Genomic DNA, 57,671 nt, shown 5'->3' on the forward strand with positions numbered 1-57,671 from the left:
TCTAGAGGTATTCCATATTCCTCGATTAGCGTTATTCTGTGAAGAAAATCCAGATATATTATCCTTTGAAACCATACCGTCTTATGCTGAAGCGATCGCTATTGCGAGAGCTATGTCTGATCCGTTTACATCCAAAGGTATTCCTGCATGGATTGCTTTTTCCTGTAAAGATGGGCACCATGTTTCTAGTGGCGAAACCATTATTAAATGTGCACAAATGATTGATAAGGTACATCCTATTACAGGGATTGGCATTAATTGTACCAAACCGGAATATGTAGAATCATTGATAAAAGATATTCGTACTGTTACAGATAAACCGATTGCTGTATATCCTAATCTTGGTGAAAGCTATGATAGTAAAACTAAAACTTGGTATGGCGATGCTGCATCATTTGTAGACTACGTTGAGGTATGGCGAAAAGCTGGAGCTGAAATCATTGGTGGCTGTTGTAGAACAACACCTGAAATTATCGGTGATATTGCAAAGAAAATTCACAACTAATATAGTGTGATATACAAAAAGCTATTCGAGTATAATTCGAATAGCTTTTTCTTTATATGCAAATAAAAAAGCAGTGCGAAAGCACTGCTTTTACTATGGCGGAGAGACAGGGATTTGAACCCTGGGTACGGGATAACCGCACACATGATTTCCAATCATGCTCCTTCAGCCGCTCGGACACCTCTCCATGTATTCTGTTGTGTAACAGGTACTTGTATAGTATATGAAAAAGTTAGATTTATGTCAAGCAAAAAAATAGTAGAATTATTGCATATTTACAAGGCTTTTAAAATATAGTATTTGATCTCAATAAATGGATATAAACCAAAAATCATAGCTTGGTTTTAGGCGTATAAAATGTGGTATATAAAAAGAAAAGCCGCCTAAATAGGCGGCTCTTGTATTAGAATACGTCTTTAATTTCAGCAGCTTCAATGGACGCTTTGATATCGTCTGCCATTTTTTCAATTAATGGAAGATCTTCTTCTTTCAAAGAGGATTTGATATCTAGTGGTTCGGAAACGATTTCAATGTCTTTGAAATCATTTTCGAAATGGGAAACCATTGTTTTCATCGCAGCGGAAGCCCAAGAGTGGTTACCGATGATGGATACTTTATGGTTTTGGAAGTTAAGGGCTTTTAATTCATGGATAAAGTTTTCCATAGTAAGGTATAGATTCAAGTTATATGTAGGTGCGATAGTTACCAAGTTAGTATATTTCCAAGCATCGGAGATGATGTAGGAAGCATTAGTTTTGGAAACATCGTAAATTTTGATATCTGTAACGCTACGTTTGGAGAGTTGTTTAGCCAATTGTTGAGCAATAGCACGAGTATTGCCGTACATGGAACCAAAAGCGATAACAACACCTTTTTTCTCAGCAGTATAGCTGGACCAATGTAAGTATTTGTGCGTGATATATTGGATAGATTCAGGGGTGCGCCAGATTGGACCATGAAGTGGAGCAATGCGTTTGATATCAAGATTAGAAATTTTACGAAGCGCATTTTGTACTTGAGGTCCGTATTTACCAACAATATTTGTATAGTAACGACGGGCTTCTTCTTCGTATGTAGCTACGAAATCAGTTTGGTCAGCAAAGATATTACCATTAACTGTACCGAATGTACCAAAAGCATCTGCAGAGAACAATGTGCCTGTAGATTTTTCGTATGTACAAGTTACTTCAGGCCAGTGAACCATAGGCATAGTGTAAGAAACCAATGTATGTTTACCTAAACAGATTTCATCGCCTTCTTTAATTTGATGGTATTGTTCTGGTTTTGGAGTGTTATAGAATTGCTCAAACATGCGGAATGTTGTAGCATTACCTACCATTTTACAATTTGGATAACGTTCCAATGTTTCCAATAATGTTTGGCAATGATCAGGTTCCATATGGTTTACGACGATGTAATCGAGTTCACGACCATTTAAGAGGTGAGTCAAGTTGTCGAAGTACTCTTCACGAATTTCAGCATCTACAGAGTCTACGACACAAGTCTTTTCATCGTCGATGAAATAGCTGTTATAGCTAACACCATTTGGAATAGGAAATAAGTTTTCGAAGCGTTCTGTTGTCCAGTCATTACTACCAATCCAGTAGATATTATGAGTCATTTTCTGAGCACAATGCATAATAAAATCCTTTCTTAACCCACACTAGGTATGTATAGCTTTACATGAGAACTCATGTTTGTAAATATAGTATCAATTTATAATACTAATATTTTCGAAAAAAATCAATATTGAAAAAGCCTACTTGAAGAAGTAGGCTTTCACAAGAAAGTTTATAGTAATCAATTATTTGAAGTATTTTACACCAGATGTAAAAATTGGCATTTCTAGTTGTCCAGGAATATTTTTGCTAATGCCTGCACCACAGCGTTCGGAGTGTGCCATTTTGCCGAATACGCGACCATCAGGGCTATAAATACCTTCGATAGCGGCTACAGATTGATTTGGATTGAAGCGACTATCCATGGAGGCAATACCATCAAAGTCTACATATTGTGTAGAGATTTGGCCAGTTTTATTGAACTCCAACACTTGTTGAGGAGAAGCTATAAAGCGACCTTCGCCGTGAGAAATTGGTATTGTGTAAATTTCTCCAGCTTTAGCATCACTCATCCAAGGGGATTTTGTGGAAATAACTTTCGTATTAACCATGCGAGATAAGTGACGACCAATGGTATTGTATGTCAATGTAGAATGATCTGCAGTTAACGTTTCAATATGTCCACCAGGTAATAAGCCTAACTTGATGAGCGCTTGGAAGCCGTTACAAATACCTAATACAAGGCCATCTTGTTTGTACAAGAGGTTTTCTAAGCCTTCTGCAAGGTATGGATTGCGGAAGAGGGTGGCCATGAATTTACCAGAACCATCTGGCTCGTCACCAGCGCTGAAACCTCCTGGGAACATAAGAATTTGAGACTCTGCTAATTTAGTTTTGATTACGTCGATAGATTCTTTTAATTGTTCTGGAGTTTGGTTGCGGATGACTACGATATCTGTTTCTGCACCAGCTCGTTCGAAGGCGCGAGCAGAGTCAAATTCACAGTTTGTACCAGGGAATACTGGGATGAGAACTTTTGGTTTGGCACCTAGGGAGGCGCTGCGAGGTTTAGCGTGTTGATCATGAATATAAGCGACTGCTTCACCAAAGCCGTTTGGTGTATGCATAGGGAAGATATCGTTTAGAGGTGCTTCATAAGCTGCTTGAACTTCTTTAAGGGATACAGCTTGACCTTCCCATTCAATCACAGGATTTGCTTGGGTTACACCGATAACTTTCACATCAGGTAACTCTAAAAGATAATTAACAGCCGTAATATCTACTTCAACGATGAAGGAACCAAGGGCTGGTTGGAAGATACCACGTTCAGCGTATTTATCGAATTTAACACCAATATTGTTGCCAAGGGCCATTTTTGTGACTGCTTCAGGAATGCTGCCTTGATCAACTACATAGGCGGAGTAAACGCGACCTTTTTCGATTTGTTCTTGTAGTGTATCGCAGTTTTCTTTGAATCGATCCCAATCAGGTGTGTCATCGTATGTGCGAGGTACATCAAAAAATACGAGGCGGTGATCTACGCCTTTGAGGTCTTGGCTTACAATGTTATCTACATGGGCTGTACCAACCGCAAAGGATACGAGGGTAGGCGGAACTGTAAGGTCCATAAATGTACCGCTCATAGAGTCCTTGCCGCCGATAGCGCCGATTTCAAGTTCTTTTTGTGCCTTATAAGCACCGAGAAGTGCAGCTACTGGCTTACCCCAAGATTCTTTAGAGTTGAGGCGTTCGAAATATTCTTGTAATGTTAAGTATGCATCTTCACGGCGACCGCCAAGAGCTACTAATTTTGCTACAGATAAAAGCACTGCATATTGTGCACCATGATAAGGGCTCCATGCAGATAACTCGGGTACAAAGCCATGAGTCATGATACTAGCCGTTGTAGTTTCACCGTTTAGAACAGGTAATTTAGCCACCATGCCTTGGGTAGGTGTTTTTTGGAACTTACCACCGAATGGCATGAGCACCGTATTAGCACCCACAGTGCTGTCAAAGCGTTCTGCTAAGCCTTGTTGGGAGGCTGCATTTAAATCGGATACAGCTGCGAGCCATTTTTCTTTGAAGTTATCTGCATTAGCAGAACCGCGTAAGAAGTAGGAGCGATCTGCAGGAGCTTTTACGATAGCTTCTTGTTGTTGGCTAGCACCATTTGTATTTAAAAAGTCGCGGCTAATATCTACAATTGTTTTGCCATTCCAGTTCATAACAAGGCGATTTGTATCAGTTACCTTAGCTACAACTGTGCATTCCAAGTTTTCTTCGTCGCAGTATGCTTTGAACGCTTCTACATCAGAAGCGGCGATGACACAGGCCATGCGCTCTTGTGATTCAGAAATGGCTAACTCTGTACCGTCGAGGCCAGCGTATTTTTTAGGAACTAAGTCAAGATTGATTGATAAACCGTCAGTTAATTCACCGATGGCGACAGATACACCGCCTGCACCGAAGTCATTACAACGTTTGATAAGTGTCGTTACTTCGCCACGACGGAATAAACGTTGAATTTTTCGTTCTGTGAGGGCGTTGCCTTTTTGAACCTCTGCACCGCATGTGGATAGAGAATCAACGGTATGTTCTTTAGAGGAACCTGTAGCGCCGCCACAGCCATCACGACCAGTTTTACCGCCCAGTAATACTACAACATCACCGACAGTCGGCTCTTCGCGGCGAACTTGGTTGCGAGGTGCGGCACCGATAACAGCACCAATTTCCATGTGCTTCGCTACGTAGCCAGAATGGTAATATTCTTTTACTTCACCTGTAGCAAGGCCAATTTGGTTGCCATAAGAGGAATAGCCTCGAGCCGCTTCTTGGGTGATTTTCTTTTGTGGTAGTTTTCCTTCTAACGTATCTTCAAGACTTGTATGTGGATCGCCAGAGCCTGTGATGCGCATAGCTTGGTATACGTAAGCGCGGCCACTCAATGGGTCGCGAATACAGCCACCTAAACAGGTAGCTGCGCCACCAAATGGTTCGATTTCGGTAGGGTGGTTATGGGTTTCGTTTTTAAACAGTAACAACCATTCTTCGGTTTTGCCGTTTACATCGACAGGTACGATGATGGTACATGCATTGATTTCATCAGATTCATCGAGATTTGTAAGCCCTCCAGCGTGGCGTAATTCTTTTACAGCCAATGTAGCCATGTCCATAAGGGAGCGAGCTTTTTTCTTAGTCGTGTAGAGCTCTGTACGGCCATCCATATATTCTTCGAGGGCTTCCTTTATAGAGCCTGTGAAGCGACTGTCTTCAATAGTGATATCCGTCAATTCCGTCATAAAGGTAGTGTGACGGCAGTGGTCAGACCAATATGTATCGAAGAGGCGGATTTCTGTAATCGTAGGATCGCGGTGTTCTACCTCTGCGTATTGTTGTCTAATCATTTGAAAGTCTGCTAATGTCATAGCAAGACCGTAGTTTTTGATGAGCGCTTCTAAATCAGCATCGCTCATCGTAGTAAAGCCATCGACTGTTGCCACCGGATTTGGATCTTCTAAATCGAGAGCTAATGTATTTGGTACATCAAGGCTCGCTTCGCGGGAATCAACAGGGTTAATGTAGTATGCTTTGATGGCATTTTCCTGTTCTTTGGTGAAAGTACCTTCGATAGCGTATACGCGAGCACAACGTACTATGTGGCCAGATGTAAGGGTGAGCATAGAAATACATTGCTCTGCACTGTCAGCACGTTGATCGTATTGACCTGGCACATATTCAATAGCGAATACAAAGCCTTGAACACTTGGGACTTCTTCTAATACTGTATCTACAGGAGGTTCAGAGAAAATTAGATTTTTTGCAGACTCTAAATCTTTTGCATCTAAATTTTCGATGTCGTATCGTTCATAGATAGTTACACTTGTAGCAGGCATAGATAATTCCTGTTGTAAGGTAAGTAACATGCGTTGTGCTTCTTGGTTGAAAGATTCTCGTTTTGTTACGAATAATCGTTGTATAGCCATTGTAGCCTCCTGTAATGTATATAATTCCCTATGAGATATTGACAAATTAAGTATAGTCGGTCTAGACTTATAAGTAAAGATAATCTTACTAATGAAAAGATTAGAAATACTAATAAATATGAAAAGTTCATGAAGGTCATAAGACCTAACTTTCATGAAGATTTCTACATATTCATTATATATTGAGAGTCTATAGTTATAATAGAGTAATGATATGTATATTTAAAAGTAAGACGTTACTATTAGTATATAACAGAGGTGAATAAAATGGCAGTATCTGCAGATTTATATAGAACCTTTTTAGGGGTAGGCTTATATTTATCTTTTTCCCGTGCCGCAAAAGAATTAGGCGTGTCCCAATCCGCCATTAGTCAAAGTATTAAACAATTAGAAGGGGAACTTAATATGCCCCTCTTCGTGCGTACTACAAAATCTGTAGGGTTCACGCCAGAAGGCAAAGAGTTGTTTGATACGGTAGCTAAAGCTTTCTCCATTCTTGATAATGGAGTTACCCAATTACAAGAACGCGTTAGCCAAGCTTATGAAAGTTTAAATTTGGCTGCCACAGATACTTTGTGTCGCCATTTCTTATTGCCTTATTTTCATAAATGGCAATTACAAGAAAGTGAAATTGGCTTGCATATCATCAATCGTCCGTCTCCTGATTGCGTAGAATTGGTACTCAATAAAGAGGCGCAATTAGCCGTGGTTAATGATTATGAGGGATTGAGAGATAATCCTCAGTTAGAGGTAACTACGCTAGCTACAATTCAAGACGTCTTTGTTGGCGGTCCTGACTATAAAGGGGCGGGCTTCTTTGATCAAGGGCGCCTTCTTAACGAGCCTATCTTGCTTTTGCATAAAGGCTCTGCTAGTCGTACATTCTTTGACGATGTGACTCATGGCGCTTGTCGTAAGCCTCGCTTTGAATTGGGTAGCGTCGATGTATTGCTAGATCTTGTAGAAATCAATATGGGTATTTCCATGTTGCCTAATCATGTGGTGCAACAAAAAATGCAAGAAGGGACGATTGTGCGCATTGATACAGATATTCCGGTACCAACACGGGATATTGTGCTTGTGCGCTCACGCTTGGTTCCTCAATCTGAAGGAGCTGCGAGATTTACTTCCTTGCTAGTTAATCGTGAAAGTACTCGAGATAAAATTTTATAAGAAAAAGGCATGTTTAAAGACATACTTTAGGAAACTTTCTTAAAGTGTGTCTTTTTATATATTAGTGTAAGTTTTGCCGTGCTATATTATATTCTTATAAAGCAGTTGAGTTATATAATTCATATACAAAATATTTAAGTCATATTTGCAATGACATTTATGGGTTATATTATAAGACTTTTACTAGATATAGGTTGACCCTAAGGGGTTGTTTACGTTAAAATTTAAAGATAGTTATGCGGAGGTATGAGCACATGGAATTATTAAAAGAACGCATTCGTGAAGAAGGGATTGTCCTCAATAATCGGGTGCTAAAAGTAGATGGTTTCTTAAACCATCAAATCGATCCACAATTGTTTAAGGCAATTGGTAAAGAAATCGCGGATCGTTACCGTGATGCAGGTGTACAACGTATTGTTACCATCGAAGCATCTGGTATTGCGTTGGCGTTGATGGCCGCGCTTGAACTGGACGTGCCATTGGTATTTGCGCGTAAGAAAAAATCCATCCTTATGGTAGATGATGTATATCATAGTGTTGTGTACTCTTATACAAAAGAAGAGAATTATGATATCACTATTTCTAAAAAATTCTTGCCAGCTGGTGAAAAAGTGTTGATTATTGATGACTTCTTGGCATCTGGCGAGGCTGCTATGGGCCTTGCTAAATTGGTTCAAGACGCAGGTGATGAAGTGGTAGGAATGGCGATTGCTATCGAGAAATCCTTCCAACCTGGTCGTGAACGCCTCGAAAATGCGGGCTACCGTGTAGAGTCTTTAGTTCGCATTAAAGAATTCAAAGATAATGGTTGTGTGTTTATCGAAGACTAATTAGTCTGATTATTGTTTGAGGGAATTATGAATAAAAAAGCAGAAAAATTCGACTTACTCGTTGCTGATCTTAACAAAGGCGGCAACACTTGGTTTACTAAGGAAGAAATGACAGACGATCTTAATACAGTTGTATATCATGGTCGTTTGGATGTTCATGACCATAGCCTACCAGTGTTCATCGTTGTAGACGACTCCGCGTTCACTTATGCACGCATTGCTATCACAACAACATCTATTGATGAAAAAGTGATTCCTGCCGTGTTGAAAGAGCTTAACACGTTAAATCAAGATTATAAAGTGTCAAAATATTATGTGAGCGTTGAAGACAATAATATTTATATGGATGTGTCTATGCCATGTTTAAATGAACAATTTGATCCTACTGTAGTAGTAAATCTTTTGCTCGAAGTAATTCAACCGCATTTAGATGCTGTACATAAAGATATTCTTAAAGTAGCTGGTTTAGCTTAATAGAGGTTGTTATGAATCCTAAATCCTTATTATTTGATAAGTTCTTGAAAGAAGAAGAAATCATATCTTTTGAACGCAAGGATTTTGATGATGAAGACGGTACAGTAGTATATCGTTCTTATATCAAGTCTCCTTTATGGGATATGCCTTTATTCGTCATTCTCGATAACAGTATTTATAGTGTAGTTCGTTTAGTGTTAGGACCTGAAAAGGTAACAGCACAAAATATGAATGCTTTGAATGCATTAATTAATCGTGACAATGCGACATATAAAAATTATAAACTATATATTGATGAACAAGATTCTAGCCTATACTTGGATTGCGTATATATGTGTGGTGATGATGCGTTCGAGCCTGCATTGATGTATGCGTTGATGTCTTCTATCGTAGATTATATTCCAGAATCTGTAGGTGAATTGAAAGCTGCCTTTGAAAGTGGTACTCACTAATCAATAATAGATACAAGTTAAGTGATCTAATGTTCGGAATTATGAAAAGAGGATAACCTGTTTATAAATGGGTTATCCTCTTTTTTATATGGATAAGCAAAACCATACAAATATTATGATTGATAGAATAAATTTATGCTGTTATAAGATTGCAAAGACAGTATTCTATTTTGCAGATTTATTTAAGCTTAATTTATATGATGCAATCTACCTTTTTATAATAGTTCGGAATATAACGAATAATAAAAATATTTAATAAAAAAATATTCGAAAATTGTATTGCTTTTGTAAATGTTAGGTGTTACAATTTGAGTACAAGAAGGAGGTAGCGCCGTGAACTATGCAAATCAACACATTCAAAGCAAGTCTACGGAGGCTACTTGTGCGCATTTGTCCCAGTCTGTTTCGGCTGGGCTTTTTTATTAGGAGGATCTATGAAGGTCGGTATTATCATGGGCAGCAAGTCTGACCTAGACACAATGAAAAAAGCATCTGCCGTACTTGATGAATTTAACATTCCCTATGAAATGGTTATTGCCTCAGCTCATCGTACCCCAGAGGCTGTAAAGAATTTTGTTACACGACTTGAAGATGAAGGGGCTATTGCTTTTATTGCTGGTGCAGGCGCAGCGGCTCACCTACCTGGTGTGGTGGCGAGCTTCACTACACTACCTGTTATCGGCATCCCACTTAATGCAACCGCATTAAAAGGTATTGATTCTCTACTTGCTATTGTACAAATGCCATCTGGCATGCCTGTAGCAACTATGGCTGTAGATGGTGCTAAAAATGCAGCGCTCTTTGCAGTACAAATTGGAGCAGCTTTCAATAAAGACCTGAAAGAACAATATCAACAATATCGTAAAGATATGGCTGAAAAAGTCTTAGCAGACAATGCAGAATTACAAGGTGCTATTCATATTTAATCATATAAATCATCGGCGATTAAATATTGGTTAAGAAAAACAGTTTATTTAGATATCTATTACATAGTTTGTATCATTAATTTATGATAAAGGAGAAAGATCATGGCTAACATCGATTTGGAAAAATTAACATTATTGTACGAAGGCAAAGCAAAACAAGTATATGCAACAGATAACAAAGATGAGTACATCGTTCATTACAAAGATGATGCCACTGCATTTAATGGTGAAAAACATGACACCATCCTTGGTAAAGGCGTGTTGAATAACAAAATTTCCTCTTTCTTCTTTGAATTGTTGAAAAAAGAAGGCGTACCAACTCATTTCGTTCGTCGTGAAGATGATCGCAACCAAACAGTACTTACATTGAAAATAGTTCCTCTTGAAGTTATCGTTCGTAATATTGCGGCTGGCTCTATGGCTAAACGCTTTGGCATTGAAGAAGGTACACCACTTAAACATCCAATTCTTGAATTCTGCTATAAAAACGATGAACTAGGCGATCCATTTGCCAATGAATCCCAAATCACAGCACTTGGTTGGGCTACTCAAGAGCAACTTGACGTAATTTCTACAATTACTTTAAAGGTAAATGATATATTGAAGAAATTTTTGGCTACTAAAAATGTGACCCTTGTAGATTTCAAGGTAGAATTTGGTACCCATAATGGTGAAGTTTTATTGGGTGATGAAATTTCTCCTGATACATGCCGTTTCTGGGATGCTACAACTGGTGAAAAACTCGACAAAGACCGTTTCCGTCGAGATCTTGGTAATATTGAAGAAGCATATAAGGAAATGTTATTCCGTCTTACAGGTGAGCGTGCCTAATAGGGGGGAAGATGAACTACGATTCTGTTTTTGATAAATGGCACGAAGAGTGTGGTGTGTTCGGCATCTATGATAGGACAGTTGATGTAGCACGCTATGTATATTGGGGGCTATTTGCTCTCCAACATCGTGGTCAAGAAAGTGCGGGCATTGCTGTTACCGATGGTTATGATGTAGAACTGAAAAAAGGCATGGGCTTGTTGACCGAGGCTATCAAAGAATTACCATCTTTGCCAAGCTATATGGGGACTGGTCATGTGCGGTACTCTACGACCGGGTCCAATAATCCGCGTAATATCCAGCCTTTGGTTATTCACTACCAAGGCGGTCAAATTGCGGTGGCTCACAATGGAAACTTAACGAATGCCTTATCTATTCGAAAACGTCTTGAAGCCGATGGTTCCATCTTTCAAACGACGATGGATTCTGAGGTTATCGTAAACCTGATTGCCCGTTCTAAAGCGGAAACACAAGCGGAACGGATTGCCGATGCGGCGCGTCAAATTGAAGGGGCGTTCTCTTTAGTCATTACTACGAACGACTCTTTAGTAGGTGTACGAGACCCTCAAGGATTTAGACCACTTTGTTTAGGTAAAACTGAAAATGGTTATGTGCTCTCTAGTGAAAGCTGTGCTTTTGATGCGATTAAGGCAGAGTTTATTCGTCATATAGATCCTGGTGAAATGGTTATCATCGATGACTCTGGTGTGCGTAGTACAATCTATGCGGAACCAGAAAAAATCGATAAAAAACTTTGCGTCTTTGAATACATTTATTTTGCACGTGGCGATAGTCATATCGATGGTCAATCCGTATATCAATCTCGGCTAAATATGGGCCGCGAACTATATAACGAAACTAAGTATGATGCGGACATCGTAATGTCCATTCCGGATTCCGGTACAACAGCTGCATTAGGTTATGCTCGTGCATCGGGTATCCCTTTTGCAGAAGGTTTAGTTAAGAACCGTTATAGCGGTCGTACCTTTATTAAACCAAATCAAGAGGAACGAGAATTAGCTGTTCGTATGAAGCTAAATGCATTGCCACATATTGTTGGGGGCAAGCGTATCGTTCTCATCGATGACTCTATCGTGCGCGGTACTACGAGTGGTATTATTGTAAAAATGCTAAAAGAGGCTGGTGCTAAAGAGATTTATATGTGTATTAGTTCTCCAACTATTGAGTATTCCTGTCACTATGGCATTGATACATCGGTGCGTAAAGAACTTATAGCAGCTACTCATACAGTGGATGAAATTAGAGATTTTATCAAGGCTGATAAATTACATTACTTGTCTCGTGAAGGCCTATGTCGTGCTGTATCTGATGTAAAGCCAGATGATTTATGTTTTGCATGTTTCAATGGTGATTATAGTGTAGCGGTTCCTGCGGACCAAGAGGAAGGGGTCAAATATGTGCTCGAATAAAACTAGTTTAACCTATCGTGATGCAGGTGTTGATATCGATGCAGGTAATCGCGCCGTAGAACTGATGAAAGAATCTGTTAAACGCACGTATACACCGGGTGTTGTTGGTGATTTAGGTGGTTTTGGGGGACTCTATTCCTTAGCTGGTCATGCTATGTCTGATCCTATGCTCGTATCTGGTACAGATGGGGTGGGCACCAAATTACGTCTCGCTATTATGATGGATAAACATGATACTATCGGTCAAGACTGTGTAGCTATGAGTGTTAATGATATTCTCGTACAAGGTGCTACACCTTTATTCTTCCTCGATTATATTGCGGTTGGCAAACTAGAGCCTGTAAAAGTGGCGGATATCGTACGTGGTGTAGCTGAGGCGTGCAAAGAATCAGGCTGCGCTTTACTAGGCGGTGAAACTGCTGAGATGGCAGGTTTCTACGATGATGAGGATTATGATGTAGCTGGTTTTGCCGTTGGTATCGTAGATCGTCCTAAATTGATTACTGGTGAAAGTATTAAAGCTGGTGATGTGATTTTGGGCTTGCCATCTTCTGGCGTACATTCCAACGGCTTCTCCTTGGTTCGTAAAATTGTATTTGATCACAAGGGTTTCTCTATTGATCAAGATATTCCTGAATTTGGCAAAACACTGGGAGAAGAATTATTAACGCCAACGCGCTTATACCCTAAAGCTGTATTACCGTTGATTAAAGAAGATTTAATTAAAGGTATGGTTCATATTACGGGCGGCGGTTTTTATGAAAATATTCCTCGCGTCTTACCTACGGGAGTAACGGCAGAGATCGATTGTGATACATGGCCTCGCCTTCCAGTTTTTGAAAAGCTACAAGAATGGGGCAATGTAGATTGGCATGAAATGTACCGTACTTTTAACATGGGTATCGGCATGATTCTCATAGTGGATGCTGCGGATGTGGATCGAGTAAAGGCAAATCTTGAAAGTCGTAATGAAGCGGTTTATGAAATTGGTCATATCGTTAGCGGTGAAGGTCCAGTTGTTGTAAAAGGGGCGGTATTTAATGACTAGTTCCGTAGCTAAAAAGCGTCTAGCTCTATTCGCAAGTGGTAGAGGCTCCAATGGGGAAGCCCTCTATAAAGCCATGCAAGAAGGGTATATTAATGGTAAATTCGTAGTTATCATTACAGATCACGGTGATGCAGGGATTGTTGAACGTTCTAAACCTTGGAATATTCCACTCATTGTCATCGAACGTAGCGACTATGATTCTAAAACTAGCTTTGAACAAGCCCAGTTAGATGCGTTAGAGCCCTACAAGGTAGATGGTATCGTTTTGGCTGGATATATGCGCATTGTAGGGGCTCCACTGATTGAGCACTATGAGCATAGAATTTTAAATATCCATCCTGCCTTGTTGCCATCCTTTCCGGGACTACATGGACATCAACAAGCTATCGATGCGGGCGTAAAGGTAACTGGTTGTACGGTACATTTTGTTGATGCCGGAATGGATACAGGTCCTATTATCATGCAGAATACAGTTCCTGTATTACCTGATGATACAGAGGATGTTTTGAGTGATAGATTATTACCTATAGAACATAAAACATATAAAGAGGCGTTACGACTATTTTGTGAGGATAAGCTCACTATAAAAGGTCGTACGGTTTATATTGAAGATTGATATGTGTAAGCAAATGGAGAGGTTACATGATTAAAAATGCACTGCTTAGTGTTTCTGATAAAACGGGTATTGTAGATTTTGCAAAAGGTTTAGTTGACTTAGGTGTAACCATTTATTCGACAGGTGGTACGCTTAAGGTGATTACCGATGCAGGTATTTCTGCAAAAGCTGTAGAGTCTTTGACAGGTTTTCCAGAAATGATGGATGGCCGAGTAAAAACTTTACATCCTAACGTGCATGGTGGTATTTTGGCGATCCGTGATAATGCGGAGCATAAACAAGCTATGGCAGAACATGGTATCGAACCAATCGACCTTGTTGTGGTTAATCTTTACCCGTTCCGTGAAACCATTGCAAAACCTAATGTGTCCCTAGAAGAGGCCATTGAAAATATCGATATTGGTGGCCCTACGATGGTTCGTTCTGCCGCAAAAAATCATGCGTACGTAGGCATCGTAGTAAATCCAAATCATTACGATGAAATCTTGGAGATGCTCAAAGACAAAGGAAAATTGACTAAGGAATATCGCTTTGGTCTTGCCAAAGAAGCCTTTGCTCATACAGCGGCTTACGATGTGGCTATCGCTAATTATATGAGTGGAATCTTGCATGAAGGTCCTACACCTCCTGAGTATTTGAGCGCTTATGAAAAGGTAACAAATCTTAGATATGGCGAAAATCCGCATCAACAAGCAGCGTTCTACAAAGAAATTGGTACAGCTCATGGCATGGGGGCTTTGAAACAACTACATGGCAAAGAGCTTTCCTATAACAATATTGTAGACATGGAAGCGGCATGGAATATGGTATGGGAGTTTACTAATCCAGCTGCATGTATAATTAAGCATACGAACCCATGTGGTGCCGCTACTGCATCTACATTACATGATGCCTATGTAAATGCGTACGAAGCTGATTCCGTATCTGCCTTTGGTGGCATCGTAGCCTTAAATCGTGAAGTAGATGCAAGTACAGCGGAGGAAATGAGCAAAATTTTCTTAGAAGTTATTATGGCGCCAGCTTTCACAAAAGAAGCATTAGAAATCCTTGAAGCAAAGAAAAATATTCGCCTCATCGAGCTATCTAAGCCGGAATCTGGCCAAGTGACAGTGAAAAAGGTGTCTGGTGGTTTATTAGTGCAAACAGAAGACGATCTCGTAGAAGACCGCGCCAATTATAAAGTTGTTACGAAGGTACAACCGACAGAGGAACAATGGAAAGCCCTTGAATTTGCATGGAAACTTGTAAAACATGTAAAGTCCAATGCTATTTTGATTTCTAATGAAAAACGTACCCTTGGAGTTGGGGCCGGTCAGATGAATCGCGTAGGCTCTGCAAAAATTGCCCTTGAACAAGCCGGGGAAGCCGCAAAAGGCGCTGTATTGGCATCCGATGCATTCTTCCCGTTTGGCGATACCGTAGAAACAGCGGCAAAGCATGGCATCGCAGCTATTATTCAACCAGGTGGCTCTATTCGCGATGAAGAGTCCATCAAAGCGGCTGACGAAGCGGGCATTGCCATGGTATTTACAAATATTCGTCACTTTAAGCATTAATTGGTTAAGAACTTTTAGCGGATTGTTAAACACTATCAGGGTAAAATATCTATTGTATGGTCAACAATTATTGATGTTTGGAGTAAGCCCGTTATGTGTTTATATTATTATGAATTTGATGGCGTTTAGGCGCCGATGGAGGACTTATGAAAGTATGTGTAATCGGTAGCGGCGGCCGTGAACATGCATTGGCGTGGCGATTGTCCATCAGCCCTAGCGTAACAAAGGTATATGCTATTCCTGGTAGCGCGGCTATGTCAGATTGTGCAGAGCTAGTTGGCATCGATTGGCAACAAAGCGATCATTTAATTAGCTTTTTGAAAGATAATCAAGTTGATTTAGTTGTTGTTGGGCCTGAGGCTCCTTTGGTAGCAGGTTTAGCAGATGTACTCAATAAGGTGGGTATTCCTGTTTTTGGTCCATCTAAAGCCGCCGCTCAATTAGAGGGCTCAAAGGTGTTTGCCAAGAATCTCATGAAAAAATACAACATTCCAACTGCTGCGTATGGTGTATTCCACAAGGTAGATGAAGCGAAAACTTTTATCGCTCAAACAGGAGCTCCTATCGTTGTTAAAGCTGACGGTTTGGCGGCAGGGAAGGGTGTTGTAGTAGCTATGACCGTCGACGAAGCGAATGCAGCTGTGGAAGATATGCTCAGCGGTAATCGATTCGGAGATGCAGGCAGCACCGTTGTTATTGAAGAGTTTATGGAAGGTGAAGAGGCTAGTTTATTAGCCTTTGTAGATGGCAAGACCGTTGTTCCCATGATTGCCTCTCAAGATCATAAACGCATCTTTGATGGGGATAAAGGGGCTAATACTGGTGGCATGGGGACTTATGCACCGGCACCAGTTCTTACGGATGCATTGCGGGACGAAGCGATGAAAACTATCTTGGAGCCTATGGTAGCGGCTATGGAAAAGGAAGGTATGCCATATGTGGGCTGCCTCTACGCTGGGCTTATGATTACTGACGAAGGTCCTAAGGTGGTAGAGTTCAATGCACGATTTGGAGACCCTGAAACGCAAGTTGTATTGCCTCTACTAGATAGTGATTTAGGTCAAATCATGATGGCCTGTGCTACGGGCACATTAACAGCTGATATGGTGAAATGGAAAGACTCCTCGGCGGCCTGCGTTATCCTTGCTTCTAAGGGTTATCCTGAAACTTCATCAAAGGGCGATGTCATCAGTGGGGATATTAAACAATATGACACAACCATTGTATTCCACTCTGGTACAAAGCTTGTTGGTGAAAATTATGTCACTAATGGCGGTCGTGTGCTCGGTGTTGTCGGACTTGGCAAAGACCTTAGAACGGCACTTGATAGAGCCTATGGACGTATAGAGCATATCGACTTTGAAGGCATGCAATATCGTACAGATATTGGGGCTAAGGCTTTTAAATAAAGTAACAACATTTTGAATATAAAGAAAACCTCTACATTCATGCACGACGCATGCGGTGTAGAGGTTTTCTTTTCTACCTTTTAACTGTTACCTATGATATAATAAATTAGATATAAAGAGGGCCCATCGACGTGTGATGGCGTTAGGCTCATCTCAAAAATTTGGAAACTTATTGATGACGCCTGACGTGTAGAAGTAAATCTTCTACACGTTAGGTGTTTTTACTATAGTCTATTTTATTTCTTAATAGCGATATACAACTATGATATATAATAAAGAACCGTTAGAACTGAATAGTCCGGTAGCCTTTTGGCTGAATTTTCCAAACGAAGAACGCGTATTTTGGGTGGATCGTCAAAGTGACCGCATCGTTGTAGGAGCTAAACGTTTGGCGACGGTCAAAGATGATGAAGATCGCCATAATTACGCTTACGTGTTTTATGGAGATACTTTTTTTGAGAACTCTAAGGACCCTAAATGGGCTGGCATGGGTCATGAAATGATTGCTTTCACCCATTACTACATCGTAGAAAATGGGGAGTCTTTCTACTTGTACGCTGGTGAAAGCGTCCCTATTACGGATTTCGAGGTGCCTCGAGTTCGCCATAACTACAAGGAAACCAGTGATGATAAGGCGGTTTGGGATAGTTTGATGAACGCTATCGCTGATGGTATTAGTAGCGGTGAAATGACGAAGGTCGTTTCTTCTCGAGAGGTACAGTTCACTAGCGAAACATCATATAATGTGGCAAGTATTTTAGCAAATTTAGTAGATAATAATCCAAATTGCTTTATCTTTGGTTACGAAAAGGATGGACGCACCTTTGTGGGTGCATCGCCAGAGATTCTAGTTCGCCATCGAGGTAGTGAAATTCTCAGCTATGCCTTGGCGGGGACAGCGCCTAAACATGGACCAAATGCGTGGACTAAGGAACAACTGTTAACGGATAAGAAAAATCTCTTTGAACATAATATCGTCCGTGACCGTATTGTGGATATCATGAAATCTATTACTCCGGAGGTTATAATAGGTGAAACGGGTATCATGGAGCTGGCGCATCTCTATCATTTGCGCACCATTATTACTGCAAAGGATAGCACAAAATCCCTCGTGGAATGGGCAAAGTTGCTCCATCCTACACCGGCTCTCGGTGGTGAACCGCGAGAAAAGGCGTTGACATTGTTACAAAAGTACGAAACTCATGAGCGCGGCATGTATGCAGCACCTTTTGGCTTTATGAAAGACATGGGGGACGGCATTGTCATCGTTGCTATTCGATCTGCCCTCATTATGGATAAGGTTCTTTATGCCTATGCAGGATGTGGCGTCGTAGCCGATTCTGATGCGGATGAAGAGTACGCAGAAACTAATAATAAAATGCGCACCATTTTGGATGCGTTATAATAAATTTCCAAACCCTTAGGAGTTGTTGAAAGGGAATATAATGAACGAATATATTGCTGCCTTGGTAGATGAGTTTTACCAACTCGGCGTCCGGAATGCTGTGTTTAGCCCTGGTTCTCGTTCTACGACGATGGCTATGCTTTTCACGGAGTATGAAGGCTTTGAAACATATATGAATATAGATGAGCGCTCTGCTAGCTTTATGGCACTTGGCATTGCAAAGGCTTATAAAGAACCAACTGTGTTAGTTTGTACATCTGGTTCGGCAGTGGCTCATTATTTGCCCGCTATTTTAGAGGCTCAATATAGTGGGGTACCTCTTATCGTATTGTCTGCTGATCGACCTCATACCTTGTTGCATGTAGGGGCTCCACAGACAGTAGATCAACAAAAGATTTTTGGTACAGCCGTAAACTATTACGAAGAATTAGCGGTGCCGCAAGAGGACCATTACTACACATATCCACGCCAAGTAGCTCGCAAGGCGTATATGAAAGCTATGGACATCAAAAAGGGGCCAGTGCATATCAATGTACCCCTCTTTGAGCCATTAGTGCCTGAACTAGATCGTAAGCACTTTGAAGCGGGACGTAGCCCTTACAAAGTATTTAAACCTAATTACGGTGATGTATTTAGCTATCAGAATAGAAGTAATAATACAAGTAACGTAAGTAAAGCAAGTAACGTAAGCTATACTAAAAATACTACTGATAATAACACTAATAACCCTAATAACTCTAATCGATTGCTTGCGCAATATAAGAAAGTTCTTATTTTAGCTGGTCCACAAATCGATGTAAATGAAGTTGAATCTATTCACTCCTTTGCGGAGAACTTACAAGCTCCTATCTTGGCGGATCCATTGTCCAATGTAAGACGCTGGCATAAGACTGATGCTATTGATGATAATCATGAATTTAATATCAATCGTAGCAATGATACAGATATGACTCAGGAAAAACAGTCTCCTGATGTTGTGATTTCAACGTATGATGCATTTTTAGCGGATAAAGACCTATGGCCTGTACTAAAGCCGGATTGCGTGATTCAGTTTGGCCAAATGGTTGTGTCTAAACGCGTGCAACAGATGGTGGCAAGTTGGGATAATGTGGAGTATATAGAGATAAATCCTACAATGGACTCCATGAATCCAACGGGGAAAACCACCATACACATGCAAGCAAGCATCGATATGTTTACGCATTTGTACGCTGTAAAGAACGAATCTAATGCATATCTTAATAGTTGGCAAAGTTTAGAAGTAGCTGGCAAAGCTCAACTAAGTACAGCCATAGAAGAACCAAGTTGTTTTGAAGGTCGCACGATACGCGAGTTACAACAACATATTCCTGACAATAGCCAATTGCTAGTGGCGAATAGTATGACCATTCGAGACTTTGATTATTTCTGGTTCTCTGGTGAATCCGATGCCGTTCTTTACGGTAATCGTGGTGTTAATGGTATCGATGGTATCGTTTCAACTGCACTAGGTCTTGCCACAAATGGTCAGCCTACATATCTTGTAACGGGAGATTTGTCTTTGTTCCATGATCTAAACGGCTTAGCAGTAGCTAAAACGCACAATCTAAATTTGAAGATTATTTTACATAATAACGATGGAGGCGGTATTTTTGAATATTTACCGCAAAAGGGGACGAAGCATTTTGATTACTTGTTCTCTACGTCACAAGGTTTAGATTATAGTGGGACCGCTAAACTCTATGGCTGTGGGCACACTAAAATCTCTAGTCCTGATGAATTGAGTCGTGTATTAGCTAAAGTTAGCACGGAATCTGGTATTCATATCATTGAAATTCCTACAAATCGGGAATATAGTCGACAGTTACATAAGAAATATACAAAAGTTTCAGTTGATATGGAGGCATTACTATGAGTCAGTATTTTTGCAGTATTGTAGATAATGCTTTATGTAATCCAGCTCAGCGTATGTATTTTGACTTGGGTGAGTATCGCTACGGTTTGACTGTGGTTGGAGAAGGTGAACCTATTGTATGTTTCCATGGTTTTTCTGAATCAAGCTACACTTGGGATTCTATTAATCTGCCGGGGTATCGTGTGGTCCGTATCGATTTGATTGGCCATGGTGATTCAGATATTCCTGATGAAGATAAGGCTTATACCATTCCTCAAATGATAGAGGATTTGCATACAGTTATCTATCATATGGTTGGTGAAAGCTATTACCTCATGGGCTATTCCATGGGTGCTCGTATTGCACTTTCCTATGCGTTGGAGTATGAAAGTGAAATCAAAGGTCTCATTCTTGAAAGTGGCTCGGTAGGCATCGCTTCTGATGCTGAGCGAGCAGAACGCCGTAAGGCGGATGAAGACTTAGCAGTTCATATCGAAGAGCATGATGGTGCTTGGTTTGCTACACGATGGGCAGAGGTTCCTATTTTTAAGAGTCAAAAACAGCTTTCAGAAGGGGTAGAGGAATTAATCTATCTACGTCGATCCAATAATAGTACGTACGCCTTAGCCTGTACATTGCGTGGCTCAGGGCAGGGGGTAATGCCTTATGTAGGGGATAAATTAGAAAAATTCTCTGTCAAAGGTTTATATGTGAGTGGCGCATTAGATACAAAATATACTACAATAGGAAGAGATGTATTTGGCAAGTTGCCAAGTTTTAATCATGTCATCGTCGAAGGGGCGGGGCATAATGTACATATAGAAAAACCGCAGATTTTTGAACAAGCGGTATTGGATTTTTTACAGAAGAAAGGTTAAGTCCATGAGCAAATTTGATTGGAAAGTATTGGATCGTAATTATGAAGATGTAATTTACGAAACATATAATGGCATTGCAAAGATTACTATTAACCGTCCAGAAGTGCGCAACGCGTTCCGTCCTAAAACGGTAATGGAGTTAATTGATGCTTTCACAGTAGCTCGTGAAGATAACGAAGTAGGCGTAATCGTATTGACTGGTGCTAACCACGGTAAGGGCGAAGATAAAGAGGCATTCTGCTCCGGCGGTGACCAAAGCGTACGTGGTCACGGTGGTTATGTAGGTGAAGACAATGTGCCTCGCTTGAACGTTCTCGATTTACAACGCTTAATTCGCGTCATCCCTAAACCTGTTATTGCAATGGTTAATGGCTATGCTATCGGTGGCGGACATGTATTGCACATCGTATGTGACCTTACAATTGCTTCTGAAAATGCTAAATTCGGTCAAACTGGTCCTCGTGTAGGTTCCTTCGATGCTGGTTATGGTGCAGGATACTTGGCTCGCATGATTGGTCACAAACGCGCTCGTGAAGTATGGTTCTTGTGCCGTCAATACACAGCAGCTCAAGCGTATGAAATGGGCATGGTTAATACTGTGGTACCATTCGATAAATTGGAAGAAGAAACAGTTCAATGGTGTAGCGAAATCCTTGAATTATCTCCAATGGCTTTGCGCATGTTGAAAGGCGCTTTCAATGCAGACACAGATGGCCTTGCAGGGTTACAACAATTCGCAGGGGACGCTACATTGATGTACTATACAATTGATGAAGCAAAAGAAGGTCGCGACGCGTTCAAAGAAAAACGGAAACCTAACTTCAAACAATTCCCTAAATTCCCTTAATCGGGAGTCGATACAGTCCTATATGACGGATTATATTAACGGTTAAAACGACAAGTGCGCCTCTACATGAGGCGCCTTTCTTGTAATATCTCTTTACTTATCATATTTCAATTATTACATTTTAGTAATTACTTACTTTTTAGTTGTTACTTACTATTTATTATTTATTTATTTATTGCTTATTACTTATTGGTAGTTAGTGATTACTTATTAGTCATTAGGTTTAGATACGAGGTGAAACGATGGAGTGGTTACGTCATGGTGCACAGCACTATCCTGATCGCATATGTATAAATGAATATACCTATAACGATATATACCGTGGCGTACTCCATGTAGCTTATAATTTAGCGCCTTTAGAAGTCTCTCGAGTAGCTATCTTATCCGATAACTCTGTGACCATGGCAATGTATGTGTTGGCTGCTATACTAGTTCATAAAGAGGTACTTCTACTCAATGTACATCTTAAGTCAAACGAAATAGCGAACCAATTGGATCAATTAGGTGTTATCACTGTATTATATAGTAAAGAACGACGTAATCAATTGCCTGATGCCGTTGAAACTCAAGTATCAAATTTAGTTGCTCCTATAGTATCAGATTCTGTTGAAAATCAGTTATCTCATTCCGTTGGTTCGGAGGCTGCTAATTCAATTGTTACAATTGAGTTTGAAACTTTAGAAAGTATTCTATCGGATTTAGCGGGCGAGGATTCCTTTGATTGGACCTTTGCGGACGCAGACATAGCTGCTATCATGAATACGAGCGCTACTACGGGGCAATTTAAGTCTGTACCGCTTCGATGGGGGCAAATTAAAGCTCATGTACAAGCATCCCAAGAGGTACTAGGGAAAACAGAGCAAGATAATTGGCTAATGGTACTGCCTCTGTTTCATGTGAGTGGTTTATCTATCTTGATGAGGTCTCTTTATAATGGAACAGCTGTCACTATTTTGCCTAAATATGATGAAGCTCAAGTTCTCAAACTTATAGAATCTGAGAATATTAATATGATGTCTTTAGTGCCTACCATTTTGACTCAATTAGAGCCACATATTACACATCATAAGTTACGCGTTATCTTGCTCGGTGGAGAGTTCATTGCCATGGCACTAATCGATGCTTGTGAAAAGAAATCGCTGCCTATCTTTAAGACTTACGGTATGACGGAAACCTTTAGTCAAAGCGTGACCTTTTCCGTATTGGATTATCCTGATAAACGAGAATCTGTAGGTAAGCCATTGCCTGGCATGCAGGTTCGCATCGATAACCCTGATGAGGATGGGGTAGGCGAAATTCATTTGACGGGCCCTATGGTTATGACTGGTTATATCAACAAGGAACCTATCGATGGAGACTTTAATACAGATGATATTGGGTACATCGATGAGGACGGTTTCGTTTATATTTTGAATCGTCGTAAGGATCTCATCATTTCTGGGGGTGAAAATATTTACCCTAAGGAGTTAGAGGATTTGGTCTATACGTTGCCATCGGTGAAGGAATGTGCCGTTGTGCCTGTACCTGATACTAAATGGGGACAAGTGCCAGCCCTCTTTGTGGCCTTTCATGATGGTAAAAGCATGACTACAGATGACATTATAGACTTTATGGCTAATTCTTTAGCAAAATATAAGGTTCCAAAATATGTAAAAGTATTAACCGCATTGCCTCGAAATGGAACTGGCAAAATATTGCGTAATGAATTGAAATTATAAGATTGAGGCGCCTATGAATGATATTTTAAACTTTAAAAGTATAACTACATATCGCCTTAAATTGCCGCTGAACTTTAACTTCAAGACCGCCAAGGGGGAGGTAAAAGAGCGGGAAACCATCGTAATCCGTATCGAGGATCAACAAGGTTATGTAGGGTATGGGGAATGCGTAGCTTTCACAGAGCCATTCTATACATTTGAGACAGTAGAAACCTGTTGGAAAACCTTAGTAGATGATTATATCTTTAATCTGCGCTTGATGCGGCCTAAACCGCTCATGACCTATGTACGACAATTACAGTTTTGGCTCAATCGAGATAATATGCCTATGGCCATTGCGGCTCTAGAAAATGCACTCATTCATCTTCATTGCGAACGAATAGGTGTAAACTCTGTTTCTTATATTATGGATCAAGCTTTACAAGATACTATTGAAAGTGGTGTCGTTGTCGGTGATGTACCAATAGACAAATTACTCGATATTGTAGAGTGCCATGTTACAAGTGGTTGTAAGCGGATTAAATTAAAGGTAAATCCTGTAGATGGTTATGAACGAGTAGCTTTAGTTCGCAAACATTATCCGGATTTAGTTTTAGCGGCTGATGCAAATCGAAGCTATTCGTATCAAGAAATCGATAAGGTGCGTCAGTATGATGATTTAGGTCTAGCTTGTATTGAAGAGCCCTTTGCGATGGCAAACCTTCAATCTTATAGAGATTGGAAGTGGGAATGTCTTAATGATGACAATTGGAAAATCTATACGCCAATTTGTTTAGATGAGTCCATTTTAGGATATGATGATCTGTCCTATGCTATTGAATATGACTTAATCGATGTGTTGAATGTAAAAGTAGGGCGAATGGGTGGTCTTATTCCAACAAAAGCGGCTATTAATCTATGTAGAGAACGTCATATTCCATATTGGATTGGTAGCATGGTAGAGTCAGGGGTTTCTAAAATGCTTCATGTCCAGCTATCCGCATTAGGAGATTCCTATATGGCAGGGGATTTATCTGACTCAAATAGATATTTTGGACAAGATCTTATTTTCCCAGATTTAACATTTAAAGATGGTGTTATGCATGTTCCCGATGGAGATGGACTAGGTGTAACAGTCTTTGATGATAGACTAGAGGCGTATTGTGTGGAGAAACGAACACTATGAATTTAATTGAATCCTTACAAATTGATGCTCCTCGTATGACGAGTGATAACACATGTATTGCAAAAATGAATTTAACTGAGTTTCACAAACAACCACAAGGCTATTTAAACGGTGGTGCTACATTAGCTTTTGCAGAAATTATTGCAGGTATGATGAGTAATGAACTGGTAGGTTCTCATAAATTTGGTGTAGGACAATCTGTAACTGCTAACCATCTACGCCCTGTAAAGTGTGAAGGATCCTTAACAGCGTTAGGAACTTTACTAGTAAAAGGTAAGACATCCCATGTGTGGCGCTTTGATATGATAGATGATGCACAACGCCTTATCTCACAAGTGACTGTAACCTTGGCTATTGTAGATTTTGATAGATAAAATCCCATTTTTAAAGGATTTAGTTATATTTGCTAATTAAGCTATGTATAATTTCGTCTTACATGAGAACTTACGATTGTTAAGATTATAGGATAATAAAAGGACAGTATATACCTTTCGGTAGATACTGTCCTTTGTTGGTTTTACAATGTAAATGGCTCGTCTAGAAAAACGACATAGATCTTTTTTACGTTTTCTAAGATCTGAAATTTAAAATGTTAGAAAAGACAAAGATATTTATTTTCTAGTGATAGTATATAGGTCTTCAATATTAGGAATATCGTAAATTACCCATGTTCCATCTCCTAAATGACGCATCAAAATTTTTATATCTTTTGTCATATTCTTTTTATTATTTTGTATCGTTACAGTTACAGTAGCCGTATCACCATTATCTTCTGACTTCAGGTTTTTAACCTCTACATCATGTTCCTTAAATAGGCGACCTTCTACAAGACGATCTACCATAGACTTATTATCATCATTTGCTGTAGTAGTATTATTGGTAGGTGATTCAGATTTAAAACTGTCAGGATCTTCGATATATGTCCGTATTACGTCTTCGATAAGAGCTGGTCCAAATGTTTTGGTAGCTGCTATTGTAGCTTTACCAAGTGGGGTAGATGTATCGACATATTTATTGCCTTCTCGTTCTACAATGTTTTTTACAATGGATTTTATATCTACGTGGCGCAATGCTTCGTCTGCATCTTTATCTTGTACTGCTTGGTGAATGATTTTTAATGTGTAGGCTGGTGTATGTGGTACATACCATAAGAAGTACCATGCTGCGGCCATCGCTCCTACAATAGCTATGATAAGAGCGATAATAATACCTTTTGAATTGAACTTATTCATAGCGAATCCTTTCATGTTTCTATAGAGGCATTTTCATACTGAATATATACATATTGTAGCATATTGAGTAAAGAATAGGATGATTTCTAGTAAAGGGTATACCTATTATAGCTTATAGAGAAAATTGTACTATTGCGAAAACTGACGAATTATGACGATAAAGGGTGGATTCCTGTAATATAATATAGAGATACTTTTATAAAAGCTATAAAATAACGATTATCAAATATAATCAATTATTTTCATAGATTTGTAATAATATTTCTTAAAAAAATAGTTGCATTGCTCTTAAATCCATGATATTATGTACAAGTAGTCAACGCGAGTTGATACGCGGCCCCGTGGTGTAGCGGTTAACATGTCGCCCTGTCACGGCGAAGATCGTCAGTTCAAATCTGATCGGGGTCGCCATTTTTTTTTACAAAAAATCATGCCTCGGTAGCTCAGTTGGTAGAGCAACGGACTGAAAATCCGTGTGTCGACAGTTCGATTCTGTCCTGAGGCACCATTTGTATTCCATGCGGTTGTGGTGGAATGGCAGACACGCCATCTTGAGGGGGTGGTGAGCTAACGCTCGTGCGGGTTCAAGTCCCGCCAACCGCACCAAATATAAGGACCTACAGTTTACTGTAGGTCTTTTTTCGTTATTTTGATATTAAAATACATTTAATGAGTTTATCTTCTTTTTTTAATCTGAGAAGTGTTGGCAGGTTTTCACAATCCGTGTACAATCATAGTAATTAGTAATATACATTTATATATATATAGTTTTCAATATGAGAGAAGCTTATGGTTTTTAATTATGGTGAGACATTACGTATCCGAAGGGATCTATATACGATTTTAGGCAAGATACGCTACATTGATACTCATGGGAAGATATGGTATGAGTATAAGTTAGTCAAACATAGTAATAACAAGGCATTTTGGCTCAGTTGGGATAAGAAGCGAGATGCGTACCAGTTTTCCAAGTTGTGTGGAAAAGTACTACCAGCCGATATGAAACTTGTAGATAGTGGTTATGAGATGGTAACGGGCGCTTGGGGTGAGGTAGACGTAGGTACTACTGATACTGCTAAATATAAAGAGTATGAAAATGCTGATGGTACTGCTACGTTTTCTGTTCAAGAGTGGGCTTTTGAAACGGAATATTCAAAAGGCTTTTACATTAATAAAGAATACGTATCTGTCGAAAAGGATTCAGAGGTAACCGAGTCTATTCTAGATAAAATGGATACGATTAAGAAGCTGAAGTTCATAGGACCAGTCGGTTGGATTTTGGGGAACTTACTACTTTATATGCCAATCTTTGATATAAAAATATTGAATGATGTACGGGATGTACTTACATGGCCTTATATAGTAGCTGGGAGTATAGTCCTTGGTATCATTGTGGTTTGTGCTTTCATTATTTCCAGAACTATGCGTTGATGAAAACACATCGGTTATATAGGAGTCCCTTTCGTGGGGTAAATAAAAGGTCGTAACATGTATTAATACATATTACGACCTTTTTACTATAGGATTTATTTGTTAGGGGTTAGCTATTAGCTTCAGCTGGTTGAAGTTGTTCAAGTTCAGCTTCTTTAGCATCTAATTCTTTGGCGCCAAAATGAGCCAATACACAGAATGTTATACAAAGAACACATGCTACTAATAAAAGATAAAAACCTGCATTCCAACCAAATTTATCTGCTAAAACACCAAATAGTGTTGTACCTAAGTTTGCACCAACAATGTAACTCATGAATCCACGAAGACCAACAGCAGAACCTACTGCAAATGGTGGTACAATATCCATAGTTTGTACTGAAGCTAAGAATTGAGGAATGTAGATTAAACAACCTACAATAGCAGCGAAGAAAGTAACCCATAAGAGAGACTCGCTTTGCCAATAACCAAATATACAGAAGAAGATAATGCTTATAGCAATGATTGCAGGTGGCATGCGATAACCTTTAAAGAATTTATCGGAAATATAACCAGCAAAAATAGTAGAAGGAATAGCCGCCCATTCAAAGAATAAAAAAGCAACAGACATTTCTGCTTTGGAGAAACCTTTTACTTGTAATAAATAAATTGGAAGCCAAGTAAGCATACCAAAGCGAATCATGTAAACGAAGGTATCAACTAATGATACATACCAAGCGTTTTTATTTTTCAATACGTATTTTACAAAGATTTCTCTTGTGCTCATATGCGGTGCTTCAGAACTTCTGTGCGCTTTATGAGCTGTGTCGGCAATGATTTCACTTGTTGGCGGTAAGCCTTCACGTTCAGGGCTTTCTTTGATTAAGAAAGAAATGGCAATTGCTATGATAACTGCAATAAGCGCTGGTACACCATAACTCCCTAATTGCCAGTGATCTGTAGTAGTGAAATATAATGCGGCGGCTACGATTGGTGCTACGATACCACCACCGAGATTGTGTGAAATATTCCAGATAGCTCCATAACGGCCACGTTCCTGTTTTGGGTACCATTTAGCTAAGGTGATAAAGGATGGTCCTACACCAAATCCTTGGAAAAAGCCATTTAGTACTACTAAAACTAAGAAGAAGGCGAGACTATCGGCAAAGCTCATAAAGATATTGATAATTGCACAGCAAATGAGACCGAAAGCCATAAACTTGGCAGGACTTGCTTTGTCCGCAAGACTACTCATAAAGCCTTTACTTAAACCATAAGCGATAAGCATACCACTAGATAGCAAACCAATTTCTGTTTTGCTCATATGGAGGATATCTGATAAAAAGTGTGTTGATAAGGCAAAGTTATTACGAACAATATAGTACGCAGCATAACCTATAAAAATACCAATTAATGATTGCAATCTATATTTATAATATAGATTCATAATCATGCTATCTGGAACTGATGATTTTGCCTCTTTAGGTTGTAGAAATGAAAACATAGTTATTACCTTTCTTTCTTAATAGCTAAATCCTATTGCATTGTTAATACTACCATTTCTATAGAATTCATGTAAATGATTTATGAGATAAAAATATTAATTTACAATTTAAATTGCTTATTATTAGCTGAAAATGTGTATAGAAAATATTTGAATTATAGACAAGTACTTCTTAATATATTAGATTAAATATATTGGGAGGTTATTATCTATGAAATATTTACGCCGTGAACTTAATCAAGTAGAAAAAGAATATGTAAAACAATTTGGTGAAGATTCTTTAAATCGTGTCATCCTTCATGATCCTGATACAAAGGATAAACAAGATGTGCAAGATACTATTGATATTCTAAAAGAAGCAATTGCGAAAAATAAACCTCTAGAACAGGTTCCAGAGAATATGTGGAAGCTTATTGAGTTTTAATGTATATGACTAATTATATGAGATGTATAGCCAGTTTTTAATATAATTATTTGATGGAGACTTGAATGAATTTAAAAGGAATTGTACTAGTTGCGACAGCATTGTTTGCTAATATAGGAATAATAAATGCTGAGCAGATATCCATCTCATCTGTATCAACGCTATTAGGCGCAAAAACTACTCAACTTGATAGAGTACAACCTCAAGAAGTTATGCCTTATTTGGAAAGTAAAGTTACGGGTGAAACAGAATTATCTTATGCTGTTATGTCTGTTGCTAAAAAAACATTTAATGAACAAATGTTGCTAAATCGAGAGGTAGAATCACGTATGCACGCTCATATTGAGGAACATAATAGAACAATAAGAAGTGTGCCGCAACGAGACCTTATTAAAAATCCTTATACACGAGAAGAAATTGAAAAACAAATTGTAAAGGCCATTAATTTTAGAGAAAGCAGTAAGTACCCTGTTAATGACAAGGAATATTACAATCATATAGATATAAATAAAGTAAATGATTTGTCTGGTTTTCCAAAGAAAATACCTTCTTTTGCTAAGCAGGTTGATATTCATTTAAAGCCGCCTAAGGCGATTGAAGATGGTCGGTATATTCAAGTTTCTTTTACGGGTAAACCATCAGAACTAAAGCCCTATATTCAAGATGCAGAAAATCATGCTAAGGTTATTATTACTAAGGGTGAGGCTGAACGTGTTTCTATTAAACCGTACGAAGATGTTAAGATGAATTATAGAAAATACTTGTCTACTATATTGCCAGAAGAATGGATTGAAGTAACTAATATATTCAATAATATGTATCAATATAAAATGGCGCTAAGCAATGAGAATATTAAGCGAAAGGTTGATCGTGAGCTCTCTAACCAAATGAATAATCAAATGGTTTTGGACTTAGAGCAAGATATTAGTAAATTAAGTTCTGATAAAGTGTTGTCCAATGATGAAAATAAGACTTTACAGAAAAAATATTTAGGTTACTATTCGTATAAAGAAGTAAAGCGACCATTTAACGCAGAGTACACATTCTACATCTTTAAATTTGATTATTCATATAATATGTTTACTGTTGCAGGCATGGCCGTTAATCCAGAGCAAACTAGAGTCATTTATTTTCTTAATACAGTAGAGTAAAAATAAAAAGGCACATTGTTTTATGCGCAGACCATCTATAAATGAATTGTTTAAGATGGTAGTTAAAAACGATGTGCCTTTATTTTATAGCTTGTAGAGTTCAGGTTTGCGATCTCTAAAAATATTGATTTTATTGCGAATATCCTCTACTACGGTGAGGTCGATATCTATAGATGAGATGCCCTCCCTAGTGTCCATTTCGAGTAGATTGGTGCCCCATGGGTCGTATACGGCGGAGTGACCAGTGCTTTGAACTCGACCTACTGTACCACAGCCGTTGACAGCACATAAGAAGAGTTGGTTTTCAATGGCGCGCACTTCGTTTAATACTTGCCAGTGGCGTAAACGCATAGTAGGCCATTGAGCAGGTACAAATAATAACTCTGTATTTGATAATGCAGCCATTCTCACGAGCTCAGGAAAGCGAATATCGTAACAGATAACCGTACTACAAGGAATACCATCCAATTCGAAATGAGTGGTATGTGTACCGCTAGCAAAGTATTGGTCCTCTTTAGCAGGACTAAATCCGTGCATTTTGGAATACTCTCCTACGAGCGTGCCTTTACGGTTGTAAGCATAGGATGTATTAAATACTAAATCCTCTTTTGCTACGGCTACAGAACCGCCCACAATGTTTACATTGTGTTCTTTTGCGAATGTACTTAATAAAGCTTTTGTTCTTTCTCCATTTCTGTCAGAAATATTGATTAAATCCTTAGATGGATGAAATCCTGTATTCCATGTTTCGGGCAAGACGATAATGTCAGGACTTTCTGATAGGGCTTGTGAAAGTAATTCTTGGACGCGTGCATAATTGTATTCCACTTCGTTTACATGGACGTCCATTTGTATAAGGCTTAAGCGTTTTTTCATAAGAAATCCTTTGTCTATTGGATGAGCATAATTTTAGTAATGTGTATTATAATTAGAATATTAAAGCATTATTGAACGGATTACAATATAGCTCTAAATAATCGTAGAAGTTTTAAATGATTTTTGATACTGAAGATTTATATGAATTTAGGCTTTCCGGTGTTATAGGCATCCAGATGAAACTATGTATCCTAGATCCTGAAAATTGATTGATGAAGTACTAATAAAGCGTTACTTTTTACTATTCTTCATGGAAATGTTATAATATTCTGTATATAATTGTGTTCTAATAGAGGAGGACCTATGAAACGGATTCCGTTGGTAACACTGTTACTTTTGGTATTGGCAATGGTTGTGGCAGGTTGTGGCGTGCTTTCACAAAAAACAGAACCTACTAGTTCAGTACCGCCTGTAAAAGAAGTTAAGATGGTACATCCATCGGGCATTCCTGTCCTTATGTATCATAAAGTCGGCGACGACAAAGATAATGATGCGGTTATTCGGGAGGATTTATTCAGAGAACAAATGAAGTTCCTCAAGGATAACGGCTACAATCCATTGACGATGGAACAATTGTATGAATATGTTGTAAATGGTGCTGCAGTGCCTGAAAAACCAGTTGTTTTGACCTTTGATGATGGTTATGCAGATACATATTCTATTGTATATCCAATCATGAAAGAATATGGTTTCCCAGCGACTGTTTTTATTAATCCTGGCGATATTGGTACGCGTTTAACTTGGGATCAAGTGCGTGAAATGCATAAAAATGGTATCACTATTTCCAATCATGGTTTCCAACATATAGAAATGGGTCAATTGTCTGAAGCGAAACAAATTGAAAATATCACAAAGGCCCAAGAGGCACTTGCTAAAGAAGTAGGCATTAAGGATAATCCTTGGTTCTGCTATCCGTATGGAGATAAAAATGAATTCACCGATTCGGCATCTAAGAAAGCTGGTATCAAGATGGGCATGGCTATGAAGTCTGGCTGGGCTCATACGGGTGATAATCCATATAATATTTTGCGTGTTTGGGTAGGTAATGCGGTAGATATCAAGCATTTTGAAGAGCGCATTAGCACTGAACATTTCACTGATTTATAAGGAGAAATACATTGTTCAAAAAGAATTGGGTAAAGTTCATCATTATGGTGTTCTTATTTACCGTTGTCACATCACCCTTCGTGGTGCTCTTTGGACCATTTAATAATGTAAAGCGCGCCGTTATTGGTGCTATCTTACAATCTCGCCATCCTCATTACATTACGTGGTTGTTTAATGAAGACGAGTTACAATCTATTTTGGGGACTGTAGGGGTTGTTAAAAGCCAAGATTTGTTCAAGTTTAATGCTCGTGAAGATAAGACTTTAAATCTTGAAAAAATCCAGTCTGCTCGTTATGTAGGCTATATTTTAGAAATTCCTGATCCTCGTCGTATCCAAGTAGGTACAGCGGCTAATATTCAAGAAAAAGGCGATACTACAAGTAATATTGCAAAAATGAATAATGCTGTAGCAGCGATTAATGGCGGTGGTTTCCACGACCCTAATGGTACTGGTACAGGCCGTTTGCCATATGGTTTCATCTTGCATGACGGTGAGTACGTTATCGGTAAGGATGTAGGCCCTGATGAAGACGTAGACTTTGTAGGTTTCTCTAAATCTGGTAATCTTATCGCTGGTAACTATGATAAAACTCAGCTTAGTGATATGAAGGCCATGGAAGGTATTACCTTTGGTCCGCCTCTTATCGTTGATGGTAAGAAGATGATTACCGAAGGTGATGGTGGCTGGGGCGTAGGTCCTCGTACTGCTATCGGTCAAAAGAAAGATGGCACAGTGCTATTCCTTGTAATCGATGGTCGCCAACCAGGGTATTCTATTGGGGCTACCTTGCGTGACGTACAAGATATTCTATTTGAAAAAGGTTGCTACATTGCAGCAAATTTAGATGGCGGTTCTAGTTCAACTTTGTACCTAAATGGTAAAGTCGTAAATAAACCTGCCGATTTGTTAGGGGAACGCATGATCCCAACGGCGTTTATCGTGAAATAGGAGGACAGATGAAACCTTTTACGCGTGTACTGAGCGCCTTTGCGGTAGGTATTCTTCTGCAAGGTGGGGTATACCTATACCTTGATCAATATATGTTTGCGCCGACTACAGAGTTTAACGTAGCAGGCGCATCAAAAGATGATACTAAAAACTTCCCTGATGTGAAGGAAGGCACTAAATATGTATCCTATGACCGTCAATTCATGGCCGTTGTTACAGAAAACTCTTTGAAAATTTACAAGGCTAATGAAAGTACCCCTACGAATATTGATTTGAAGGGGCGTTCGATTAGTTACTTCAACTGGATGCCAGACCGTAACTATGCTATCATGGGTTTATATGACTCCAGAGATGTTGTCATGGCTCGTCTTAATGCGGATGATCCAGAACATGAGGTTGATACGAAACTTGAAGACTTGCCTCGGGGCAGTAAAATCGTAGATGCTGCGTACTCTGAAGCGACGAATGTGGTTTATATGAAGGTAAAAGTTCAAGAACATACATATCGTATTTATCGTACCGATGCTAACTACGATACACGTCGTGTTTACATGCAAGCTACTGATATCGGTCATATCGGCGTATTCTACGATGAGGATAACTTCTTCTACGATAATGTGAGAACTGGGGATGTCTTCATGTTTAATGGCATTGAAGGTGGTTGGCGTGTTATCAACCCTGAAGGGCGCTTCCGCTTTATCGGTGTTGATATGGACAAAACTATCTATATCGCTCGTGTTGATGAGGATAATAATGCATTGACTGTTTACACTGGTAAACTAGGTGTAGGCTTCAATCCAGTTTACAAATACAACCACCCTACTACATTTAATGAGTTGACATTATCAGATGTAAAAAACATCATTAAGAATGGTAGTGAAGAAACTACTAAGGTAACAGAAGATACTACATCTTCTAAATCATCCAATAGTAGTAGTAAAAAGAAATCTTAAGAAAAAGCCTTTATAATGTTCTTTCATTATAAAGGCTTTATTCCTATAATAGTATGTACCCTAAGGATATCTATGAATATATTATTTGTACGCCTTAGTTACATAGGTGATATTTTGCATGCTACACCTGCTGCGCGGTGGATTAAGAAACAGTATCCTGATGCTAAGTTGCATTGGATTGTAACGCCTAGTATGGTAGAGCTTTTACAGGACAATCCCTATGTAGATGAGATAATTCCCTGGGAACGGGATGAATACGAGGCTCATTCTAAAAAACTACATATCCCTACAATGTGGCGCATGTGGTGGGATCTTAAGGCCAAATTAGAACCTTATAAATTTGATGTAGCCATTGATGTACAAGGACGTCTTATAACAGGGTTAGTACTATTAGCTTCAGGAGCCCCCATTAGACTTGGCCTTGGTGGCACAAAAGAGTTGAATTGGTTGTTTACTAACTATAAAACGAAGCCTAGTACAGAACACATGATTAAGCGCTATGTAGAGGTAGCTCAGTTGTTAACAAAGGCTGTTACTGAACATGCAAATTTAGATACATCGCTTAACATAGCTAAATGCGGTGTTGAAAGCAGTTCTCCACTAAATGAATCTAGTGCTAATACGCTGTACCACATGGATTTTCAGGTGCCATCAAATTTACATAGTTGGGCAGAAGAACAGTGGAAAACGATTGATAACGACATTTCTTTGAATCGTGGGGAGGTGGATACACCTCTACGAGTTGGGCTTGTATTAGGCACCTCTTGGGCAACGAAAGAATGGCCTCAGGAAAAATGGTACTCCCTCATTAAATCCCTTCAATATAGAGCAAATTTTGTTTGTTTAGGTGGCCCTAAAGAGGCTACTCAATACAAACCCTTGATGGACTCGCTAACAGATGAGGGCATTGATAAAATTGTACTGAATATGTTAGGGAAAACGACGCTTCAAGAATTAGGGGCTTTAATTGAAAGTTGTGATGTAGTAGTTACTGCTGATACTGGAGCTTTGCATATTGCGTTAGCTTTAAATAAGCCTGTAGTAGCACTCTTTGGCCCTACGGATCCTAAATTATGGGGACCTCTGACGGGAACCTTTAAGGTGCTCGTAAATGATGAATTAGATTGCTTGGGCTGCCGAAAACGACGTTGTCCTAAGCCTGATCAATATTGTATGTCTGGTATTGAACCAGTACGCGTAAAAAAAGCAATTTTTGAATTGATAGGAGATACACATGGCAAAGTTTAAAATCCAAAAAGGTTTATCCGATGCGGATATGATGAAAAATTTTAAGGATACGGAAAATTTTGAAGATACTATGCTCAATATGGAGCGAGATGCTAAGAAGCCAGTAGTTTACCAAAGTCCAAAGCAAAAAGAAGATGCATTTTACCGTGAGTTCTTAACTGAAAAAGTAGAGACTATAATTGGTAAAATGCTCCTTGATATCAAGATGGAGTATTTTAAAGAAGGAGAAGGGGCCTTTTCTATTCAAGTAAAACGGGAAGGTAAAAATATTGTCCTTGAAACTGCGCCTAAAAAGGTTAAGCCTGAGAAGTAATGCGTATAATGGGAACTCTTAAATTTTAAAGATTACGTCAGAGCCTGTCCGTAAATGGACAGGTTCTTTTGTATGTTTATGCATTTAAAAATATCGACTAAGTTATTAATAAAATTGATGAACTCATAAGCATACCGATGTTTATCGAATTACTACATTTATAAATACCGATATATTTTGAAAAGTATTTAATAATAACTAAAAATTATTACGATATAATTTTTAGTTTCTCATTAAAATGAGCAATTACAAAAAATTAATTTGATTAAACATACATGCTAAACTCTAGTTCCTCTGCAGTTTTTTGTGATATTCATCACGAAAAAATCATCTTTGTATACATGAAATTATGAGTAAATAGCATAATGTGGTTGTTGACAAAGAATTTTATAAGTAGTCTAATATAAGTATGTATTACGATTTTAGCGCGTTTGGCTAGTGTGAGCAGACATCGAAAAAATCGTAAAAAAAATAGGTATGAGATAGTTGCTTGATGAGTGTATAAAGTTACATACACAGACTATTTCGATTTGGAGGATTAACATGGCTAAAAAATTAAGAATTTGCGAAACCGTTCTTCGTGACGGTCATCAATCTATTTTGGCAACACGTATGCGCTACGAACAAATGGAGCCAGTGCTCGGCCTTTTAGATGATATTGGTTATGAAGCTCTTGAATGTTGGGGCGGCGCTACTTATGACAGCTGTCTTCGTTTCTTGAATGAAGATCCATGGGAACGCCTTCGCAAATTGAAAGCTAATTTGAAAAATACCCCATTGCAAATGTTGCTTCGCGGTCAAAATTTGTTGGGCTATAAACACTACTCCGACGACGTAGTAGAAGCATTCTGTAATGCGGCTGTAAAAAATGGTATCGACCGTATCCGTATTTTCGACGCATTGAATGACCCACGCAATATGGAAGCTGCTATTAAGTACTCCAAAAAAGCTGGTGCACACGTTCAATCCGCTATGGTATACACAATTTCTCCAGTTCACACAACTGAAAGCTTCTTGAAAGTAGCTGAAACTTTGGTAGAAATGGGTACTGATTCCCTTTGTATCAAAGATATGTCCGGTTTGTTAGGACCTGCTGATGCATATGATTTGGTTTCTACTTTCAAAAAACGTTTTGGCGAATTGCCAATCGACTTGCATAGCCATTTCACTTGCGGTCTTGCTAGTACTACATACTGGGAAGCTGCTAAAGCTGGCGTAGATATCATCGATACTGCTATCTCTCCATTCGCTCATGCAACTAGCCAACCAGCTACTGAAACTATGATTGAAATGTTCAAAGGTACTGAATGGGATCTTGGTCTTGACCTTGATAAATACATTCCATTAGTTGACCACTTCCGTAAAGTAAAACAACAAATCGCTGAAGAATTCAACTTGAAACCAGCTAGTGATGTAATCCCTGCTGTTCGTCGTTACCAAATTCCTGGCGGTATGTTGTCCAATACTCAAAACCAATTGAACGAAATGGGTATGGGCGATCGCTTCTTTGACGTTATGGATGAAATGCCACGCGTTCGTGAAGACTTGGGTTACCCTCCATTGGTAACTCCAACATCCCAAATCGTTGGTACAATGGCTATGATGAACGTTATGATGGGTGACCGTTACAAAATGGTTCCTAACGAAGTTAAAGATCTTGTTCGTGGTAAATATGGTCAATTACCTGGTACAATTTCTGATGAAATTCGTCAAACTATCATTGGTGATGAACAACCTATTACTTGCCGTCCAGCAGATCTTATCGAACCTGAATTGGAAGGTTACCGTCAAGATTTAGCTTCTAAAGGCTACAATGGCATCACTGACGAAGACGTATTGACTTACGCTATGTTCCCAGAAGTTGCTATTAACTTCTTCGATGCAAATCGTCGTTAATCCAAATTTTAAAAGAGGATTCTTAGGAATCCTCTTTTTTTTGACCATATTTAAACTATCCTCATAGAGAAATAGTATAATTCAGTATATATTTTGTTTTATTAAATGAAGAGATTCAATAGTTGTTTCATTTTTTATATTTTAGCTTTTTTATAAACAGTATAGACGAGTTCCTATTAAAAGGGGAGACTAAGGAACTATGAAATATCAGATATTACCAATTTTCATATCGCCATAAGATACATGGGTGCGTGTGAAAATATAATTTTTACGAAAAGTATTAGATATTAAAAGGGTCGAGATACCTTTGAATAATCGGTCAATTATAAACTACGTATGAAAGAATAGTGAAAAATATGTTGGATATTTGCGTGTTTTACTTGCGTTAAGTTATAAAAATAGCGTAAACTATAGAGAGTATCTACTATTTATGATATTGAGGTAATCCTGTGAATTTACAAATACGAATTTGGATATCCAATGTTGTGCTGTTTGTTGTACCTATTTTAATAGCAATTATTTTATTTTTGCTATATTTTACAGGTTTGCGCATATTGGCCAATGCCGGTTACTATTTGCGTATTGAGCAGGAACAACAGTTTAAAAGTGTCAGTCGAATAACTGAAACCATTACCTTTTATGGGTTAGAAAATGATCTAATTAATAGCTTGGTTAAGCCTAGCTATAGCTTACTTGATCCAAAGGAAGTATATGTTGAAGTACTTGATCAAGGAAGTATGGTGTATAACTACGGTAATCCACAAATCTATAGTGCTTCTGCCATTGTTGGTCTTATTGATGTTAACCCTGAATTACAGGGCATCGTATATCAATCCAATAATACTTTCGTTTATGAAATGAGAAAGTACGATGGACGTCATTCCTATGTATACCATATTGCGATTAGGCGTGCTACTCATGGTAGTGATAGCTTAATGGAATCCGTATCTTTCTATATTATCGTAGTTTCCATATTGCTCTTTATTGTTACATTTTTTGCTATTAACCGATTTGTTACACGATTTATCATGATTCACGTTAAGAATATGACAAAGTCGTTAGAAATGGCGAATCGTCAAATTGAAATGGAACAGGAGCAACAAAAAGAGCTACTCGCTGGTATATCCCATGATATACGAACTCCATTGACGGCTATTAAAGCGTATGCTGAAGGTGTTCGTGATGGTATTGCACCAACGGAAGAGCAACAAAAAAGATACATGGGAATTATTTTGAAACGGGCCAATGATTTAGATTCTATGTTAGAGGAACTATTCCTCATAACAACATTGAACTATAAAAAAGAATCTCGTCCATCTGAACGAATTGAATTAGGTCAGTTTGTACGTGACTTTGTAGAAGATCATTTAGCTCCGTATCAATCGAAGGGACTTGAGATTAAGGCCCGTATAGCTACGGAAACACCTTTTATCAATGCTAACCCACAATTGTTACAACGTGTTTTGCAGAATGTGTTGAACAATAGTGCTAAGTATAAAATGACCGATATTGGTCATTGCGTCATAGATGTAACGAGTGATGATGATTTTGTATACTGTGTCATCAGTGATGATGGACCAGGTGTGCCGCCAGAATCTCTAGAGCGTCTGATGCGCCCATTCTATCGTGTAGATTCGTCTCGTACGAATCCTCAAGAAGGTAGTGGCCTAGGATTGTCGATTATCCGTCGAATTATGGAAATCTTTGAAGGCCGAGTTATGATTGAAAATGTAAGGCCACATGGTCTACGTATTATATTAGAGTTTCCTAAGCAAGGAGAAGAATCATGAGTGAACATATCTTAATTATTGAAGACGATTTGGATATTGCCAATATTGAGCGTGATTATTTAATGGTGGCGGGCTATGATGTAACGATTATGACTAATGGTACAGATGGCATTGAAGCAGCATTAAATACTCCTGTAGACCTTATTATCCTTGATGTTATGTTGCCAGAAATGGATGGCTTTGAAGTTTGTCGTCAAATTCGTGACAAAGTTCGTGTACCAATCGTTATGGTAACTGCGCGTCTTGATGATATCGACAAAATCCGTGGCTTAGGCGTAGGCGCTGATGATTATATTGAAAAGCCATTCTCTCCATCTGTATTGATTGCGAAGATTAAAGCTATGTTGGCGCAATATAAACGTTTAACAGAGCGCGATGCAATGGAAACAAACGCTATTCAATCCGGTGAAATCCGTCTCGACCCTAAAATGATGAAAGTATGGGTGAATGAAAAAGAGGTTCATCTTAAAAAGAAAGAATTCCAGTTGTTAGAGTTCTTGATGCGTAACCGTGATATTGTATTTAGCAAAGAAGAATTGTATTCTCGTGTATGGGGACTTGACTCCTATGGTGATTATGCAACTGTAGCGGTTCATATTAATCGTTTACGTGAAGAAATTGAGGATAATCCATCCGATAGTAAGCATATTATTACAGTGTGGGGTGTAGGGTATAAATTCGTTTAGTATCGAGAATATGCATTCACATTATACTCACGTTGTTCGTGGCTGTTGATTAGATATGACTTTATAGAGATTTTATTATAGAGATATAATCAAAGGTTTAAGAATTGTTTATATAGTTACTTTGATAGTTTAGATATTCCATGTATACTTATTTAAGTAAGGCTGACTATGACTCTAGATAAGTAATATTTTAACTTCTCTCTCTTAATAAGTTCTCTCTAAAGCTTATCTAGATCACATATACTCTCTCTCTCAACAGTCCTTACACTCTCAAACTATATGCATAAAGGGCATTTGCTAGCGACGGCTAGTAAATGCCCTTTATGTTTTTTAGATTTTAGATATTTGAATACATTCTATACAGCTTCTTTCAGGATTCTAGGTATTTATCTAGTGGAGGATATACGGTTATAATAATTATACTTTCATAAGAAAAGTTATAAATTGATATCTTGCATTGTAAAAGCAGGCGTACTATAATAGGTTCATCAAAATCAATTTTATAAAATTAATTTTGAGATGATTTGAATTAGTGTGAGACGTGGCGTATTTATAAAGTATCATAATTATATGATTTATGATTTGATTCTTATTTTAACTTTTATAATCATCATTAAGATGTTATGGGTGATGTAGAAGAATATTAAGAAGAATATAAGGAGATCTACATGACATTTTCAAAATATAAGAAAACAGTAATTGCGTGTATTCTTGCTTTGGGTATTGGGGTAGGCGGAGGATACTATTTCTTTGGCAGCCCTGTTAATACGCAACCAACAAACGTGAGAGAACAAACTAAACAGACTAAGCCTATTACTGAAGCGCGTAATACCTATGTAGTGCAAGCGGCTAAAGAATCTGGGCCAGCTGTAGTAGGGATTACAACACAAGTATTTCAAAAGGATATATTTAACCGTACAATCTATGCTGGAGAAGGTGTCGGATCTGGTGTACTTATCGATAATGATGGACATATTGTAACCAATAAACATGTGGTAGCAGGGGCTAGAAATGGGGAGGTTACAGTATCATTGTCTGATGGCAGTACGGTGACGGGGACTGTTATAGGTTCAGATTCACAGACGGACTTAGCAGTTGTAAAAATTAAACCTCCAAAAGATATTAAACCTATCAAAATTGGTGACTCTGACTCCTTGCAAGTGGGGGAGCCAGCTATTGCTATTGGCAATCCTTTAGGTCTTGAGTTTAAAGGTTCAGTTACCTCTGGTGTTATTAGTGCCTTAGCACGTACAATTGATGATCAAGGTCAACGATTCCCATTGATTCAAACTGATGCAGCCATTAATCCAGGTAACTCAGGTGGTGCGCTTATTAATGCAGATGGTGAGTTAATTGGTATCAATAGCTCTAAAATCTCTAAAGAGGGAATTGAAGGTATGGGCTTTGCTATTCCAATTAATTCTGCGATGACAATTGTTGATTCTATTATTAAAAATGGTAAGGTCATTCGCCCTTATATTGGGGTTTGGGCTGTAGACCGTCAAACTGCAGCGCGCAATAATGTAACCTATGAAGGTGATGGACTTCTTGTTGTTCAACTTGATCCTAATGGTCCTGCTGCACAAGCTGGTCTCGTAGAAGGGGATACGATTGCACAAATTGATGGTAAAGATATTACTACATTACTTGAATTAAAAGAACAAATTGATGCTAAGAGCCCTGGAGATACAATTTTGGTATCCTATACTCATAACGGCAAAATGAAGAGTGCACAGCTTAAATTAGGGGAAGCGTCTTCAAATTAGAATCTAGTAAATAAAACTTAATTAAGTATTCCAATAATGCACTAATTTCTTTTGTAGTGTTAGAAAATCCTCATCTTTTAGATGAGGATTTTTAGTTATAATAGGGTGCTTTAATAGATTTTGTATAAAAAATACCATAAATAAGAAAATTTTTTTGAAAAAATTTTTCCCTATAAACGCAGAAATTAACTGTGTTTATAGATTAGAAATAAGAAAAAATATATTAAATTTCAATATTTTTTTACAAAGTACCTTGCGTTCCGAGGTACCTTATGTTATTATGTATTTGTCAGTACATGATAGTGACCGTAAGAGAGCTTTCACATTGGCAGGCAAGCACAGCCTAAAAGGGAGGAACTATGCAAGTTCAATTAAAAAAAGGTGTTATGGACATGCTGGTGCTAGCATTATTAACACAAAATGATCGTTACGGATACGAAATCGTAAGCACCATTTCGGAATATATTGAAATATCTGAAGGAACGATATATCCATTGTTTAACAGACTGAAAAAAGAAAAGTATGTTGAAACGTATTTAAAGGAGTCTTCTACAGGCCCATCACGGAAATACTATCATATCACGAACGAAGGCCGTGCAGCATATAACAAGATGCGTCAAGAATGGGATGATTTTTCTGGTGTTATCAATATGCTGTTGAAAGGAGTCGATAATAATGAACAAAAATAGCTTTTTGGATGCATTGCGTAATATATTTAAAAAAGCGCGTGTTGCAGATGTAGAGAGTATTATAGAGGTTTATGAAGAGCATTTTGCGGTAGGTTATGAAAAAGGGCTTACCGATAGTGAGATCATTAAATCCTTAGGGTCTCCAGAGGAAATATATGCATCCTACGTAGATGCAGGTATTATTACTGACACAATGAATCAAGATGGTAGTGAAAGTAAATCCGTTAATATGCAGGAAATTTATGCACGATTTGATGATTATAAAGAGCGTCTTTTACCTCAATTACCGGGGATGGCTAAAAAAGCATCTAAGACTTTGCTCTCTATTGGAAGTGCCTTATCCTATATTGTAGGTGCTCTTATATTCATTATTACACCGGCTATCTTGTTCTTACTAGGTAGCTCATGGCAACCATTTGAGAATGTTACTGCATTTCCAGTATTGTCCATTGTAACTTTAGTGGCACTTGGGGGTGTAGGTTTATTTGGTGGACTTACATGCGTCTTTGTTGGTACAGAGCTTCGTGGCGTACGTGAACGTTATTTCCGCAATTTAAATTAAGGAGGACCTATGAGACGTATTATAATTACAGCAATTTTAACAGTAATCTGTGCTGTTGGAGCATGTACATCTTTTGCTGTTAATGATTTACCTAATTTTGGTGAATGGATGAAAACGAATGAACAACAGTTTAGAAAACCACATAGACATGATGGTCCTAATCAGTATATGGATAAACATATGATGGATAGAAATAATCATATGATGCCTCAAGATAGTATGGGGCCAAATAATGGCCAACATATGCACCAAAATGGTCAAAATCAAATGATGCCTCAAGATGGTATGGGACCAAATAGTGGTCAGCATATGCACTCAAATGGTCAAATGCCTCCGCAAGGTCAAATGCCTATGCAAGGCCAACCACCTCAACAACCTAATGGCAATGCACCACAACAACAAACTGATCAAGGTGCACCGCAAACTACACAAAACTAATGATACTTTATGAGTTCATTTCTCTCATAAGATATAGAGAACGTGGTCATGAAAGTGCATTCATGGCCACCATAGAGTCACACACTCTATGTGATACATTCGTATCAGAATCTCTCTCTTACACACAATAACTACACACAAACAAAAAGAGCTCCTTAGCGAAGGAGCTCTTTTTGTATCTATTTATAAATATTAGATAGTACTTGATGGTTTGGGAATATATTATTAACTTCTCAATGAAAAACGACCTATACATGTATATAGGTCGTTAAAAAATTATTTGATATGTTTAGAGCCACGTTCTGTCATAGCTACGCCGTCTTTGCAAAGAGGGCATTCTTCAGGTTTATAAGTTGGAACTTCAAGATTAAGTAATGCTTGTACCTTTTCGTGAGGTACACCGAATTCTGCTTTACCCCCAGAACGGTTAACAAGAAGGCCTACACCTACGATTTCACCACCGGATTGGTTTACCACATTTACTACTTCTTGTACAGAACCACCAGTAGTTACGATATCTTCAACGATAAGTACTCTTGTGCCTGGCTCGATTTTAAAGCCACGACGTAATGTCATAATGCCTTTTTCGCGTTCTGTGAAGATAGCACGGGTGCCAAGCGCTTTACCTACTTCGTGAGCAAGTAAGATGCCACCGGTCATAGGTCCAATAACAAGTTCCACATTTTGATCGCGGAAGCGTTCAGCTAATTCTTTACAAAGTTTTTCTGTATATTTTGGATGTTGTAATACATTAAATTTTTCAACGTACATTGGACTGTGGAGACCAGATGTCAAAAGGAAGTGACCTTCTAAAATAGCTTGAGTGTCGATCAGTAATTGTTTTACTTCTTGTTCTGTCATCATTTGGATACTTTCTCCATTTCTTCAATAATTAAACGAACCGCTTCACGAGGGTTTTCGGCTTGTGTAATAGGTCGACCGATAACAAGGCGAGATGCTCCATCTTGTAGTGCACTAGCTGGTGTAGCAACCCGTTTTTGGTCGTCTGTTGTTGCAAAGGAAGGGCGAATACCAGGGGTAACGATGAGGAAGTCATCGTCACATGCTTCACGAATCATTTTGGCTTCTAATGCGGAACATACAACACCATCCATACCACAGTCTTTAGCGAGTTTTGCAAGGCGAATGACTTGGTCGGAAATTGGTAGCTGACCACCAATAGCAGTCCAAGATTCATCGTCAAAGCTAGTTAATGCGGTGATGGCTAATAATTTTGGGCGTTCCACGCCTAGTTCTTTGCCACTCTCATGAGCTGCCTCAACAGCAGCTTTCATCATGACAGGACCACCTTGACCATGTAAAGTAATTAAACTAGCACCGAGACGTGTTAAGGAAGCTACGCCATGGGCTACGGTATTTGGAATGTCGTGCAATTTCAAATCAAGAAATACTTGTTTGTTTTGCTCCTGTAAAAAACGAATTGTTTTTGCTCCTTCGGCGTAGAATAGCTCCATGCCGACCTTGTAAAAGCTAACCGAATCACCGAGGGATAATACGATTTCTTTCACTGCATCCATCGTGGATACGTCAAGGGCAACGATTAATCTGTCATCTGCCATGTTGCAACCTCCATACTACATACATATCTAAATAATTTTCACATACTGAGGGCCTATCTGTCAATTAAAATTGGTGTGAATGAGGTGATTATTGGTCACCTTTGAACAGTAGATTATAGTCTATTTCATGCTATAATAAGTAGAGTAAATGAATATAATTCTTATATATAGATTTTGAAAGGAGTCCTATGTTAGATTTTGTTGCATTAGACTTTGAAACAGCAAATAAATTTAAAAATAGCGCGTGCTCCTTGGCGGTTATTACCGTAAAGGACGGACAAATTACCAAAAAGGCATATAGCCTCATCAAGCCTCCGTTTATGAGTTTTGATGATGAATGTATTGAAATTCATGGTATCCAACCGAAGGATGTTCTTCATGAAAAGACCTTTGATGAGTTGTGGAATGCCATTTATGAAAACCATTTAAAAGGGAATATTATGGTGGCTCACAATGCGAAATTCGATATGAACGTATTGCGTGCTACTTTAGATTATTATAAAATCCCTTGGCCAGAACTAGATTATGCATGTACAGTTAAACTTTCACGTGCGGTATGGCCTGATTTAGTTAATCATAAGTTGAATACAATGGCCGCATATATTGGAGTTGAGTTTAAACATCACTATGCACTGGATGATGCAGAGACTTGTGCAAAGGTTGTATTAGAAGCTGCTAAGTTGAAAGGCGTTAATAGTTTACCAGATTTATTAAAGACTACAGGCGTACCGTTAGAACCATTCATTGATGATAAAAATCGCTCTGCTCAAGATGCATTACATAAAGAGCCAGAACCAGAACAAATGTCGTTCTTTTAGTAAGGAGAGGTACTATGTTGGGGAAAGAATTATTAGCTTATGTAGATCATACATTATTGCGTCCTACAGCTACATGGGATGATATTAAAGAAGTTTGTGAGGATGGTATAAGGTATAAAACCGCATCTGTTTGTATTCCTCCAGATTTTGTAGCATCTGCCCATGAAGCATATCCAGAACTTAACATATGTACCGTTATCGGCTTCCCTTTAGGATATGAAACAACAGAGGTAAAGGTGGCAGAAACGAAACAGGCTATTGAAGAGGGCGCTTCTGAAATTGATATGGTTATTAATCTTGGAGATGTAAAGCAAGGTGATTTTGAAGCGGTAACTAGCGAAATTGAGGCGCTTAAGAAGGCTTGTGGTGATAAAATTTTAAAAGTTATTATCGAAACTTGTTATCTTACAGATTCTGAAAAGGTGGCGCTTTGTAAATGTATTACAAATGGTGGCGCAGACTATATTAAAACATCTACTGGATTTGGTAGCGGCGGTGCAAGCCTTGAAGATATTAGACTCTTTAAAAAGCATATTGGTCCTAATGTACAGATTAAGGCTGCAGGTGGTATTCGCTCTATTACGGATATGAAAGCCTATATTGCAGAAGGTTGTAGCCGAATTGGAGCCAGTGCAGCTGTAGAGTTACTAAAGAATCACTTGAACGAAGAAGTATAATAGAAAACCACCTAGGCTATGCTTAGGTGGTTTCTTAGAATGGCGGTGTAACTATGCGTATGTATGATATTATTCTGAAGAAAAGGGCGAACTTGCCGTTAACAGATGAGGAAATCCGCTTTGTCATAGATGGTTATGTAAAGGGGGAAATCCCTGATTACCAAGTGAGTGCGCTCTTGATGACCATAGTTTTTAATGGTATGAATGCTCGCGAACTAGGAACTTTGACCTTGGCTATGGCTCAATCAGGTAATATGGTAGACTTGTCAAATATTGATGGGATTACCGTAGATAAACATAGTACAGGCGGCGTGGGAGATAAGACAACACTTATTATTGCACCTCTCGTAGCCGCTTCTGGCGGCAAGGTGGCTAAGATGTCTGGACGTGGACTTGGTCATACAGGTGGCACTATTGATAAGATGGAATCTATTCCAAATTTAAAGGTATCTTTAGAGCAAGATGCTTTTATCAATCAAGTTAATAAAATTGGTCTTGCTGTTATTGGTCAGTCGGAAGGGCTTGCACCTGCTGATAAAAAGCTATATGCTTTGCGCGATGTGACGGGAACTGTTGATAGTATCCCTCTTATTGCATCCTCTGTTATGAGCAAAAAATTGGCTTCTGGTGCTCAAGCAATTTTGTTAGATGTAAAGGTTGGCAGTGGTGCCTTTATGAAAAACATAGAGGATGCTCGTGAATTGGCTAAAGCAATGGTAGATATTGGAAAGGAAAATGGCCGTTCAGTTAAGGCTATTTTGACGGATATGGATCGACCGCTAGGCCATGCTATTGGAAATGCGTTGGAGATTCGCGAGGTTATTGATACGTTGAAAGGTCATGGTCCAGAAGATTTAACGCATGAATGTATTATCATGGCTGCCCACATGCTCGTATTGAGTCATATATGCGACTATGAAACGGCTCTCAGTCGTGTGCAAGAGGCACTCGACTCTGGTGCCGCATTAGAACGATTGCGTATGATGATTGATGCTCAAGATGGCGACAGCCGAGTTATTGATGATGAAAGCCTATTAGCCATTGGCAAATTCACCTATGATGTTACAGCGCCTCAAGACGGTTATATTACCCATATGAATACAGAACAATGCGGGATTGCATCCGTTATGCTTGGAGCCGGTCGCACTGTTAAGGATGGTCCTATCGATTATAGTGCGGGCATCTTGATGCACAAGAAAACAGGCGACTCAGTTACAGTAGGTGAATGTATAGCTACCTTGTATGCTTCTGATGAGAGCTTGCTTTCTAATGCTGCAAAGACATATTTAGAGGCGATTACCTTTGGCGAAACTGCACCAATCATGGCGGATACGATTCTTGATATAGTGGAATGAGGAGATCCATATGATAGAAAAGGAAACTCATATGACAGAACAGGAAATTCAAAACCTTATAGATCGCGCCATCGTTGCTCGTGAGAAAACTTATAGTCCGTATTCCCATTTTGGCGTAGGTGCAGCTATTCTCTGTGAGGATGGGACTATTTATGAAGGGTGTAACATAGAAAATGCTTCTTATGGCTTAACGAACTGTGCAGAACGAACCGCTATATTTAAAGCTGTATCAGAAGGGCATACAAATTTTAAGGCTCTTGCCGTAGTTGCTGATACGGAAGGGCCTTGTGCACCATGTGGTGCTTGTCGTCAGGTAATGGGAGAGTTTAACATTCCTATTATCATTATGAGAAACATGAAGGGCAATATAAAAGTAGTATCTATTGAAGCGTTATTACCATTTAGTTTTTCATCTAACGATGTAATTGATAGATAGTACCTTCAGCATTGGAATATTCCAAAGACAAATTATCTGAATTTATTGTATCTGGAAGATAATCGTCACCATAAACGAGTAGATATATTTTTTTATTTGTTGGTAAGTCATTTATAGATATAAACGGCATGACATCTTTAGCGTTCCAAGAAATAGTAGTTGGATCAGGGGCTACTTCATTGGGGCCGAGTAATTGATATACTTCATGACCGCTATAGTAAGTAGGTGAAACGCGATATCTACCACTACCTTGTACAAGAATGGAGTCATCACTAATAGACTGGCTAATAAATTGGCTAATACTAGGTGTTGAGGCTTTCTTCATTTGTGGTACTGCTACTGCAAATGTAAGCACTATATAAGCAATACCCATAACGAATGCCGTTTTATAAATTAAGTTGATACGTTTGTAGCACATAACAGCTATTAATATAGTTAACGGTGTTAAAGCAGGAAAACTATAGGTGGAGTACTTAGTTGCCATACAAGTGAAAAATAGGATAACTATACCAGCCCAGACAGCTAAAAAGCTATGGAATGGAATATTGGTAAACCAATTCTTGCGATTACTATAAATTGACTTCGGTAATATAATGGACCAAGGTAATAATGCTATGATTGTTATAGGAATGTAATAGTACCAAACATTGAATCTTGGATGCTCAGACACTGTAGCACGAAGCCAATTATGGACACCTAGAAAGACATTGATAAAGTCATTTCCATGGGTGATATACATATAATAATACCAACTACCACCGAGGCTTAGAAATAGTAACAGTCCAGGTATAATCTGTAGACTAAATAATTCTCGAATATCTCGTCTGATTGCAAGGTAAACTAATATGATGAGACCTGGCAATAGGAATCCAATTGGACCTTTAGTCAATACGGCAAAAGCAGATGCTATATAGGCTAATAGATAGTAACGTTTATAACCTCGTTGACCTGTTTTATGATGTATGTATCCTATGTAAAAGCTCATTAAGGTAGCATTAAAGTATAGTCCTAGGGTCATATCTGTTATAAGAGATTTTGCGATAATCCAATATTCTGCTGACACGGATACGATAATGGCGCTCACAAGAGCAATAACGTGGTTTGTTTGTGCTTTTACAAAGCGATAGATTAGAAAAATATTGCAGAGAGCTAAAAGGCTAGAAAAGAATCTAGCGCCAAAGTTTGTAATGCCAAATAGTTTGAAACCAACAATGAGTTCCCAATAATAAAATATAGGCTTATCATACCAATAATGACCAAAAATTTGTGGAGATAAATAGTTTTTGGTTAGAAGCATTTCTTTTGCGGTTAGCGCATAATTAGACTCTACAGGATCCGTAATACTAAGATATGCATTTCCAATAAAATAAATGATGGCAGAGAAGATAAGGACTATCAAAATATGATAGTTCTTATTTTTTAAGACATACTTCATAGCCTTAACCTTTCATGCTAAATTGTTTACTCAATGGTTGGTTTGCTTTTTTTATAAGATATAGGCTTAGTTTTGTATTTATGAGTAATCGGAAAATATTATATTTAGGGTGATTTAATAGCGTATCAATCTTAGAAGATAAATAGTTTTGATAGACTTTAAATAACAAATATGTGATGAGGATACCCATGATAACGTCTAGAGGATAATGATGACCAACAAAGACTTTCGCAAAACCTGTTAAAATGGTTCCACTTAGTAGAATAGAACCTAGTCTCTTATAAACTGCTAAAATTGGTAATGAAATAGCAGTCATTGCCATAGCATGGGTGCTAGGAAAACTAGAATCAGCTACATGAGGAATAAGTAGATTTACTGTGTGTGTGACGAATGGTCTTGGTTCTTGCACTATGAAACCAATGATACTATGAGCTATCATGGTAATACCAAGAAATGCGATAGTATGTATGCAGGTTTTTATAAGTCTTTTATCTTTAAAATAGAGGCCTAATCCAGATAAGAGTATCAGTAATAAAGCAAAGACTATTGAAAGGTATTTTACAATGTATATCATACTTGTATCTAGCCACGTATATGTACCTGCTAGGCTGTTGATAAGTTGAAAGATTTCGTAATTCATATATATCTCCTTTTTATTTGATGACTTTCTTGTATGAATACATCATAAAGGAGAAATATTACGAAAATATAACGATGAAATTACATCTTCTAAAAGATTGATTTCTATATCATGACAGATAAGATATAGGTTTGTATAATAGTTAAAAAGGAGGTATCTATGCTTTTTAACTGGTTTAATAGCTTAGGCGTACGGCGAAAGATGATAATTAGTAATTTATTAATTATTATCATACCTTTTATTGTTTTACTTACCGCCTTATCTATAGTATGGGGGGTTATTCGTTATACTAATCCTGTAAATCATCGTCAGTGGATGATGCTAGCGCCTAGTACAATTCAGTCTCAAGTATTTCAATTGGGGTTAGAACAAATAAATAAGAAACTTTCAAAAGAGTCTACATCAATAAGTGATATTTTGGATAGTAGTGCTGTTTTAGAAGCACAAGGCTTAGATATAGTCATTCTCAAAGATAATAAAATAGTTTATGCTACGCCAGATATAGAGCCTAATATAATGTTATCGAACGTTAAAAATATGATAAATGGCTTAGAGTCTAATCATTATTTGAACTGGGAAGGCAACCAATTTACCTATGTGAATTCCTATGATATGGGACTTACAGTGTATGGTGCTGGTAGAATCCCATTTATGACTAAAAGTATGGGGCCAGAATCAACGGATAAGAAAATGGTGGAAGGCGCTTTTGGTATAGGTATTTTAATGATAATAGCTATTATCATTGGTATAGGCCTATATATATCCAATCGATTAGGTGAGTATATTTTGAGACCTGTCATAGATTTGAAGCAAGCTGCTGATGATCTCAAAAATGGGATAGTGCCAAAAAGAATTGCTGTAAGAAATCACGATGAATTAGGGGTTACTTGTGAGGCATTTAATAATATGCAGGAATCATTGCTTAAAGCCCGTCAAGAGCAAGACCTTTATGAAGAGCGTAGGCGCGAAATGATAGCAGGGGTTTGTCATGATATTTCAACACCACTTACATCGGTAAAGGGGTATGCTAGTGGTATTATTGAAGGTATTGCAAATACAGAAGAGAAGCAAGCACGCTATGTGCAGCGGATTTATGATATGGCGGGGCGTATTGAACATTTAGTTAATATGCTATCGGACTTTTCGCAACTAGAGTTAAAACAAATTCACTACAATCGAGATACATATGCATTAGATGATTTAATTCGAGAGTATATTAGAGAGCGACATTTAAATAATCATGAACTTATCGTTTTACATGAATCGTATAGTGCCGAAGATAGTTTAATAGTAATTGATCGGATACAGTTTTATCGTGTTTTGGATAATCTTGTATCCAATAGTATAAAGTATAGACGTGGCGAATCTGTATCTATTGATATATCTACAGCTAAGATAGATAATGGCTGTAAACTGACTTTTTCAGATGATGGGAAAGGTGTTCCTACAGAAATGTTAAATCGTTTGTTTGATATTTTTTTCCGTACTGATGAAGCACGTACAGAGGTAGCTAATGGTAATGGCATTGGGCTGGCTATTGTAAAACAAATCGTTGAAGATATGAATGGTTCTATTCATGCTGAACATAATGATAGTGGACCTGGACTATCCATTGTGATGGAGTTTCCTTTGGATAAGGAGTAAAAGTATGGGAAAAGTTTTAATTATTGAAGATGATATGGGTATCTATGAGTTAGAGCGAGATTATTTAGAAATCGAAGGCTATGAAGTAGACATTCAAACTAATGGCGTTGATGGGTTAAAGGCAGCCCTTGATTATGAATATGACTTAATTATTCTTGACATTATGATTCCTAAAAAGGATGGATTCTCTGTGTGTCGAGATATTCGTAAGGAAAAAGAAATACCTATTATTATGGTCAGTGCTAAACGTGAAGATATTGATAAAATTCGGGGGCTAGGACTTGGTGCTGATGATTATATGATTAAACCTTTTAGTCCGGCAGAGCTTGTAGCACGTGTTAAATCACACATTCAGCGTTATAATCGCATCCGTAATAGTCTAAGCCCTACAGTTGTGTTGGACGCAAAAATTACTGCAGGTAGCTTAGAGATATTGCTTGATTCTCATCAAGTTTTTTTAGGTGGTACTGAGGTGAATTTGACTCCACGTGAATATGACATTTTAGTTCTTCTTGCATCTAGCCCTAATCGTGTATTTACAAAAGAAGAAGTATTTGAAAGTATCTGGGGGATAGACTCTTTAGGAGAAACTTCAACAATTATGGTTCATATAAATAGATTAAGAGCTAAAATTGATAAACAATTCCAAAATGAAGAGTATATTGATACTGTTTGGGGTGTAGGGTATCGTTTCCATAAATGGGATAATTATATAAAACAATAGTATAAAATATTAAATAAAAAAGGCGTCTCAATGGAGACACCTTTAAACATAATTTTGACTAGTATATGAAGAAAGCTAGCCGCTGAGGCTAGCTTTTTGATGCTTAGAATGCAGGAACAATAGCACCTTGGTATTTTTCTTGGATGAATTTGATAATTTCAGGACTATGAAGTGCAGCCATCAATTTTTTGATGCGAGGGTCATTTTCATTGCCTTTAAGTACAGTTACGATATTTACGTAAGGGGAATCGTTATTTTCAATTGCCAATGCATCTTTGCCAGGGTTAAGACCTGCGTTTAATGCAAAGTTAGTGTTGATAGCGGCTAAGGCTACATCGTCAAGGGAACGAGGTACTTGTGCTGCTTCTAATTCTACGAATTGATATTCGTTAGGGTTCGCAGTAATATCTTGCACTGTAGATAAGATGTTTGTAGAGTCTTTTAATGTAATTAGACCTTGTTTTTGTAATAACAATAATGCACGGCCACCGTTTGTAGGGTCATTAGGAATAGCGATTTTAGCGCCTTTTGGAAGATCTTTCAAATCTTTGATTTTACGGGAGTATAAACCCATTGGCTCAAGATGAACACCACCGGCAGATACTAAGTCAAGTTTGTGAGCTTTTGCGAATTCCTCCATGTAAGGTACGTGTTGGAAGAAGTTGGCATCAATCTCTTTGTCCCCTAAAGCCAAGTTAGGTGTGTTGTAATCAGTAAATTCTGTGATTTTTAATTCGATACCATCTTTTGCTAAGATTGGTTTAACTTGTTCCAAAATTTCTGCGTGAGGTACTGCTGTTGCCCCAATTTTTAATACTTGTTTGCCATCGCTAGCAGCTTGTTTGTTGTCGTTACCACAGCCTGCGATTAATAAAGCGCCGCCAAGGATGACAGTAGCTGCTAATGCTAAAAATTTTCTCATTAGACACACTCCTTATACAATAATTACATATAAAATATTAAATCTATAGTACTAAATAATTTCCTATCTATCAAGAAGGAATTATTATAGGTTCTCCATAACTAAAAACTATGGAGAACCTATAATATAAGTATGTTCATTTTTTAAATTAATTTGCCCATGATAAGTCCAATCGCCCACATTAGTTGATAAATCATAGCGGCTCCAGCGGTAGTACCCATAGCCTTATCTAATTGGAACTCATCTGTATTGGTAGATAATGTATGAATTGTTTTGAAAGCTAGTGGTGCTGCAAGGAACGCTAATAAGGCGAACCATGTCATATGGCCTACTATAATCCAAGCAATGATCCAAATAAAATTGAAAATATATGAGATACTCATTAAGCTGAGTGCTCTTTCACGACCAAGCACGATTGGCAACGTGTGACGTCCATGGCTTTCATCATTACGAATATCTCGGATATTATTCGTCAACATGATGGAACCAACTAGCAATGTAGATGGAATTGCAGGAATTAACAGGGCTAAGGATAATTCTCGTATCCAGGCATAGCCTGTAATGAGTACGATAGCAAAACCCATGGCGATACCAGAGGAAATTTCCCCAAATGGTGTTCGAGAAATTGGTTTTGGACCGCCAGAGTAAAGGAAACTAATTAGAATACATAAGAAGCCTACCGGGATGTAGTACCAAGTTATAGTAGCAGATAAATAAAGACCAATAATAATGGGTACAAACATGAGTACTTTAATCATCGTTATAATGAGCTCTGGTGTTATAACGCCACGTGTGATAGAACCAGCATTACCTACCTTTTGACCAGCATCGAGTCCAGATTTAAAGTCTTTATATTCATTCCATAAATTAGCTACAATTTGGGCTGTTACAACAGCTAAAAATATGAGCATTGTATGGAAAATGGCAAGACCTGTACCCTGAGCAGCACCAAATGCATAATAACTAAAGGCGGCACCTAAAATGGTAGGCCCCAATGTAGCAGCTAATGTGCGAGGCCTAGTGAGGGGAATTAATTCTTGTATCATGTTAAAAGCACACCGAGTGTGCACTCCTTTCCATTTCTCATACATATATCATCTTTACATGTCTATTTATGTATTGTATAGCAGAAAGGTAAGCTTGTAAATTATACTATACAGTTATATATGTCGATATAGTATAATAATTAATATATGCAGTATAGATTCTCCTTTAAACTCTTAATATATACTGCACAGATTATCTAACAATCTATACATAGTGTATTGTTAAAAAGGTGAGGTGTCTTATGAGAACTCTCAATAAAAAGTTGATGACATTGGCTTGTGCCACCTGTTTAACTGTGGGTATGGGGGCAGTGGCATGTGCTGATACGGTAGATTTAGGTTATGGTATGTACGGCACAACTTCCCCAACTGTGAAAGCTGTAGAAGTTGTGCATATTTCTACTGATGCAAGATTGCGTAATCAAGAACAAGATAAATTTCTCAAAGTAGCAAATAAATCTGCTGTTGATACTATTAATAATGTTGTGAAAGTACAGACTGGTGTAGCTGTTGAACCAGTGAAGGGGGATTTTCTTGATGGTTACTCCTTCTATCAACTGCAAGGTACTGATAAACAAGGACATCATATAGGTGGTTTAATTGTTATTAACTATTCTAAAAATGCAATTGATCAAGTTATAGGTATGAATAAGACTATTTTAGAGAAGGGGTCAGATGCGGAAAAAGCTGCATTAAAGCATTCTATCTCTAAATATGTAGAATCTTACTCCAAAGAGACGGCCCAACAACAATTACAAGGCCTGAAGAGCAATACTATTGAAGGTGCTAAATTATCTAAAGATCTAAAAACGATAAATGATAAGTTACCTTCTCAAATTATAGGTGTCTTTGATAAAATGCTTGCCACAGATAAGAAATCATCTCCTAAAAGTATAGAAGAGGTCCGTTCTTATGTAGACTTTATGGCAAAACAAGTAAGCCTAGATGCAACGCATGTGGCCTATAAACCTGTTCAAACACGCTATGGTACAGCTGTGACAGGCGATTTACGCGGTAGTCTAAAATATGATGGCTTTAGAAATACCTATTCCTTAATTGGTTATGCTGTTCCTACAGATAAAGGTGTATCTTTACAGCTTTTAATGTCTGATGACTCTAGCCATGATTATTGGGCTAATGAGTTGAATCATATGTATCAAACACAATCTCTCAAGGGAGGAAAATAATATGAAATCTTTGAAAGTATTGGCTTGTGCAGCTTGCCTAATGGGTACTGTATCTGGCGTAGGTTTTGCTAAGGATGTACAAACAATTGCAGGATCCATGATAGTGCCTAACAATGTAACTGTTGTTTCTGCATCCAAAACAAATACACGTGATTTTGTAGAAAAACAATTAAATGAAGAACCTTCAAAATCTACGATGTCGAATATGATGGCAAAGGAATTTTTCCAAAACTTTGGTACTAATTTTGATATATACCAATTGCAAGGGGCAGATAAAACTGGTCAAAAAGATGCATTCGTAGTGGCTGTAGATGTTAAACAAATAGCGCAACAAGTGGCTAAAGAAAAGGCTAATGACCCTATGTTTATAGCGGCAATGGCCGCTCTTGATAAAGGTCAAATTGATCCTGTAACAGAGCAACTTCTATTAGGAACAATAAATAAACAGATTCCCACTAGCACAACGGTAGTTCCTTTAAATGGACCTATTAATGTATCTAGTCGTGATCCCCAAAAAGCAACGATTATGCCTAAAACACTTAAAACTCTAACCGTAGAAAATGCAGAACAAGTACATCCGGTGGCTGGTACAAAATATCAAACATATGCAGCAAGCTCTCGCTTGTTATATGCAGATGGAAATGTACAAACTCCACTCTATGCAAATGCTGCATTTGTGTTGAAGCCAGGAAAACCAGTGTTGTATGTAGGTATAACAACTGATGTACAACGTGATTATTTCAAACCAATATTTGACAATGCATTCAAATCAATTAAATAATTGGTTATATACGTACTTTTATTTTATATGTGATATATTGAGGTAAGTCATATATATTGAGGCATCAACATGAGTTTCTCGCCTTAAATATAGTCATATTAATTTATATTTATTTATAAAAGGAGATTTATCATGAAAACAATTTCTACAGACAAAGCACCAGCAGCAGTAGGCCCTTACTCTCAAGCTAAAGTGGTTGGCGGTTTATTATTTGCTTCTGGTCAAATTCCACTCAATCCTGCAACTGGTACAGTTGTTGAAGGGGGCATTGTAGAGCAAACTGAACAAGTATGCAAAAATATTGAAGCCGTATTGACTGAAGCTGGTACAGACTTTTCCAAGGTTGTTAAAACAACTTGCTTCTTAGCTGATATTGGTGATTTCAAAGCATTTAATGAAGTGTATGCTAAATATTTCACTTCTAAACCAGCTCGTTCATGTGTAGCAGTAAAAGACCTTCCATTAGGCGTTATTGTAGAAGTGGAAATTATTGCGGAAGTATAAGATGGATTATATTTCTTTGTTACAGTCAGAGATGCGTCCTGCCTTCGGTTGTACTGAGCCAATTGCATTGGCTTATGCGGCTGCGAAGGCAGTCTCTGTTTTAGATGAGTTTCCTAACCATATTCACGCAAGATGCAGCGCGAATATTATCAAAAATGTAAAATCTGTAGTCATTCCAAATTCTGGGGGGCGAAAAGGACTAACGGCGGCCGCTACACTGGGTGCTATTGTAGGTCATCCAGAGCG

General features: G+C 38.2%; 55 protein-coding genes and 4 tRNA genes (2 of these 59 cut by a window edge). 47 read left to right on the forward strand and 12 right to left on the reverse strand.

Translation table 11 applies throughout. The annotated features are described in order from the left end of the window. Positions 1 to 505, forward strand: the 3' end of a protein-coding gene (mmuM, locus tag ACLRYO_RS07610) for a homocysteine S-methyltransferase (RefSeq protein WP_278618493.1). The gene continues 521 nt to the left of window position 1, outside the view; only the last 505 of its 1,026 coding nucleotides appear in the window; its start codon lies beyond the left edge, outside the window; the stop codon is at positions 503 to 505. 96 nt (positions 506 to 601) lie between these two features. Here the strand turns inward: mmuM and ACLRYO_RS07615 are convergent. The 3 genes from ACLRYO_RS07615 to ACLRYO_RS07625 form a co-directional block, all read right to left on the reverse strand. Further along, positions 602 to 692 (reverse strand) — tRNA-Ser (locus ACLRYO_RS07615). A gap of 216 nt (positions 693 to 908) precedes the next feature. Beyond that, positions 909 to 2,144: an FprA family A-type flavoprotein gene (locus tag ACLRYO_RS07620; RefSeq protein ID WP_278618494.1), complete on the reverse strand. Its 1,236-nt coding sequence runs from the start codon at positions 2,142 to 2,144 to the stop codon at positions 909 to 911. A 165-nt stretch (positions 2,145 to 2,309) separates the two neighbouring features. Next, positions 2,310 to 6,050, reverse strand: a complete 3,741-nt coding sequence (locus ACLRYO_RS07625) for a phosphoribosylformylglycinamidine synthase (protein ID WP_316708770.1) — start codon at positions 6,048 to 6,050, stop codon at positions 2,310 to 2,312. 267 nt (positions 6,051 to 6,317) lie between these two features. On the opposite strand from ACLRYO_RS07625, the gene ACLRYO_RS07630 reads away from it, so the two are divergent. From ACLRYO_RS07630 to ACLRYO_RS07715, 18 genes are all read left to right on the forward strand, one after another. Then, positions 6,318 to 7,223 (forward strand): LysR family transcriptional regulator, encoded by a 906-nt coding sequence (locus ACLRYO_RS07630; protein WP_012863926.1) that lies wholly within the window; start codon positions 6,318 to 6,320, stop codon positions 7,221 to 7,223. Between the two features lie 254 nt (positions 7,224 to 7,477). Beyond that, complete coding sequence (locus tag ACLRYO_RS07635; protein ID WP_004693737.1) at positions 7,478 to 8,053, forward strand: xanthine phosphoribosyltransferase; 576 nt, start codon at positions 7,478 to 7,480, stop codon at positions 8,051 to 8,053. Between the two features lie 27 nt (positions 8,054 to 8,080). Then, complete coding sequence (locus tag ACLRYO_RS07640) at positions 8,081 to 8,527, forward strand: hypothetical protein (RefSeq protein WP_012863927.1); 447 nt, start codon at positions 8,081 to 8,083, stop codon at positions 8,525 to 8,527. Positions 8,528 to 8,538: 11 nt separating this feature from the next. Next, positions 8,539 to 8,979 (forward strand): hypothetical protein, encoded by a 441-nt coding sequence (locus ACLRYO_RS07645; RefSeq protein ID WP_004693734.1) that lies wholly within the window; start codon positions 8,539 to 8,541, stop codon positions 8,977 to 8,979. Between the two features lie 434 nt (positions 8,980 to 9,413). After that, positions 9,414 to 9,905, forward strand: coding sequence for a 5-(carboxyamino)imidazole ribonucleotide mutase (gene purE / locus ACLRYO_RS07650; protein ID WP_008715455.1), 492 nt, complete (start codon positions 9,414 to 9,416; stop codon positions 9,903 to 9,905). Positions 9,906 to 10,007: 102 nt separating this feature from the next. Then, positions 10,008 to 10,736 carry a phosphoribosylaminoimidazolesuccinocarboxamide synthase gene (purC, locus tag ACLRYO_RS07655; protein ID WP_008715457.1) on the forward strand — a complete coding sequence of 243 codons (729 nt, stop codon included), beginning with the start codon at positions 10,008 to 10,010 and terminating at the stop codon, positions 10,734 to 10,736. 11 nt (positions 10,737 to 10,747) lie between these two features. Beyond that, positions 10,748 to 12,166 carry an amidophosphoribosyltransferase gene (gene purF / locus ACLRYO_RS07660; protein ID WP_278618497.1) on the forward strand — a complete coding sequence of 473 codons (1,419 nt, stop codon included), beginning with the start codon at positions 10,748 to 10,750 and terminating at the stop codon, positions 12,164 to 12,166. After that, positions 12,153 to 13,214, forward strand: coding sequence for a phosphoribosylformylglycinamidine cyclo-ligase (purM, locus tag ACLRYO_RS07665; RefSeq protein ID WP_278618498.1), 1,062 nt, complete (start codon positions 12,153 to 12,155; stop codon positions 13,212 to 13,214). Before purF ends, purM begins: the two co-directional genes overlap by 14 nt. Beyond that, positions 13,207 to 13,830, forward strand: coding sequence for a phosphoribosylglycinamide formyltransferase (purN, locus tag ACLRYO_RS07670; protein WP_278618499.1), 624 nt, complete (start codon positions 13,207 to 13,209; stop codon positions 13,828 to 13,830). The genes purM and purN overlap by 8 nt, the downstream gene beginning before the upstream one ends. A gap of 26 nt (positions 13,831 to 13,856) precedes the next feature. After that, entirely contained in the window at positions 13,857 to 15,386 is a 1,530-nt protein-coding gene (gene purH, locus ACLRYO_RS07675; protein WP_278618500.1) for a bifunctional phosphoribosylaminoimidazolecarboxamide formyltransferase/IMP cyclohydrolase, read from the forward strand. Between the two features lie 146 nt (positions 15,387 to 15,532). Then, the gene (purD, locus tag ACLRYO_RS07680; protein WP_278618501.1) at positions 15,533 to 16,795 is read left to right on the forward strand and encodes a phosphoribosylamine--glycine ligase; all 1,263 of its coding nucleotides are present in this window, start codon (positions 15,533 to 15,535) and stop codon (positions 16,793 to 16,795) included. A 262-nt stretch (positions 16,796 to 17,057) separates the two neighbouring features. Further along, entirely contained in the window at positions 17,058 to 18,200 is a 1,143-nt protein-coding gene (locus ACLRYO_RS07685; RefSeq protein WP_021147776.1) for an isochorismate synthase, read from the forward strand. A 40-nt stretch (positions 18,201 to 18,240) separates the two neighbouring features. Next, positions 18,241 to 20,094, forward strand: a complete 1,854-nt coding sequence (gene menD / locus ACLRYO_RS07690) for a 2-succinyl-5-enolpyruvyl-6-hydroxy-3-cyclohexene-1-carboxylic-acid synthase (RefSeq protein WP_278456620.1) — start codon at positions 18,241 to 18,243, stop codon at positions 20,092 to 20,094. After that, positions 20,091 to 20,951, forward strand: a complete 861-nt coding sequence (gene menH / locus ACLRYO_RS07695; RefSeq protein ID WP_278456619.1) for a 2-succinyl-6-hydroxy-2,4-cyclohexadiene-1-carboxylate synthase — start codon at positions 20,091 to 20,093, stop codon at positions 20,949 to 20,951. Before menD ends, menH begins: the two co-directional genes overlap by 4 nt. Before the next feature lie 4 nt (positions 20,952 to 20,955). Then, positions 20,956 to 21,798, forward strand: a complete 843-nt coding sequence (menB, locus tag ACLRYO_RS07700) for a 1,4-dihydroxy-2-naphthoyl-CoA synthase (RefSeq protein WP_004693709.1) — start codon at positions 20,956 to 20,958, stop codon at positions 21,796 to 21,798. Positions 21,799 to 22,040: 242 nt separating this feature from the next. Beyond that, complete coding sequence (gene menE / locus ACLRYO_RS07705; protein WP_278456618.1) at positions 22,041 to 23,516, forward strand: o-succinylbenzoate--CoA ligase; 1,476 nt, start codon at positions 22,041 to 22,043, stop codon at positions 23,514 to 23,516. A gap of 13 nt (positions 23,517 to 23,529) precedes the next feature. Further along, complete coding sequence (menC, locus tag ACLRYO_RS07710) at positions 23,530 to 24,681, forward strand: o-succinylbenzoate synthase (protein ID WP_278456617.1); 1,152 nt, start codon at positions 23,530 to 23,532, stop codon at positions 24,679 to 24,681. Beyond that, positions 24,678 to 25,055, forward strand: coding sequence for a PaaI family thioesterase (locus ACLRYO_RS07715; RefSeq protein WP_004697993.1), 378 nt, complete (start codon positions 24,678 to 24,680; stop codon positions 25,053 to 25,055). The genes menC and ACLRYO_RS07715 overlap by 4 nt, the downstream gene beginning before the upstream one ends. A 237-nt stretch (positions 25,056 to 25,292) precedes the next feature. Here ACLRYO_RS07715 and ACLRYO_RS07720 read toward each other — a convergent pair whose 3' ends face one another. Then, on the reverse strand, positions 25,293 to 25,913 hold the full coding sequence (locus tag ACLRYO_RS07720) for a DUF2939 domain-containing protein (RefSeq protein WP_278456614.1): 621 nt from the start codon (positions 25,911 to 25,913) through the stop codon (positions 25,293 to 25,295). Positions 25,914 to 26,248: 335 nt separating this feature from the next. Between ACLRYO_RS07720 and ACLRYO_RS07725 the strand changes: the two genes are divergently transcribed. The 4 genes from ACLRYO_RS07725 (at position 26,249) to ACLRYO_RS07740 (ending at position 27,344) form a co-directional block, all read left to right on the forward strand. Next, positions 26,249 to 26,324, forward strand: a tRNA-Asp gene (locus ACLRYO_RS07725). A 21-nt stretch (positions 26,325 to 26,345) separates the two neighbouring features. Further along, positions 26,346 to 26,421, forward strand: a tRNA-Phe gene (locus ACLRYO_RS07730). Positions 26,422 to 26,433: 12 nt separating this feature from the next. Next, positions 26,434 to 26,519: transfer RNA gene (locus ACLRYO_RS07735), tRNA-Leu, on the forward strand. A gap of 183 nt (positions 26,520 to 26,702) precedes the next feature. Continuing rightward, a complete protein-coding gene (locus ACLRYO_RS07740; protein ID WP_278456613.1) occupies positions 26,703 to 27,344 on the forward strand; it encodes a DUF4178 domain-containing protein in 642 nt (213 codons plus the stop codon). A 109-nt stretch (positions 27,345 to 27,453) separates the two neighbouring features. Here the strand turns inward: ACLRYO_RS07740 and pgtP are convergent, their stop codons facing one another. Next, positions 27,454 to 28,827: a phosphoglycerate transporter PgtP gene (gene pgtP, locus ACLRYO_RS07745; RefSeq protein ID WP_156697206.1), complete on the reverse strand. Its 1,374-nt coding sequence runs from the start codon at positions 28,825 to 28,827 to the stop codon at positions 27,454 to 27,456. Positions 28,828 to 29,038: 211 nt separating this feature from the next. Between pgtP and ACLRYO_RS07750 the strand changes: the two genes are divergently transcribed. Together ACLRYO_RS07750 and ACLRYO_RS07755 are read left to right on the forward strand one after the other, a co-directional pair. Continuing rightward, positions 29,039 to 29,251 carry a hypothetical protein gene (locus ACLRYO_RS07750; protein ID WP_101928963.1) on the forward strand — a complete coding sequence of 71 codons (213 nt, stop codon included), beginning with the start codon at positions 29,039 to 29,041 and terminating at the stop codon, positions 29,249 to 29,251. A gap of 65 nt (positions 29,252 to 29,316) precedes the next feature. After that, complete coding sequence (locus ACLRYO_RS07755; RefSeq protein WP_101928964.1) at positions 29,317 to 30,402, forward strand: hypothetical protein; 1,086 nt, start codon at positions 29,317 to 29,319, stop codon at positions 30,400 to 30,402. An 84-nt stretch (positions 30,403 to 30,486) separates the two neighbouring features. On the opposite strand, the gene ACLRYO_RS07760 is transcribed toward ACLRYO_RS07755, so the two are convergent. Further along, on the reverse strand, positions 30,487 to 31,278 hold the full coding sequence (locus ACLRYO_RS07760) for a carbon-nitrogen family hydrolase (protein ID WP_012863950.1): 792 nt from the start codon (positions 31,276 to 31,278) through the stop codon (positions 30,487 to 30,489). 303 nt (positions 31,279 to 31,581) lie between these two features. On the opposite strand from ACLRYO_RS07760, the gene ACLRYO_RS07765 reads away from it, so the two are divergent. From ACLRYO_RS07765 to ACLRYO_RS07820, 12 genes are all read left to right on the forward strand, one after another. Beyond that, on the forward strand, positions 31,582 to 32,385 hold the full coding sequence (locus ACLRYO_RS07765; RefSeq protein WP_101928965.1) for a polysaccharide deacetylase family protein: 804 nt from the start codon (positions 31,582 to 31,584) through the stop codon (positions 32,383 to 32,385). An 11-nt stretch (positions 32,386 to 32,396) separates the two neighbouring features. After that, positions 32,397 to 33,335 (forward strand): phosphodiester glycosidase family protein, encoded by a 939-nt coding sequence (locus ACLRYO_RS07770; RefSeq protein ID WP_004693677.1) that lies wholly within the window; start codon positions 32,397 to 32,399, stop codon positions 33,333 to 33,335. 8 nt (positions 33,336 to 33,343) lie between these two features. Then, positions 33,344 to 34,288, forward strand: a complete 945-nt coding sequence (locus ACLRYO_RS07775) for a hypothetical protein (protein WP_101928966.1) — start codon at positions 33,344 to 33,346, stop codon at positions 34,286 to 34,288. A gap of 72 nt (positions 34,289 to 34,360) precedes the next feature. Then, complete coding sequence (locus ACLRYO_RS07780; RefSeq protein ID WP_101928967.1) at positions 34,361 to 35,536, forward strand: glycosyltransferase family 9 protein; 1,176 nt, start codon at positions 34,361 to 34,363, stop codon at positions 35,534 to 35,536. Beyond that, positions 35,523 to 35,849, forward strand: a complete 327-nt coding sequence (locus tag ACLRYO_RS07785; RefSeq protein ID WP_101928968.1) for a hypothetical protein — start codon at positions 35,523 to 35,525, stop codon at positions 35,847 to 35,849. Before ACLRYO_RS07780 ends, ACLRYO_RS07785 begins: the two co-directional genes overlap by 14 nt. A 543-nt stretch (positions 35,850 to 36,392) precedes the next feature. Continuing rightward, positions 36,393 to 37,745 carry a pyruvate carboxylase subunit B gene (locus ACLRYO_RS07790; protein WP_008602782.1) on the forward strand — a complete coding sequence of 451 codons (1,353 nt, stop codon included), beginning with the start codon at positions 36,393 to 36,395 and terminating at the stop codon, positions 37,743 to 37,745. A 449-nt stretch (positions 37,746 to 38,194) separates the two neighbouring features. Then, positions 38,195 to 39,535, forward strand: coding sequence for a sensor histidine kinase (locus ACLRYO_RS07795; RefSeq protein ID WP_077708186.1), 1,341 nt, complete (start codon positions 38,195 to 38,197; stop codon positions 39,533 to 39,535). Further along, complete coding sequence (locus ACLRYO_RS07800) at positions 39,532 to 40,221, forward strand: response regulator transcription factor (protein ID WP_004693664.1); 690 nt, start codon at positions 39,532 to 39,534, stop codon at positions 40,219 to 40,221. The genes ACLRYO_RS07795 and ACLRYO_RS07800 overlap by 4 nt, the downstream gene beginning before the upstream one ends. Positions 40,222 to 40,889: 668 nt before the next feature. Then, positions 40,890 to 41,987, forward strand: a complete 1,098-nt coding sequence (locus ACLRYO_RS07805) for a S1C family serine protease (RefSeq protein ID WP_024061350.1) — start codon at positions 40,890 to 40,892, stop codon at positions 41,985 to 41,987. Between the two features lie 359 nt (positions 41,988 to 42,346). After that, a complete protein-coding gene (locus ACLRYO_RS07810) occupies positions 42,347 to 42,676 on the forward strand; it encodes a PadR family transcriptional regulator (protein WP_004693657.1) in 330 nt (109 codons plus the stop codon). Continuing rightward, positions 42,663 to 43,238: a DUF1700 domain-containing protein gene (locus tag ACLRYO_RS07815; RefSeq protein WP_024061349.1), complete on the forward strand. Its 576-nt coding sequence runs from the start codon at positions 42,663 to 42,665 to the stop codon at positions 43,236 to 43,238. Before ACLRYO_RS07810 ends, ACLRYO_RS07815 begins: the two co-directional genes overlap by 14 nt. A 9-nt stretch (positions 43,239 to 43,247) precedes the next feature. Beyond that, a complete protein-coding gene (locus ACLRYO_RS07820) occupies positions 43,248 to 43,676 on the forward strand; it encodes a hypothetical protein (RefSeq protein ID WP_024061348.1) in 429 nt (142 codons plus the stop codon). Between the two features lie 276 nt (positions 43,677 to 43,952). Here ACLRYO_RS07820 and pyrE read toward each other — a convergent pair whose 3' ends face one another. Then, positions 43,953 to 44,540 (reverse strand): orotate phosphoribosyltransferase, encoded by a 588-nt coding sequence (pyrE, locus tag ACLRYO_RS07825; RefSeq protein ID WP_004698369.1) that lies wholly within the window; start codon positions 44,538 to 44,540, stop codon positions 43,953 to 43,955. Further along, a complete protein-coding gene (gene pyrF, locus ACLRYO_RS07830) occupies positions 44,537 to 45,256 on the reverse strand; it encodes an orotidine-5'-phosphate decarboxylase (protein WP_008715622.1) in 720 nt (239 codons plus the stop codon). The genes pyrE and pyrF overlap by 4 nt, the downstream gene beginning before the upstream one ends. A 188-nt stretch (positions 45,257 to 45,444) precedes the next feature. On the opposite strand from pyrF, the gene ACLRYO_RS07835 reads away from it, so the two are divergent. Genes ACLRYO_RS07835 through ACLRYO_RS07850 form a run of 4 tightly spaced genes read left to right on the forward strand, consistent with a single transcriptional unit; the run spans position 45,445 to position 48,542 of the window. After that, positions 45,445 to 46,074, forward strand: a complete 630-nt coding sequence (locus ACLRYO_RS07835; protein WP_008715623.1) for a 3'-5' exonuclease — start codon at positions 45,445 to 45,447, stop codon at positions 46,072 to 46,074. A 14-nt stretch (positions 46,075 to 46,088) separates the two neighbouring features. Beyond that, positions 46,089 to 46,751, forward strand: a complete 663-nt coding sequence (gene deoC, locus ACLRYO_RS07840) for a deoxyribose-phosphate aldolase (RefSeq protein WP_004698377.1) — start codon at positions 46,089 to 46,091, stop codon at positions 46,749 to 46,751. Positions 46,752 to 46,804: 53 nt separating this feature from the next. Beyond that, positions 46,805 to 48,106, forward strand: coding sequence for a pyrimidine-nucleoside phosphorylase (locus tag ACLRYO_RS07845; protein ID WP_021147799.1), 1,302 nt, complete (start codon positions 46,805 to 46,807; stop codon positions 48,104 to 48,106). Between the two features lie 10 nt (positions 48,107 to 48,116). Continuing rightward, entirely contained in the window at positions 48,117 to 48,542 is a 426-nt protein-coding gene (locus ACLRYO_RS07850; RefSeq protein WP_174892240.1) for a cytidine deaminase, read from the forward strand. Here the strand turns inward: ACLRYO_RS07850 and ACLRYO_RS07855 are convergent. Continuing rightward, positions 48,520 to 49,977, reverse strand: a complete 1,458-nt coding sequence (locus tag ACLRYO_RS07855; protein WP_021147801.1) for an ArnT family glycosyltransferase — start codon at positions 49,975 to 49,977, stop codon at positions 48,520 to 48,522. The two genes, ACLRYO_RS07850 and ACLRYO_RS07855, sit on opposite strands and share 23 nt — an antisense overlap. A 4-nt stretch (positions 49,978 to 49,981) precedes the next feature. After that, positions 49,982 to 50,617 (reverse strand): phosphatase PAP2 family protein, encoded by a 636-nt coding sequence (locus ACLRYO_RS07860; RefSeq protein ID WP_021147802.1) that lies wholly within the window; start codon positions 50,615 to 50,617, stop codon positions 49,982 to 49,984. 159 nt (positions 50,618 to 50,776) lie between these two features. Between ACLRYO_RS07860 and ACLRYO_RS07865 the strand changes: the two genes are divergently transcribed. Both ACLRYO_RS07865 and ACLRYO_RS07870 read left to right on the forward strand, forming a co-directional pair. After that, positions 50,777 to 52,261 (forward strand): sensor histidine kinase, encoded by a 1,485-nt coding sequence (locus tag ACLRYO_RS07865; protein WP_021147803.1) that lies wholly within the window; start codon positions 50,777 to 50,779, stop codon positions 52,259 to 52,261. A 4-nt stretch (positions 52,262 to 52,265) separates the two neighbouring features. Further along, on the forward strand, positions 52,266 to 52,985 hold the full coding sequence (locus tag ACLRYO_RS07870) for a response regulator transcription factor (protein WP_021147804.1): 720 nt from the start codon (positions 52,266 to 52,268) through the stop codon (positions 52,983 to 52,985). A gap of 103 nt (positions 52,986 to 53,088) precedes the next feature. Here the strand turns inward: ACLRYO_RS07870 and ACLRYO_RS07875 are convergent, their stop codons facing one another. Together ACLRYO_RS07875 and menA are read right to left on the reverse strand one after the other, a co-directional pair. Beyond that, positions 53,089 to 53,907 (reverse strand): MetQ/NlpA family ABC transporter substrate-binding protein, encoded by an 819-nt coding sequence (locus ACLRYO_RS07875; RefSeq protein WP_004698373.1) that lies wholly within the window; start codon positions 53,905 to 53,907, stop codon positions 53,089 to 53,091. Between the two features lie 143 nt (positions 53,908 to 54,050). Continuing rightward, on the reverse strand, positions 54,051 to 54,953 hold the full coding sequence (gene menA, locus ACLRYO_RS07880; protein WP_021147805.1) for a 1,4-dihydroxy-2-naphthoate octaprenyltransferase: 903 nt from the start codon (positions 54,951 to 54,953) through the stop codon (positions 54,051 to 54,053). 242 nt (positions 54,954 to 55,195) lie between these two features. On the opposite strand from menA, the gene ACLRYO_RS07885 reads away from it, so the two are divergent. The 4 genes from ACLRYO_RS07885 to ACLRYO_RS07900 form a co-directional block, all read left to right on the forward strand. Continuing rightward, a complete protein-coding gene (locus ACLRYO_RS07885) occupies positions 55,196 to 56,140 on the forward strand; it encodes a hypothetical protein (RefSeq protein ID WP_278470464.1) in 945 nt (314 codons plus the stop codon). 1 nt (position 56,141) lies between these two features. After that, positions 56,142 to 56,921, forward strand: a complete 780-nt coding sequence (locus tag ACLRYO_RS07890) for a hypothetical protein (RefSeq protein ID WP_278470466.1) — start codon at positions 56,142 to 56,144, stop codon at positions 56,919 to 56,921. 132 nt (positions 56,922 to 57,053) lie between these two features. Further along, positions 57,054 to 57,425, forward strand: coding sequence for a RidA family protein (locus ACLRYO_RS07895; protein WP_004698345.1), 372 nt, complete (start codon positions 57,054 to 57,056; stop codon positions 57,423 to 57,425). Between the two features lies 1 nt (position 57,426). Beyond that, positions 57,427 to 57,671: the beginning of a serine dehydratase subunit alpha family protein gene (locus ACLRYO_RS07900; RefSeq protein ID WP_008602759.1), read on the forward strand. It continues 1,003 nt past the right edge of the window; only the first 245 of its 1,248 coding nucleotides appear in the window; the start codon lies at positions 57,427 to 57,429; the stop codon falls past the right edge of the window.

It is taken from the genome of Veillonella parvula (assembly GCF_047241225.1).
Taxonomy (GTDB): Bacteria; Bacillota; Negativicutes; order Veillonellales; family Veillonellaceae; genus Veillonella; species Veillonella parvula_O.

Coding starts and splice junctions, on each gene's coding strand:
- ACLRYO_RS07620 (WP_278618494.1), bottom strand. CDS start 2,144: ATGCATTGTGCTCAGAAAATGACTCATAATATCTACTGGATTGGTAGT.
- ACLRYO_RS07625 (WP_316708770.1), bottom strand. CDS start 6,050: ATGGCTATACAACGATTATTCGTAACAAAACGAGAATCTTTCAACCAA.
- ACLRYO_RS07630 (WP_012863926.1), top strand. CDS start 6,318: ATGGCAGTATCTGCAGATTTATATAGAACCTTTTTAGGGGTAGGCTTA.
- ACLRYO_RS07635 (WP_004693737.1), top strand. CDS start 7,478: ATGGAATTATTAAAAGAACGCATTCGTGAAGAAGGGATTGTCCTCAAT.
- ACLRYO_RS07640 (WP_012863927.1), top strand. CDS start 8,081: ATGAATAAAAAAGCAGAAAAATTCGACTTACTCGTTGCTGATCTTAAC.
- ACLRYO_RS07645 (WP_004693734.1), top strand. CDS start 8,539: ATGAATCCTAAATCCTTATTATTTGATAAGTTCTTGAAAGAAGAAGAA.
- purE (WP_008715455.1), top strand. CDS start 9,414: ATGAAGGTCGGTATTATCATGGGCAGCAAGTCTGACCTAGACACAATG.
- purC (WP_008715457.1), top strand. CDS start 10,008: ATGGCTAACATCGATTTGGAAAAATTAACATTATTGTACGAAGGCAAA.
- purF (WP_278618497.1), top strand. CDS start 10,748: ATGAACTACGATTCTGTTTTTGATAAATGGCACGAAGAGTGTGGTGTG.
- purM (WP_278618498.1), top strand. CDS start 12,153: ATGTGCTCGAATAAAACTAGTTTAACCTATCGTGATGCAGGTGTTGAT.
- purN (WP_278618499.1), top strand. CDS start 13,207: ATGACTAGTTCCGTAGCTAAAAAGCGTCTAGCTCTATTCGCAAGTGGT.
- purH (WP_278618500.1), top strand. CDS start 13,857: ATGATTAAAAATGCACTGCTTAGTGTTTCTGATAAAACGGGTATTGTA.
- purD (WP_278618501.1), top strand. CDS start 15,533: ATGAAAGTATGTGTAATCGGTAGCGGCGGCCGTGAACATGCATTGGCG.
- ACLRYO_RS07685 (WP_021147776.1), top strand. CDS start 17,058: ATGATATATAATAAAGAACCGTTAGAACTGAATAGTCCGGTAGCCTTT.
- menD (WP_278456620.1), top strand. CDS start 18,241: ATGAACGAATATATTGCTGCCTTGGTAGATGAGTTTTACCAACTCGGC.
- menH (WP_278456619.1), top strand. CDS start 20,091: ATGAGTCAGTATTTTTGCAGTATTGTAGATAATGCTTTATGTAATCCA.
- menB (WP_004693709.1), top strand. CDS start 20,956: ATGAGCAAATTTGATTGGAAAGTATTGGATCGTAATTATGAAGATGTA.
- menE (WP_278456618.1), top strand. CDS start 22,041: ATGGAGTGGTTACGTCATGGTGCACAGCACTATCCTGATCGCATATGT.
- menC (WP_278456617.1), top strand. CDS start 23,530: ATGAATGATATTTTAAACTTTAAAAGTATAACTACATATCGCCTTAAA.
- ACLRYO_RS07715 (WP_004697993.1), top strand. CDS start 24,678: ATGAATTTAATTGAATCCTTACAAATTGATGCTCCTCGTATGACGAGT.
- ACLRYO_RS07720 (WP_278456614.1), bottom strand. CDS start 25,913: ATGAATAAGTTCAATTCAAAAGGTATTATTATCGCTCTTATCATAGCT.
- ACLRYO_RS07740 (WP_278456613.1), top strand. CDS start 26,703: ATGGTTTTTAATTATGGTGAGACATTACGTATCCGAAGGGATCTATAT.
- pgtP (WP_156697206.1), bottom strand. CDS start 28,827: ATGTTTTCATTTCTACAACCTAAAGAGGCAAAATCATCAGTTCCAGAT.
- ACLRYO_RS07750 (WP_101928963.1), top strand. CDS start 29,039: ATGAAATATTTACGCCGTGAACTTAATCAAGTAGAAAAAGAATATGTA.
- ACLRYO_RS07755 (WP_101928964.1), top strand. CDS start 29,317: ATGAATTTAAAAGGAATTGTACTAGTTGCGACAGCATTGTTTGCTAAT.
- ACLRYO_RS07760 (WP_012863950.1), bottom strand. CDS start 31,278: ATGAAAAAACGCTTAAGCCTTATACAAATGGACGTCCATGTAAACGAA.
- ACLRYO_RS07765 (WP_101928965.1), top strand. CDS start 31,582: ATGAAACGGATTCCGTTGGTAACACTGTTACTTTTGGTATTGGCAATG.
- ACLRYO_RS07775 (WP_101928966.1), top strand. CDS start 33,344: ATGAAACCTTTTACGCGTGTACTGAGCGCCTTTGCGGTAGGTATTCTT.
- ACLRYO_RS07780 (WP_101928967.1), top strand. CDS start 34,361: ATGAATATATTATTTGTACGCCTTAGTTACATAGGTGATATTTTGCAT.
- ACLRYO_RS07785 (WP_101928968.1), top strand. CDS start 35,523: ATGGCAAAGTTTAAAATCCAAAAAGGTTTATCCGATGCGGATATGATG.
- ACLRYO_RS07790 (WP_008602782.1), top strand. CDS start 36,393: ATGGCTAAAAAATTAAGAATTTGCGAAACCGTTCTTCGTGACGGTCAT.
- ACLRYO_RS07800 (WP_004693664.1), top strand. CDS start 39,532: ATGAGTGAACATATCTTAATTATTGAAGACGATTTGGATATTGCCAAT.
- ACLRYO_RS07805 (WP_024061350.1), top strand. CDS start 40,890: ATGACATTTTCAAAATATAAGAAAACAGTAATTGCGTGTATTCTTGCT.
- ACLRYO_RS07810 (WP_004693657.1), top strand. CDS start 42,347: ATGCAAGTTCAATTAAAAAAAGGTGTTATGGACATGCTGGTGCTAGCA.
- ACLRYO_RS07815 (WP_024061349.1), top strand. CDS start 42,663: ATGAACAAAAATAGCTTTTTGGATGCATTGCGTAATATATTTAAAAAA.
- ACLRYO_RS07820 (WP_024061348.1), top strand. CDS start 43,248: ATGAGACGTATTATAATTACAGCAATTTTAACAGTAATCTGTGCTGTT.
- pyrE (WP_004698369.1), bottom strand. CDS start 44,540: ATGATGACAGAACAAGAAGTAAAACAATTACTGATCGACACTCAAGCT.
- pyrF (WP_008715622.1), bottom strand. CDS start 45,256: ATGGCAGATGACAGATTAATCGTTGCCCTTGACGTATCCACGATGGAT.
- ACLRYO_RS07835 (WP_008715623.1), top strand. CDS start 45,445: ATGTTAGATTTTGTTGCATTAGACTTTGAAACAGCAAATAAATTTAAA.
- deoC (WP_004698377.1), top strand. CDS start 46,089: ATGTTGGGGAAAGAATTATTAGCTTATGTAGATCATACATTATTGCGT.
- ACLRYO_RS07845 (WP_021147799.1), top strand. CDS start 46,805: ATGCGTATGTATGATATTATTCTGAAGAAAAGGGCGAACTTGCCGTTA.
- ACLRYO_RS07850 (WP_174892240.1), top strand. CDS start 48,117: ATGATAGAAAAGGAAACTCATATGACAGAACAGGAAATTCAAAACCTT.
- ACLRYO_RS07855 (WP_021147801.1), bottom strand. CDS start 49,977: ATGAAGTATGTCTTAAAAAATAAGAACTATCATATTTTGATAGTCCTT.
- ACLRYO_RS07860 (WP_021147802.1), bottom strand. CDS start 50,617: ATGAATTACGAAATCTTTCAACTTATCAACAGCCTAGCAGGTACATAT.
- ACLRYO_RS07865 (WP_021147803.1), top strand. CDS start 50,777: ATGCTTTTTAACTGGTTTAATAGCTTAGGCGTACGGCGAAAGATGATA.
- ACLRYO_RS07870 (WP_021147804.1), top strand. CDS start 52,266: ATGGGAAAAGTTTTAATTATTGAAGATGATATGGGTATCTATGAGTTA.
- ACLRYO_RS07875 (WP_004698373.1), bottom strand. CDS start 53,907: ATGAGAAAATTTTTAGCATTAGCAGCTACTGTCATCCTTGGCGGCGCT.
- menA (WP_021147805.1), bottom strand. CDS start 54,953: ATGATACAAGAATTAATTCCCCTCACTAGGCCTCGCACATTAGCTGCT.
- ACLRYO_RS07885 (WP_278470464.1), top strand. CDS start 55,196: ATGAGAACTCTCAATAAAAAGTTGATGACATTGGCTTGTGCCACCTGT.
- ACLRYO_RS07890 (WP_278470466.1), top strand. CDS start 56,142: ATGAAATCTTTGAAAGTATTGGCTTGTGCAGCTTGCCTAATGGGTACT.
- ACLRYO_RS07895 (WP_004698345.1), top strand. CDS start 57,054: ATGAAAACAATTTCTACAGACAAAGCACCAGCAGCAGTAGGCCCTTAC.